Genomic DNA, 57671 nt, shown 5'->3' with positions numbered 1-57671 from the left:
CCTTAAATGATGTTTCAATTGAGATTAAAAAAGGAGAATTCTTGGCAATCATCGGTCCATCAGGTTCAGGTAAATCAACATTAATGAATATGATCGGATGTCTGGATAAGCCTCAGTCAGGAAAATATCTGCTAGATGGCAAGGATATATTTAAAATGGATGATAATGAATTAGCCACGATCAGAAATCAAAAAATCGGCTTTATTTTTCAAAATTTTAACCTGTTAATGAAATTAACAGCCATTGAAAATGTAGAACTTCCGTTATTATATGCGGGGGTATCCTCAAAGGAACGAAGAGAAAGAGCCATTGAAGCATTAGATAAAGTCGGATTAAAGGAAAGGGCAGGCCATTTACCAAACCAGCTTTCAGGCGGACAGCAGCAGCGGGTGGCGATTGCCAGAGCACTTGCCGCTAATCCTTCGATCCTACTAGCCGATGAACCAACCGGAGCACTTGACAGTAAAACAAGTAAGGAAATCATGCAAATTATGAAACAATTAAATGAATTGGGCCATACCATTATCCTGATTACCCATGATCTAGACATTGCCAAACAAGCAAAACGAATGGTCAGCATCCAGGATGGACAATTACAGGAAAATGGAGGTGAGCTCATTGGGCATCTTGCAATCCATTAAAATGGCTCTCAAAAGTATTAAAGGAAATAAACTAAGATCCGTCCTCACCATGCTGGGCATGATTATTGGGGTTTCATCCGTAATCGTTCTGGTCTCTATTGCCCAAGGTTCTTCTAAAAGTGTGACGAGCCAAATTAATAGTTTAGGGACTAATCTATTAACAGTTAGTTCACTAGACGCGACGAGTGTAAGTTTTACTGAGGACAAAATTAGTGAACTTAGTAAAGTAGATGGTGTGAAAGAAGTAGCACCAGTTGTCTCTGGACGGGCAAATGTGAAAAAGGACCGGACAACTTCTCAAGTAAGTGTGACAGGAACCAACGCTGCCTACTCATCAGTTCGTGATACCCAAGTAAGTTCTGGACGCTTTATCACTGACCTCGATGTGGAATACAGGCAAAAAGTGGCTGTCATCGGTTCTTCAACAGCCACTACTTTCTTTGGTACAGAAGATCCTGTTGGTCAATATTTGCAAATTGATGGAACATCATATAAAGTAGTCGGCGTTCTAGTCTCAAAAGGAAGCTCGATGGGACAAGGCGGGGACAATACGATCATCGTCCCGCTTAGCACGGGGCAGCGATTAATTGGGAGTACAACAATTAGCACCGTCTATTTACAAGGGGAAAGCGAAGACCAGATGGATGCCGTCATGAATTTGGTTGAAACGAAGATGGCTTCTCTGTTTCCAGGTCAAAGTGATTCTTATAGTGTTACCAATCAGCAGGATGTCATGGACACAATGAGCTCTGTAACGGACACCATGACGCTGATGCTTGGCGGTATTGCAAGTATCTCCCTGCTTGTCGGCGGTATCGGAATTATGAATATTATGCTCGTTTCTGTTTCAGAACGGACAAAAGAAATCGGGATACGAAAAGCGATAGGAGCAAAAAGGCGGGATGTCCTTGTCCAATTCCTCATCGAAGCAGTTATGCTAAGCGGTGTAGGCGGACTTATCGGGATCATATCAGGATTGGGCATAGGAAAATTAGTGTCATCACTATTTAGCTTAAGTGTTTCTTTTTCTTCATCCGTTATCCTATTCTCCTTCTTATTCTCGTTAGTTGTTGGAGTGGTGTTTGGCGTATTCCCTGCGAATAAAGCATCTACGTTGAACCCAATCCAAGCTTTAAGGTATGAATAATTTGGAAAAAAGAAGCGGTTCGCTACTGTTGCGGCCGCTTCGTTTCCTATATAATGAAAGAATTCTATTTGTTTATGAGGAGAGAGAGATATGCGTTTACTAGTAGTAGAAGATAATCTGCCCTTATTGGAATCAATTGTCCAGCTATTATCTGATGAATTTGAGGTTGATCAGGCTTCGAATGGGGAAGATGCCTTATTCTTAGCCATGCAGAATATCCATGATGCCATTGTTTTGGACGTCATGATCCCTGAAATAGATGGTTTCGAGGTGCTAAAGACCATTCGTAAAGAAGGGTTAAAGATTCCTGTCCTTTTTTTAACAGCAAAAGATTCTTTGGAGGACCGGGTAAAAGGACTGGATTATGGCGGAGATGATTACTTAGTCAAACCGTTTCAGGCTGCTGAATTAAAGGCAAGAATCAGAGCATTATTAAGAAGAAGCGGCAGTTTAACGACAGACCAAACGATTAAATATCGAGGAATAGAATTATTAGGCAAAGAACGCGATATTTCTGTTGATGGTGACTCCATTAAATTAACGGCAAAGCAGTATGAACTGCTCGAATATTTAATTCAGAACAAAGGAGCCATTTTAACAAAAGAACAGATTTATGACCGCGTATGGGGATTTGACTCTGATACAACTGTTGCTATTGTTGAAGTGTTCATGCACCACCTCCGGAAAAAATTAGAACCGTTTGGCTATCATGCCGATATTAAAACCATTCGCGGTGTCGGCTATATGCTGAATGAGGAATAGAGGCAGCTTATGTTTCGTCAAACACATATTAGGCTGACATTTATTAACTCCCTTGTTTTTATTGTGTTAATCAGCATCCTAGGAACCATTATTTATTTTTATACGGATAGTCAACTATACAAGGATGTTAATCGGTCTCTATTGGATTCTGTTGATCATTATCAAAATTTAACAGGAACAGAGAATAAGGAAGAGGGTACTGCTGGGAAGAATGCAGAACCGGGACCGAAAATGATGGGGAGAGACCCCCGGATCTTAACGTTAGTATGGGATGAAAAGGGACAGTTGTTAGCAGAGGAAAATCGCGGCTCCGAGATATTCCAGGGGAATGAAGACCTCATCCGGCCAAAAAAATATGGCACGTTAGAGGACGTAGATGTAGAGGACTTTTCCTTCCGCTATGTGGCTTTTAAAACCGAATTGCCTCAGGTTGGGAAAATTACGGTCCAAGTCATTCGTAATGTGGACTCCGAAAAAGAGCTTTTAGACAGACTTTTGTTGATCATATTAATTGGCTGCGGGGTAGGAATTATTTGCGCTGTCGCATCCGGATATTTCTTGGCTGGCAGGGCTTTGGTACCTATCAAAAAATCCTGGCAAAAGCAGCAGGAATTTGTATCGGATGCCTCCCATGAGCTAAGGACGCCGCTCGCGGTAATCCAGGCAAAAACTGATATACTGTTCCGAACGCCACAAGCCACGATACAGGAAAAAATCCTTGATATTTCGACCATTTCCAAAGAATCTAGACGTCTTTCCAAACTTGTAACTAATTTGTTAACCTTGGCAAGGTCTGATTCAGATCAAATTGAAATGAAAAAGTCCACTTTCCAATTGGATGAATTAGTAAAAGAAATTACTCAACAATTTGAAGACATTGCCCTCTATCAAGAGAAATCGCTAAGGGTAGAGGCAGTTGAACCGATTACGTTTCTAGCTGATAAAGAAAGAATTCATCAATTGATTGTGATTCTATTAGACAATGCGATAAAGTACACAAAAGAGGGCGGAGAAATCTTCCTTTCCTGTACCCAAAGCCATTCTTCGATTCAACTAAAGATAACGGATACTGGGATTGGTATCCCTGAAAAGGATATTCCGAAGATATTTGATCGTTTTTATCAAAGTGATAAGGCACGAACAGAAGCCCAAGGAACAGGTCTTGGCCTATCGATTGCAAAATGGATTATTGAAAAACATCACGGCAAGACAAAAGTTCAAAGTACACTTGGCCAAGGAACCAAAATTGAAATCACTTTTCCGAAGTCCCAAAAATAAAATTTTTGGGGCTTCTTTAAATCTTAAGAAAATCTTAAGGAAACCTATTCATAATTTGTTTATCTAATTAAAAATGCTTCATGATAGTTGAAGGGAGAAAGACAGATGAAGAATACTAGAAAAGCACATTTATGGATTGGATTAATTGCGTCGATTTTTATTTTTATGGAATCGATTACCGGTCTACTTATGAACGAGCCGTGGTTAATTGGTCAAACGCAGCAAGAGGGCGGAAAAGGTAATTTTCAACCGGGACAAGTCCAAGGCCAAATGAACAATGGCCAATCTAATCAGGTACAAGCAGGGCAAGGAATGACTCAAAAATCAGCTCAAACGTCCGGTCAAATGCAGGGGCAAAATAGTAATCAAATGCAGAGGTCTAGTGGGGATAGACAATTTCAAGGACGAGGTAACTTTGGTGGAAATGGGAACCTTCCAGCTGGAATGACCATGAATAGAGAAGGGATGGGACAAAACTCAGCGATGGGTATTATTAGAGGTCTCCACGAAGGAAGACTAGGAAATACAAACATTAAATGGTTAATCGATTTAGTAGCCATTGCCATGATTATCTTAACTGGTACAGGAATCTATCTATCAGCAAAAGTTCTTGCTGCGGAAGCCAAACGCAAAAAACGCAAAACGGAAATGTTTAGCGAAATCTAAAAAGATAAGGGCACACGAGTGACTGACTCGTGTGCCCTTTACTTACTCAACAATAATTTTCCCGCTAAACATTTTCATTCCACAGCTAAATGTATATTCACCTGTTTTATCCGGGGTAAATGAAAGTTTGGTGGTTCCAGTTTTAAGATTTATATTGTTGATATCGAAATCTGGAATCATAAAGGTCGATAGACAGTTGCTGCTGTCTAGTGGATTCGTAATCTCAAGTTCAACAGCAGCCCCTTTTTTGACCCGGATCACGTTCGGGGAATATCCGCTGTCGGTTACAAGCATTTTAACTGTTGGAGCAGCTTCCTTTGTTACATCTACTTCTCTCTTGGCTGTTTCTTCCACTGCAGCAGTACTTTGAGCAGATTCACTTCCATTTGGGATTTTTACTAAATCACTGCTGTACATAAATAAGAATAAAGAAACCAGGACAATTCCTCCGCCTATGATTGCAAATGGTGAAAGTTCTTCTGTATGGATTGAAAATTTGCTGTTCGTTGTTACTTTAATATAAACGATGACAAAACCGATGATCACAACATAAAAACCTAATAAGATACCCAGCAAGAGGGTTGGGCTGATATATTGTAGGAAGAGTCCAAGCAGAGCGCCGTTGATACTTCCAATCAAACCGAAAATAGACCCCATCAGGATGGCCAGGATACCAACCGGATGTCCTGCTAAAAAACCGATTATAAAGCCAATAATCATGCTGATTCCTACTGTTAGAAAGGCTTCTCCCGAAACCATCCCAATGATACTTCCGGTTAGTAAGCCTGTTATAACCGCTATTACCATACTAATTAGAATGCCGGGAGTATTATTTAGTTGGTTTTTATTTCGATAGACAAGAAAAATGGCATAACTGGTGCCAATAACTATAAAAGCTGCTGATATAATAGAAAATAGATTCATGGATTCGTCTCCTCTTATGACTCGATAATTAAGCAACATAAGAGTATTATAAATGCAAAGAATGGTTTGTAATGGTGATTTTTAGTGACTTATTTGAACGTTTTATGACTCTTGGGATGGCTGGTTGTCTTTTTTCAATGTATGTTTATAAATTCTTTTTAAGGCTTCATTTTGCTGTTTAATGTATTCAAGTAAAAATTCTTTTTCCTCTTCCGTTAATTCAACTTCATCCTGATCCTTTGTCATGAAAGCACCTCTATTTCGTTCTTATCTTGGGTCGTGCAGTAAAATAATCTAAAATATGATTTGACTTTTATTATAGAGAAATATATAATTTTTTCAAAAATACTATTGAAACGATGACGGGGATTAGTAAATTGATTTGAGTCTTACCAAGAGAGGAAACCAATGGTGTGAGGTTTCTTAAGACCATCAGTTGAACCTGCCTCACGAGTTCTGTATCGGATGATTATTTGAAGATACATGCGGATCTAATCCGTTATCATGTGAGAGAGTTTAAAGCATTTGCTTTTTGAATTTAGGGTGGTACCGCCAGGCCTTGGTCCCTTTTTTAGGATCAAGGTCTTTTTGCATTCAAAAAAGGCTTAAACCTCTTTTAGTATTTAAAAAAATAATGAGGTGTCAACATGGCAAAGGAATTTGTAAAAGATGTTACCAGCATGGATGAGGATTTCGCCCAGTGGTATACAGATGTTGTAACAAAAGCAGATCTAATTGATTACTCAAGCGTTCGCGGATCAATGATCATCCGCCCATATGGATATGCACTATGGGATAATATTAAAAACGAGTTAGACCGCCGAATTAAAGAAACAGGGCATGAAAATGTTTATATGCCATTATTCATCCCAGAGAGCTTGCTGCAAAAGGAAAAAGACCACGTTGAGGGATTTGCTCCAGAGGTGGCTTGGGTCACACACGGCGGTTCTGAGCCATTAACAGAACGTTTAGTGGTGCGTCCAACATCAGAGGTACTTTTCTGTGAGCACTACAGCAATATCATTCACTCCTATCGTGATCTTCCAAAACTTTATAATCAATGGGCTAACGTCGTTCGCTGGGAAAAAACAACCCGTCCATTCTTACGTACCTTAGAGTTCTTATGGCAGGAAGGCCATACGGCTCATGCTACGGATGAAGAAGCAATGGAAGAAACCATTAAAATGTTAAATGTCTACGCTGCGATTTGTGAAGAAATTCTTGCAATTCCAGTTGTGAAGGGTCAAAAAACCGAGAAGGAGAAGTTTGCTGGTGCGAAAGCTACATTTACGATTGAAAGCTTAATGCACGATGGAAAAGCATTGCAATCCGGTACTTCTCACCACTTTGGAACGGGGTTTGCAGAGGCGTTTAACATCCAGTACACTGACAAAGAAGGTAAGCTTCAGTATGTTCATCAAACATCATGGGGCTTTACGACAAGAATCATCGGTGCGTTAATCATGGTTCACGGCGACGACCGCGGTTTGGTGATTCCTCCAAAAGCGGCTCCAACTCAAGTGATGATTGTTCCTATTGCACAGCATAAGGAAGGCGTACTTGATTTTGCCTATGACTTGAAGAAGTCCTTAGGTTCTGTTGCTCGTGTGGATATCGATGCCAGCGATAAGAAGCCAGGCTGGAAGTTCAATGAGTATGAGATGAAAGGTATTCCTGTTCGTCTTGAAGTAGGACCAAAGGATATTGAAAACAAGCAGGTTGTATTGGTTAGAAGGGATACCTTAGAGAAAGTGATTGTTCCTTTAGACGAATTAGAAACAAAGCTTGTCGAGTTGTTAGATGATATTCAATCCAACCTTTACAATAAAGCATTAAATCATCGTGAAGAGAGAACTTCTGTTGCAGCGTCTTTAGAGGAGTTAAAAGATACTCTTGAAGCGAAACCAGGGTTTATTAAAGCCATGTGGTGCGGTGATATAGCCTGTGAAGAAAAAATCAAAGAAGAAACAGGGGCAACTTCCCGCTGTATACCATTTGAGCAAGAAAAAGTGGCTGATAAATGTGTTTGCTGTGGAAAAGACACTGAGCAAATGGTTTATTGGGCAAAAGCATATTAAGATATTTGAACGGCTCTTCCATTTTGGGAGAGTTTTTTTTGCAAAAAAGGCTGCGTGGAAGGAAATTGTGCATGAGGAATAGTTTAAATTTGAAAAAATTGCAACAGGGAAATGCTATTGGACAGAAATGAAGACTGCGAAGCCGATTTGTCTTTTAGAAGAGGTTGTATTAGACAAAAAAATTAGGAAGCAGGAATATTTGTCCAATAGGAGAGGTCTAATGGACAAAAAGTTTGAGATTTATTTTAATTTGTCTTTTAGTGATGGTAGGTTAATGGATTGATACCAGACAAAGCGGTAAAGGGTATATCACTGAATCTACACAAGCAATAACCGAATTTGCCTTCCGCGAACTCCAAGCCAAACGAGTAGAAATCCGTTGTGATAGAAATAATAGCAAGAGCAGGGCAATCCCTGAAAAATTAGGTTTCAGCTTAGAAGGTATCTTAAAAAATGACAGCATTTCTCCAGTTCGAAAAGAACTGCGTGATACGTGTGTTTATGCAAAAATCCAAATCTAAAAAAGAAAACTCGGCTACTTAAAGTCGAGTTTCTCTTTGCTAATAACCTATTATATATTTTTCTAAATAGAATTTTGTAATGGCCAAATACTCGCGCGCGTACGATTTTATAACGGCTGACAAGGGGGTTTTAGCAGGAAGCCCCTCTGCCTTTATACCTTGATAATCGGCAATAGAAAGGGAACGATACAGATGAAAAGTGTTCGTTACTACAACCACATGTTGAGCATTCGGTGAAACTAGCTTTTTGGAAAACTTAATATTTTCATAGGTATCCGTAGAGCGGTTCTCTAAAATGACCCGTGATTCACTAATCCCTTGTTTCACTAATTCTCGCTTAATGGCTTCTGCTTCAGAGATATCCTCGCCGGATCCTTTGCCGCCCGAAGCAATCACGAGTGTGTCAGGATTATCCTTTAAGTACTTAACCGCAGAATCAATCCTGCTCCTAAGCGCCAGTGAAGGCACCTGGCCTTTAACCCTTGCTCCAAGAACAATTAGATAATCTGCATTCTTAGGAGCTTTCTCATTACTATATTGACTAATCTTAACCTGTAAAAGAGCAACATAAATTAGTCCCATTACCACTAAAAAGCGTAACATCCTTAACAGTCGCTTGTTTTTCTTCATCATTTCAAATCCATTCTCAAATATTAAATCGAAATACTATACCAAATAATCTAACATATTTTTCAAATGAAGTATAATAATAGAAGATACATATTTCTAAGAATAGCTTCAAATTAAAATCGGAGGAAGATAAAATGTCATCCATTAGTTTATTGAAACAAAAAGCAGGAATTGTTTTAGAAAAAAAGAAGCTGACAAAGGTGATTGCAAGGGTTGGTTTAGTTTTGGATATTTCTGGATCAATGAGAGGGTTATATAGAAATGGTACTGTCCAGAAAGTAGTAGAGAGAATCCTTGCCGTTGCCAGCCAATTTGATGATGATGGTACTTTAGATGTGTGGGTGTATGATAATGAATATTCCCGTTTAAAATCAGTTACGGAGCGGGATTTTGTAAATTATGTAGAAGATTATATATTAAACAATGACCTGATACATAAATTCGGCAGGAATGATGAACCACCCGTTATGGAAGATGTTATTAAGAAATATACAATTGAGTCACCTTCATTGGAACCTGCATTTATTGTCTTCATTAATGATGGAGGATGTAAGAGAACGATAAAAAAACCTGTAGTTGAATCATCAAACAAGCCGATTTTCTGGCAATTTGTTGGAATCGGGGATTCAAATTTCGAGGTTCTTGAAAAATTAGATACCATGGAAGGAAGATTTGTTGATAACGCTAATTTTTTCCACATCAAAGATATCGAAAAAACCACAGATGAAGAATTGTACAATCAGTTATTAAATGAGTTTCCAGGTTGGTTAACCGAAGCAAAAGCAAAAGGAATTATATAGAACAGAAAAAGGACTGATGAAAATCAGTCCTTTACTCGCACACCCACGAAAGTCCAAGCGTCCCAACACCAGTGTGCACTCCGGCAACAGTTATCAGCATCAAAATCTCTGTTTCAATGCCTGGGAAGTTTTCATTAATATACTTTTCAATTTCAGCCGCCTTTTTAGGTTCGTTTGCATGAACCACGGCTACTTTACTTACCGTTTTCGTTTCAAGATCTTCTCTTAATTTAGATGCAAGATAGGAAATAGCTTTCTTTTCGGTCCGAACTTTTTCTTTAATTTGTGCCGCCCCTTCTTCGATAGCCAAAATCGGTTTGATATTAAAAAGAGAAGCCAAGATTTTTTGACTGCCAGATACCCGTCCGCTTTTATGGAGCTGGTCCAAATTCGAAGGTACTAAATATAAACGGGCATTGCTTCGTAGAGCATTTAAACGTTCAACCACTTCCTCAACATCAAGACCTTGCTCAACAAGTTCAATTCCTTTTTTTATTAAAAAGGAAAGCGGGTAGGAACCGATCCGCGAATCAATCGCAAATAATTTAAAATCTTCCATGTCAGCAGCCATGACAGACGACTGATAAGTTCCAGTTAAAGTACTAGAGGCATGAATGGCAATTCCAAAGTCATAGTCCTCTTTTAATTTCTTATAGAGCTCAACAAAATCGTTAATGGATGGTTGAGAAGACTGAAATTTTCCTTCCTCATTTTTCATGCGTTCATAAAATTCCTGTTCCGTTATTTCAATCGTTTCTTTATAAAATTGATCGTTGATAACAACGTGTAAGGGAATGACATGTATATGATGTTCCTCAATAAATTGTTTGCTTAAAGATGCAGTAGTATCAGTAATCCACGCAATTTTTGCTTTACTCATAGTGATTCAATTCCTCCGCTAGATACAAATAGTCTTTAGGAAACTATACTTAACATTACTATATTGAAAACCATTTCACTAGTTATATTTGTCATATTAATCTTTGAACATTTTGTGAAAAAAGAAAATTTTGTATAATAATTAATATATAAAAATAAAAATGTGTGATTTAAATCACTTAGTTGCTCTTATTTATTTCATATAATCACTATGGATATAGTGATAAATAAATAAGGAGTGTTCAAATATGTTAGATCAAAAAACAATTGAGATTATTAAATCAACCGTACCTGTGTTAGAACAACATGGAGAAACCATAACCACCCGTTTTTATCAGCTGATGTTTGGAAATCATCCAGAACTATTAAATATTTTTAACCATGCGAACCAAAAACAGGGCAGACAGCAAAAGGCACTTGCCGGAACCGTGTACGCCGCTGCAATGTACATAGATAATCTGGCAGCGATCCTACCCGTAGTCAAACAAATTGCCCATAAGCATAGAAGTCTGGGAATTAAGCCTGAACACTACCCAATCGTCGGAAAGCATCTTTTAATGGCCATTAAAGAAGTTTTGGGTGATGCAGCAACAGACGAAATTATTAATGCTTGGGCGGAAGCTTACAACGTAATTGCGGATGCATTTATCAGTGTTGAAGCTGAAATGTACGATGAGGCAGCGCACCAACAGGGCGGCTGGAGCGGATTCCGAAGTTTTATTGTTGATCGAAAAATAGTAGAAAGTGATGTTATTACATCATTTTATCTAAAACCAGAAGATCACCGTGAGATTGCAGGGTTTACCCCAGGACAATATATTAGTCTAAAACTAGAAATCGAAAGCGAAACGTATACTCATATTCGTCAATATAGTTTATCGGATGCACCTGGGAAAGATTATTACCGCATCAGTGTAAAAAAAGAGGCAGGTACGGCAAACCCTGATGGGATGGTATCTAATTACTTACATGACCAAGTGAATGAAGGAGATATTCTTCAAGTCAGTGCACCTGCAGGGGATTTTGTTTTAGATACGAACAAGGAAACGCCTGTCGTGTTATTAAGCGGCGGGGTTGGTTTAACACCAATGATGAGTATGCTGAAAACAGTTGTTGAAGTCCAGCCGGAACGTAAAGTAACATTTGTCCATGCAGCCGCAAATAGTAAGGTTCATGCTCTAAGAAACGAGGTAGAGGAGTTATCCGCTCTTGAGCAAGTGAATTCATTTGTTTTTTATGATTCTCCGACAGTTGAGGACCGCTTGAACAAGCGATTTGATGTAGAAGGTTTCATTACACGTGAATGGCTTCAGGACCATGTATCCACCCGAGACGCAGACTTCTATTTCTGTGGCCCAGTGCCATTTATGAAAGCTATTAACCGTGCATTAAAAGATTTAGGGGTCAATGAAAGCAGAATTCACTTTGAGTTTTTTGGTCCAAAGGGCAATTTAGAATAATAAAAAGGCAAGCCGTTTTCCATTTGGGAAACGGCTTATTTTTTTAAAACGTAACAATTAATGAATAAATTATTTTTTTTATTTGATACGCTATGTCAAAAAGTTTGAATCAAGCCACAACTGTGATTAAATTATAGAAAAAGGCTCTAAAAAGGGTGTGATACATATGGGTAAAAATACCATCCGTACCATTACTGCCGTTGGGATTTTGTTTTGTCTCCTCTGGGTGGTTGGACTTGGCTGGGCAGTAGGGGAATATTATGCAGGTAAACCAGAAGAAGTTCCTGATACAAATACTACTAGCAAAAAGGTTGAAAACAAAGAAGGTCTTTCAATAGTGGCTTTAGGTGATTCATTAACGAGGGGAACAGGTGACGAGACTGGAAAAGGATACGTAGGGGATTTAACAGATGAAATTAAGGAAAAAACAAAAAAGCCTGTTCAATTAACCAATTTAGGCATTAATGGGCAGAGATCTGACCAGCTTCGTAAACAAGTGCAACAAACAGAAGTTGCCCGGCAAATCCAAAAAGCAGATATGGTGTTAGTCACCATTGGCGGAAATGATTTGTTCCGAGGAGGACAAGGCTTAACTGATTATTCATCGGCCAATATTGCAAAAATTGAAAAACAATATCTTGCGAATTTGAAGTTTATTTTTGAACAAATCCGCAAGAACAACAAAACCGCCAATGTATTTTTTATTGGCTTATACAATCCGTTTATAGAGATGGATCAGGGAAAGGAAATGTCAAAAGTGGTCCGCCATTGGAATTATGACAGTGCCGAGGTCAGCGCAGCCTTCCCTAAAATTATTTTCGTACCAACATTCGATCTATTTGAATTAAAGGTAAATGATTATCTTTATTCAGACAAGTTTCATCCAAACTCAAAAGGGTATCGTTTAATAGCTGAACGTGTAGCCTCACTGCTTACCTGGTAAGGAGAAGAATCTAATGGAGAAAAAAATAACCTTAGCCGTTAATAATTTAAAAAAAGTGATTGGAAAAAGGGAGATTATCAAGGGATTGACTTTTGATCTGCGTGAAGGGGAAGTGTTCGGGTTCTTGGGGCCAAATGGCGCAGGAAAAACAACGACGATCCGGATGCTGGTTGGACTCATAAAACCGACTGCCGGGAGCATTCAAATATGCGGCTGCAATGTAGCAGAAGACTTTAAGCAGGCGATGAATAACCTTGGCTGTATTGTTGAAAACCCGGAGCTGTATCCATATTTATCAGGCTACAATAACCTGCTTCATTTTGCTCGTATGCTTGATGGAATCGGCGAGGAGCGTATAAAAGAAGTGACCGGGCTGGTTGGCTTAACGGATCGCATTCATGATAAAGTCAAGACCTATTCATTAGGTATGAGGCAGCGTCTCGGGATTGCCCAAGCTTTATTAGGACGGCCCAAGGTGTTAATTTTAGATGAGCCAACAAACGGTCTAGACCCTGCAGGAATCCGCGAAATGCGGCAATTCATTCGTTTTCTTGCTGAACAAGAAGGGTTGAGTGTTCTTGTCTCGAGCCACTTATTAAGTGAAATCCAATTATTATGTGACCGAGTAGCAATTATTTCAAAAGGGACCATTATAAAGACGGACACGGTGGAACGTCTGCTTTCAAATCGAGAACGAGTCGTTTGGCGGGTTTCACCTTTTGAAAAAGGACAGCAAGTATTAAGCGAATTAACTTCGATCGAGGTAAATGAGGATGGCACGATTATCACTGAATTTAATGAACAAAAAACACCGGAATGGAATAAACAACTTGTTGCCGCGGGGGTTTCTGTTGCGGAAATCACTCGAAAGATGCCGGTATTAGAAGACCTATTCCTCGAACTAACGGGGGGTGACACCATTGAATAAATTGGTTCAAAATGAAATGATGAAGCTAATTGCCAAGAAAAGACTTGTTGTCATTGCCTTAATAATTGGTGTTCTCGTCATATTGTTTACTTATGCTCAATATAAGCAGGTGGAAACACAGCGAGAAAAGTTAGGTACTAGTGATTGGCGTACGATATTGCAGCAGCAGATTGTCGACACAACCAACCGCCTTAGCTCTAGCAGGATCTCAGATGAATGGAAAAAACAACTGCAGATTTCCCTTCAGCAGCAGCAATACTATTTAGATCATGATATCAATCCGTCGGAGCCAGGGGCACCAACGTTCATGCGCATCTTTTTGGAAAACTCCATCGATTTATTTATCCCGTTGATGGTGATGGTCATTGCTAGTGATTTAGTATCCTCCGAGCATAGTCTTGGCTCGATCAAGTTGCTCTTGACAAGGCCAGTAAAGAGGTGGAAGGTACTTTTAAGCAAATATATTACACTATGCTTAGCAGTTTCCCTTATTATTGCCATTTCTGCTTTTCTATCATATGTCATTTCAGGATTGGTTTTTGGCTATAAGGGCTGGGGCGCACCGATCTTAACAGGTTTCAATGTGACAGATGAAGGGCTTAATACCTCAGATGTAAAACTTCTCAGTCTTTGGAAGTTCTTGCTGATGGACTTTGGGTTAGTATGGTTTGTTGCCATTGTTGTCGGTACATTGTCATTTATGTTATCTGTATTAATCCGCAGTACAGCTGCTGGAATGGGTGTTATGCTAGCCTCTCTCATCTCAGGGGCTATCTTAAATAATATGGTCTCCTCCTGGGAATCTGCCAAATACTTTTTTATGGTCAATTTACGGTTAACCGATTATATGAAGGGAAACGCTCCTCCGATTGAAGGGATGAATCTTTCCTTTTCTATGTTGGTGTTACTCATATGGTGGGCCGCAGCTTTGGTTGTTTCTTTTGCCGTTTTTACAAAAAAAGATGTATATTAAAAAAATGAAACCATTAAAAAAATGCCCCATCCTATATACAGGATGGGGGTTTAAGTTTACATTTTTAAATAGGGATATATAATCATTGGCAGGCAGGAAGGGACCTGAGCCAGGAAAGCAACCAGATTAGTTCTTAGCTGTAACTTTAATTGGATTACGATCAACCCCAAAATGCTGCTTCAAAATTAAAGATGGACCGCCAAGGTTAAATAGGTAACGGGCCTCAATGACTAGTTTCATAAAGCCTCCAATGATACCGGATAAACGGACATTGCCAACTTTACCGACCCCCACTTTAAGACCAATGGAGGCAACGGAACCCTTATGATGGTATTCAAAAGCTTCCAACGATTCACGACGTATAGAAGCAACGATATTTTTCGCAAGGACAGGTGCCTGTTGCAGCGCTACCTGGGCAGTTGGTGCCAGCGCACTCTTATCATCCTTCATAAACAGGGAGCAGTCACCAAGACTAAATACATTTTTCGTATTTTTCACACGAAGTTGGGCATCAACGGCAATCTTGCCTCTTTCAATGGGCAGTCCCCAATTATGAACAATCGTATTTCCTTTTACACCACAAGACCAAACCAAGGTCCGAGTAGGAATTTCGCAATTAGGTTCGATCACCACCTTTTCAGGTGTACATTCAAGAATCTTTCTTCCTGTGATCAGTTCAATATTCATCTGTTCTAATACTTCAGTTGTATATTGAATAGACTGTTTAGGGAAGAAAGGTATAACGGATGGTGCCGCTTCAATTGCAACAATTTTGACCTTCTCAAATGGAATATTGTGTTCTTCACATAACTTTGGAAGTCCATCGGCAAACTCTCCCAGCAATTCGACACCTGTAAAACCACCTCCAGCAACCACAAAGGTTAACCGGGAAGGATCCTGATCTTGCTTATATAGATTAAATTGTTTAATAATTTGATGATAAATAGCTTTTGAACTTCTAAAACTTCTAATTTCAAAGGCATTTTCCTTGATACCAGGTGTTCCGTATGTTTCGACCTCGAAACCAAGCGCGATAACCAGATAATCATACGGAATGGAATCACCATCTTCAAGTTTGACTTCTTGTTTATTTGTGTCGACAGAAGAGACAGTCCCACGTAAGAAACGAGTTTTATTAGGATTAATCAGTTCAGGAATAGACATCGCAATTTGACGATCGGCTGCTGTTCCAATTACTGTCTTATGAAGCTGAGTTGTTATGTAGTGATATTCATGCTTGTTAATTAGGGTTACATCTGCTTCCCCAGACTTTAATAATTTTTCGAGGCTTTTGCTTGTGATAATTCCACCATAACCAGCACCTAAGATAACAATTTTTGGCTTATTCATTTAACTCCCCACTCCAAACCCATTATATATATATAATTATTTATGTGAAATAATTCACAAAATAGACGAAAAAAATAGAAAAGACTATTTTTCTATGTGAAACATTTCACATAGGATGATTTTAGGATACGTCATTCAAATGAATTTCTCAAGTACTTTTTACCTATAATTTTGTCTAATTGGTAAATTTTTTTTGACAAATGGGGCATGATAATTTCGTGTTATAGGAAATGATTAGATAAATGAAGGAGAGTTGTTATGAAACTTAAAGGATTTGTGTTTGCAGCCGCATTACTTCTAATGCCTTCTGCCGTGCTGGCTAATCATACTATTCCTGCTGCACATGATGAGAAGCCATGTGATTGCAAGGATGGGAAACGAGACCATATGACTCATAAAGATTGGCAGAGCATGATGGCAAAGAGAGAGCAAAAGCTTCTTGTGTGGGTATCACAGTATACCCCTGAAAAGAAGGCAGAATGGACGAAGGTTCTAGAGGAAAAGAAAAATCTGCGAACCCAATGGATGAGTCCTGAAAATTCTACTAAACGTGAACAATGGAAAAAGGAAAGAATAGCTAAAATAGAGGAACTAAAAAAACAATTGGAATCAGGTAAAATAACAAAAGAGGAATTCTTTAAACAGGCACATGGCGGAAAAGAGATGGGGCATTGGAAGACGTTCCATGAGCTCCGTATAGCTGTAGATAAAAAAGATAACAAACAAGCAGCCGCTCTTTTAAATCAATTACTGGTACAAACGAAACAACATAATCAATTATTGAAAGAAAAACTGGCAAAGTAAGTATAGAGTGGATGACATGCCTGAGATTAGTATTTTAAAAAGCCAACTTCCAAAATGGAATTGGCTTTTTCGGTTTTATGTTTTAATCTCCATAATCTGAGGGAATATATATGATGAAGGCAATTACGAGAGGATGGATGTAAAATGAAAAGAAAATCATTAATGATGACAACCATTGGTTTGGGGGCTGCCTATTTAATGCGTAACCCTGATGCACGGAAGAAATTAATGGATCAATTCCAGTCACTCACTAAAAAAAGGTAAAAAAAAGAGGCATTCCTGTTGCAGGGATGCCTCATTGAATGTTTTACTTCTTTAAACTGATTGATTCTTTTTTTGCCTCTGAAATATCCTCTTTAATTTCTCCTTTAATATCATCAGCAATTCCATCAGTTGCTTTTTTGAATTCTCGAATCGATTTTCCAAATGCCCGTCCAATTTCCGGAAGTTTGTTTGGCCCAAAAATTACTAAAGCTACGATAAGTATTAAAATCAATCCTGGAACACCTATATTAGAAAACATAACCTTCATCTCCTATTGATGAGTTGGAACATACTCGTCTATGTCTATTATAACGTTATTTTCTGTATTGTACTAGATTAGCATTAATAAAACAAACAGCCGGAATAGATTTCCGGCCGGTGCTGTACATGATTCAATATTTTAAATAACTAAATTAGATTGAACGTAATAATATAACAGCTTGGCTGTATTTTCAATGGATGAAACATGTGTCCGTTCAAACGCATGGGAGGAATCGATTCCCGGTCCGATTAGGCCATGGATAATATCATGACCAGAGCGAATAGCTGCTGAGGCGTCAGAACCGTAGAAGGGATAAATATCTAGTTTATAACCTATTTTGTTTTCTTCAGCAAGACGGACTAAATGTTTTCGTAATTCATAATGGTAGGGACCACTCGAATCTTTAACACAAATAGAAACTGTATATTCATCGGTAGACTGGCCGTCACCCATAGCCCCCATATCCACGGCTAAATATTCTACCGTTTCCGGCGTAATATTTGAATTTCCGCCATAACCAATTTCTTCATTATTCGAAATTAAGAAATGGGTAGTATAAGGCAAAATAATTCCTTCTAGTTTAATATTCTTCATTAATTGAAGGAGAATCCCGACACTTGCTTTGTCGTCCAAATGACGTGATTTAATATAACCGCTCGGGGTGATTTCTACACGAGGATCAAACGAAATAAAATCACCGACTTCAATCCCAAGTGCACGTACTTCTTCCTTTGTGTGTACTTTCTCATCAATCCGGACTTCTATATTATCCTGATTCCGTTCGGCTTTGCCAGCATCTTTATACACATGCACGGAAGTCTGATGCATTAGGATCGTCCCTGTATAGGTTTTTCCGGTTTGGGTTTCAATTTGACAGTATTCACCCTCGATGGAATTAAATCTAAACCCGCCGATTAGGTCAATTTTTAATCTTCCGTTTGCTTTCACTTCTTTTACCATTGCCCCAAGAGTGTCCACATGAGCGGTCAGCATTCGATGTCTGCTGGAATCCTGCCCTGGGAGGGTGGCAATTAAACCACCTTTTCGATTTCGATAGGTATCAATTCCTGACTCTTTTAAGAAATTTTCGACAAAAGTAATGACTTCGTTTGTATTTCCCGATGGGCTTGGAATGGATACTAAATCAGCTATTAATTTCATCGTTTCCTCTGTATTGACTTGAACCATGTTAATTACCCCTTCCTGTTGTCCTCATATTAAAATACCTTATTTGAACCAACCTTTCTTTTTAAACCAAAGAGACATACCTATCGTAATGACAGCCATGATGAATAAAGCAAAAGGATACCCATATTTCCAGGTTAATTCAGGCATATGATTGAAATTCATCCCGTACAAACCAGCTATAAAAGTGATTGGCATGAAAATGGTGGTGATGACTGTCAAAACCTTCATCACGTGATTGGTTTGATGGGAGTTTAATGAGATATAACTGTCGCGAATGTCCGTTGTTAATTCGCGGTTAGCTTCAATCATTTCGGTTAGTTTTAATAAATGATCATGGATGTCAGAAAAGTATTCTGCTTTCCCTTTTATGTATGTTTCCCGCTGTGAGTTAAGAATACGATAAAGAAGGTCCCGCATGGGCGTAACGGTATGCCTTAACGATAATAGTTCGTGTCTTGTATCAAATAAGTCCTCGAGCAAATCCTCCATAGATCTTCTTTTCGAGTTATCATCAATTTCATTTAACATATCTTCAATTTGGTATACAAGTGGAAAATAATTATCGACCATATTATCCAAAACCAAATAAAATATATGGGATGCATCCCATTTTTCAGTCGAATCAGCCTGAACTAATCTGTCCCATACTTCCTCAATTTCCGAACAAGGTTGATGGTGATAAGTAATACAATAGTTCTTGCCAAGAAAAAAATCTACCTCTTCCTTCTGCGTAGGTGTTTGATTAAAGGTTTGCGTAACAAAAAAGGTATAACCTTCATAGTAATCAAGTTTGGGACGCTGAAGGTGATGAATACAATCTTCAATCGCTAATGGATGGAAAGAGAGGGGAGTTCGCAGGTAATTGGTCTCTTCTTCGGTAGGCTGATGAAAATCAATCCAATACCACTGATAATCCCCCATGACTAGTTTTTCAATTTCTATATCTTTAATCAGTTGATGGTTTGAATCTAATGCGAGCGTTCTAATCATAAAATTCTTTTTTTTCTCCTTAATTCGTCTATACCCTTTACTATAAAGCAATAATTGAAAAAGAAAAGTGATTTATTTTATCTATTATCCTTCGTCGACCAAACCGTCTTCCGCACCCACTTCTTACGGTTTTTACGGTTCTGATAACTTTGAAGAAATCCCTGGATGCTAAGAAAGGCTACCACTGACATTCCGCTAAAAACAATAAAAACAGCAAAGTATTCGAAAGGATTATAGGTCTTAAAGTGGTGCCAGGGAATATTCCCCTGTAAATCATGGGTAAACAGATTCATACTAAAAATTCCGCAAATAACAGTATAAAGAGTTAAGACTAACAATAACATACTATCTTTTTTTGCTACATTGGTGTCTTCGTACTTTACCAGGCTAAAGAGAATATCTTGACAATTGGCATATAATCGATCAATACCAAGGCTTTTTTTTAATAATGTAAAGATATCCTGCCCCTCGGATGTTAGTGGATAGACGGTATAAAAGTAATTAGAGGTAAAGGTGTTTAATTCATAAAGCAGGCCGCTGAGCTTCTGCTGATCCTGTTCTAAATGAATGGCAGAATACCCATTTGCTATTTTTAACAATACGAATTTATGAAAAAGGTTAAGCAGCACAGCGTAATAATAAAATCCATAAAACCGCTGCATGTGTGGATCTGTTTTTTTTAGAGTCGTAATGCCGACCATACCGTTTTGTTGAAACAGGTAATTCGTGGCTGGTGCAAATGGTTCGTATGCATAATTCCGTAATACGTTTGAAATATAATCCAAGTTACTTGCATCTGTAGATATGTCTTGGGCTTGGTCATAACTGCAAAAGGTACCAAAGCGGTAGAGGTCGACTGGATTAACGGTTTCGACCCCATCAACAGAAAGGAATGATTGAACATACAAATTGTTCTCTAGAAAAAGGACTTCGTCATTGTTCAAATATGAGACAAGTTTTGGGCAATATCGATGAATGATGAACTTAATAAAATTATAATAGGTACTTCCTTCTACATGTATCGCAAAGTTAAGAATTTCTGCATTTTGTCTTCTAAAACAGTCTGCAAACTCAATGGAATTAGATAAGGAGCCATTTTCAATTTCCGTTCGGATGGTTAAAAAACCTAAATCAAAAGGGCAAGTAATTAGATCGATAGAGTGTATTTTAAAATGAATACTAGTATCTTTAACGATTAGCTCTCCATCCTGATTGAGATTTTTTGAAAAACGTTGAAATCCTTTTTCAATATGTGTTACGGGAAAAAGAATATTGGCTGTAAGAGGGAGAAAATAGTTCTTAAGTTGCTCATGATTCAAACGGAAGTTTCCATAGTAGACCTCTTCCTTCTCACTATCGTTCAAATGAAAACGATCAAAACCTAATTCCTGTATATAATTGACCAATTTTTCGGAGGAGCCTGCCACAATTGAAAAAGGGAAAATAAATTGAAAATAAGCATTAGTAACGTGTTTTTCCTTTAAATGAATGTGCTGCATCCGGTGGATTTCCCTTCATAAATATTCCTAAAAACAACTTTCCCAAAATGGAAGCAACTTAACCAAGAAAAAACAGGCCTCATAATGGGCATCGAATCCGTATCCGTATTCCAGCATCATGACGTTTTAGAATAAAATGGCAAACGGCGTGGGAACTTATAAAGAAATAAGCGTGGAGAGGTATAATAATGCAAGCGAGCAGGTCAATTAAAGAAAGCTTACCTACTTCTGAGGATGTTGTATTAAAAGAATTACATACAAAGGAAAAATCAATTGAGATTTTTTATATAAAAACCATTATGGATGAGAAGATTTTGCAGCAAAAGTTAGTTATCCCATTTTATGAAATGAAGGAGGCTGTTCCATTTTCAGCCTATCTAAAGTCGCATCCCGCCATTAAACCAATGGATACCAAAGAAAAAGCAATCGAAGAGTTACTGAGGGGCATGACAATCCTTATCTACTTTGATTCAGTTTTCCTTTTAGATACTAAGATAGACCGTAATAATTCAGTTTTGGATACAACGGTTGAAACAACGATTCAAGGACCCCAATCAGGATTTAGCGAAAGTATTCCTACAAATATAGGACTTATTCGCCAGCGTTATCCTGAACCAACTTTAAAGGTTGAATCGACAACCGTCGGCTCACTTTCTAAAACAATGGTTATGATTGTCCATGATAGCAAGCGGGCAGACCCCGTTACATTACATAGGATAAAGGAATTTTTATCACAGCTGGATATTCAAGTGTTTCAAACAGGAGAGCAGCTGCTTGATTTAATTAAAAAAAGTAATCGGGCATTGATACCCGTTATGCTAGTTACGGAGCGGCCAGACAGGGTGGTGGTCAATTTAGCGGCAGGGAAGATTATCCTGCTTATCAGTGGAACACCCTTTGCAGTGGTTTTGCCTACAGTTATGAAAGATTTTATGGCATCGATGGAGGATATCTATCAGACTTTCTGGGTAACAAAATTTCTTCAATTGTTAAGGTACATTGGTTTTTTTACTAGCCTGATCCTGCCAGGATTATATGTTGCAGTTACCAGTTATAACCCAGAGCTTTTTAGGGTCCAGCTGGCGATAAGTATTGCGGGGAGCCGGACAGGTGTGCCATACCCCTCCTTTATCGAAGTAACGATCATGTTAATCATGATGGAAATGTTAACTGAGGCAAGTATCCGTCTTCCAAAGGCCATTGGACCAACTGCTACAACCGTCGGCGGATTAATATTAGGGCAGGCGGCGACAGAGGCAGGGTTAGTTAGTAACATCATGATCATTATCGTTTCAACTGTCGCCATTTCTAATTTTGTGGTCCCAATCAATGCCTTTAGTTTTACCCTGCGGATCATGAAATACGTTGTTTTAGCATTTGCAACCTTCTTTGGATTAGTTGGAGTGGTTGTAGGATTTATGTTGCTGGTGGCTTATATGGTCAAGCTTGATAGCTTTGGGACCCCATTTCTAACCTTAGTGCAAAGTAAACCAAATAAAGAATAGGAACAAGAGGAGGGGAGGAATGTGAACCGATATTTTCTCTATTTAGTCTTTTTGAACATGATTATTAATGTCATAATTTTTGTTCCAAAAATATTAATCAAGTATCGGTATGAAGGTGCCGTAATGGGGGTCATACTGGCCATTCCTGTAGGTGTTGGACTAAGTTATATTTATGCTAAAACGATTAATAAATTTTCACAAAAAGGACTGCCTGATCTTCCTATAAAAAGCCATAGTGGGGTAAAGCGCCTCTATCTTCTCAGTATACAATTAGTTTGGTTTTCGGCGGGTCTTATTACCTTGATTGGCTTTATTGATATTTTGGCCCGTTTTGTTAATCCTGAGATGCCAAAACTTATGCTTTTAGCTATTTATCTAGCAGCTATTTTCCTTATTATTCAAATGCCAACTGATAGAGTAATGTACCTTCTAGAAATCGTCCTATTTCTTAATACTCCATTGATATTGTTTATTATTTTTAAGGCATACACCAACCCATTTTTTAATTGGGATTCAGTCCTTGAAGTAGGTACCCATATTCTAAAATGGCCAAGTATAAAAGCTTTTGCCGCTGCTACCTATTGCTTTTCTGGGTATGCAAATTTAATTGTCTTTAATCGAGTTATTAAAGGTACATTAAAGGCTAGGAATTTTGTCATTATTGCGCTCTTAGGATTGATAAATATATTTACTACTTTTTTTATTCCGATTGGATTTCACGGTTCAGACGGTACTCAAGAATATCTTTACCCATGGGTCACTACAGCCGATTCTTTAAGATTGGTTTACAGTCCAATCGAACGTGTCATTTTTTTATTTATAATGTTCTTTATGAGCATTTCCCTGATGAGTGTAGCGATTCACTGGCACGTTGCTCTTGAATTAATCAAGGGCTCCTTTAAAAAAGAAGTCAGTAAAAAAAAGGTTTGGCTCATTCTAAGTGTTTTTACCGGAGTATCCATTTTAGGAATTATTTATTTTAATACCATTCTTCTCTTGAAATTTGCCACCTATTGGCTCATCATTCGGCTTGTCTGTGAAGTTCTATTAGTTGGCATGTTCTTTTTATGGGCAAGGAGGAGAATCGTGTGAAACGATGGGCTAAATATTTAATAATCCTTCTTTCCTGTATGGTTATTGGAGGCTGTGGATTTAAAGATATTGATAAGCGGTTTTTTGTCGTAAGTATTGGTGTAGACAAAGCGAAAACCAAATCAAATAGATATTTAGTAAGTTTAAAATTTGCCGTACCTAGTCCTTCTAAGGATAGTCCCACCCAATTCCAAATCGTTTCCGAAGAAGCCAATTCCATTTCAGAGGCCGTTCGAATTATTAAAACAAAGGTGGATAAGGAAATTGACTTCAGTCATGCAAAAGTGATCGTATTCAGCGAAGATGTGGTGAAAAAAAAAGGAAATGCCGGGATGTATTATTGGTTTACGAGAAGAAGAGATATCCAAAAAATTGCTTGGGTGAATATTGGAAAGCCCACTGCATTGGATGTATTAAAAGTGAAACCAAAATCTGAACAGATTCCCTCCAATGCGCTCTTTTTAGCATTGGGGAAAGAGGGCTCTGAGACTCCATATGTAAACCCAGAGTATCTTTTTGATATGAAATACCGATTAATTGAAAGAGGAATCGACCCGCTCATACCGATTATAGTTGCTAAAAAAGATTTATTTGAAATTAATACGGTTGGCCTGTTTAATAAGAGCAGCTTAAAAATGACCCTTGCACCGGAGGAAACGAAAATCATTAATTTTCTTCGTAATCGGGAGGAAAAGAGTGCAATTAATGTGACCAAAGGAAATACAATCGTTGTCCTCAATACAAATCGAGTAAAGACAAAATATAAGCTTTATATCCCTAAAGCAAAACGCCCCTTTATTAAGCTCAATGTGGAAATGGAGGGAACTTTAGAAGAGGCATCAAGAAGAGTTCCAGTTCCTGCTTTATCGGAATATGAAGCTGCGGCTGAAAAGGAGATCAGTAAAAGATTTGAAAAATTACTCGTAAAAATGCAAAAGTCCAATCTTGATCCGATTGGCTTTGGGTTGAGATACCGTTCAAGGCATTTTAATAACGATGATTGGGAGGAATGGAAAAAAATCTATCCTAACATTATTTTTAAGGTAAACTCTAAGGTTCAAATAGAAGATACTGGATTAATCGAATAAAAGGCATTCCAGTCGGAATGCCTTTTATCTTTTATATCTTAAAAAGACGGTGCCGCTTCTTTATTTCGCATAGCCTGAGGTATATAGACACAGAATGGCTCACTTTCCATATAATCTCCTGTCACAGCATAGGTTCTCGAACGGGAACCTCCGCAAATTTTGTTATATTCGCAAACCCCGCATTTCCCTTTATAGTTATCTGGCTGACGAAGTTCTTTAAATACTTTTGCTTCACGATAAATTTCCGCAAGTGGGGTTTCACGGATATTCCCGCCGACAATGGGAAGTAAACCGCTCGGCATGACATCACCGATATGAGAAACAAACGCAAATCCATTTCCATCGTTTACTCCCTTAGGAGCACGTTTTAATCCGTCATGCAAGGAAGCAAAATCAGTTGTGATCGAATCTTCATAGTGAATTTCACCCTTATCAATTAAGTGATCACGTGTTTTCTGCTGCAATACTACACGGCGATAGTGCTGGGCTGCAGTAGTTTTAATATCATACGGTGCTGTCTTACTAAGCTCATAGAGCCAACGGAACACTTTTTCGTGTTCACTAGGAGAGATGCAAGCATCCATTTGGCCCCGGCCAGTTGGAACAAGCAGGAAAATATACCACATAACTGCCCCAAGCTCAGCAACTAATTTAGACATTTCCTCGAGCGAATCATAATTATAACGCGAGATGACTGTATTAATTTGTAACGGCATATCCAGTTCATTTAAATATTTTATTTTTTCGACAGTCAAATCAAATGACCCTGGAGTACCACGGAAGTGATCATGAATTTCGGGAGTTGGCCCGTCTAAGCTAAAGCCCCAGCGTGAAAGTCCCACGTCTTTAAATAACCTCATTTTCTCTTTGGTTACATTAGCAGTGGCACTTGGTGTCATCGAGACACGCATTCCTTTTTTTATCGCATAATCAGCAAGTTCATATAAATCATCTCTCATCATACAATCCCCGCCAGTAAAGACGAGCATTGGGTTATCCATCTCATAAATCTGATCGATTAAATGAATCCCTTCCTCATGGGACAGCTCCCTTGGGTCAGGAGTCAACTGGGCATCAGCACGGCAGTGAACACATTTAAGCTGACAGGCTCTCGTTACCTCCCAAATGACAATAAACGGGTTTTGATCATAATCTATTTTTTTACCTGCTCCATGTGGGTGACCCATTGAATGTGGGTGTCCTTTACTAATACCTTGCATTTTCATCACCAGAATCCATTATTATTTTTATATATAAAAAGTGTTTCTATAGTTTTATTATAAATAGGCACTTTGACCATGGATAAAGGGATTGTTACAATATTTCTACATTAGCTTTTTTCCTTCTGGATTATTACAAAATTGTTACAAATCTATGAATGAATTTTTTTATTTTCTTCATTCAGTGCTCTGAAAACCTTATTATTATAGGGTTTTATCTTCCTCATGGCTGTCACAATTCATGCTTATTTTCCCAAAAATGGTGATAGTTTAATTGAAAACCATATCTTTGGTATTTTATCCAATTAGAGCTCTCTATTATGATAGAACTATCAATCAATCAAAGGAGAACTTCTATCTATGAAAAAACAACTTTTGACAGCTGCTGCAACAGCGGGCCTCTTGTTTATATCATTCAGCGGAACAGCTAGTGCTCATGAAAGTATTTACACCGTTAAATCTGGTGACACACTTTGGAAAATCTCACAAACTACTCAGATATCTGTAACAAATCTAAAAACTTGGAATAACCTTTCAAGTGACTCAATCTATGTGGATCAAAAACTATCACTATTGGCACCGCACAGCCATGACAGCACGTATACTGTTCAAAGCGGGGACACACTTTGGAAAATTAGCAGCCGTTTTGGGATTACGGTTACACAGCTTAAATCTATTAATAACCTGACATCTGATACTATTTATGTTGGACAAGTTCTTAAAATTTCCTCCACTAGTACATCTGCTCCTGAAACCACGGTTTCAAAGGCACAATTGGTCATTAACGAAGCAAACAAATATATTGGAACTCCATACCTGTGGGGAGGAAACACGCCTGCTGGTTTTGATTGCAGCGGCTACACAAGCTACGTATTTGCTAAAGTAGGCATCACGATTCCAAGGACTGCTGCCACACAGTGGTCAGGATTAAAACCAGTGACTACCCCAAATCCTGGTGACCTTGTTTTCTTTGAAACTTATGCACCAGGTCCTTCGCATGTTGGAATTTATTTGGGCAATAATAAATTTATTCAAGCTGGTTCAAATGGAGTTGCCATTGCAGATATGACTAATACTTATTGGAAACCAAGATATCTTGGGGCAAGGACGGCATATTAATAGTAAAAACACCTTACAGACATCAATTAACAAGTGGATATGCTACGATTTATCGAGGATGATTTTACAGGCCTGACCTGTTGGAATGATCCTTCTTTTTATTTATCAGAAATTCAGAAAATTAGTACTTTAAGATTTGTTCATTTCACTATATACTAATAAAGTGTCTTTTTTTCTTAATGACAGATACCTCATTTATATAAAAATAGGATGTAATAGTTGGAGGCTGGAATGGTTAATTTAACACTGTTTCGTGAGGTTTTTTATCAATCAAAAATACCTCAATTAATTAGTTCGATAGATAATTTGAATATCCAATATAATCCGGCATTTTGTGAGTTTATAGGATATTCAGTTGATGAATTAACAACCATGACAATGGAGGAGATCTCTTACCCGGATGATATGGTGAACGATACCTTTTTATTTGATGAAGTATTAAAAAGAAAAAGGGAAAAATACCAGCTTGAAAAGAGGTATATTCATAGGTCAGGTGAAATTAAAACCGGCATTTTAACCGTCTCTAGGATTCAACTGCAGTTGACAGGGGAAGAGTTTTTACTTGGACAAGTCCTTGATATTACAGAGAAGAAACAAATGGAGGACGCACTAAAACATCGAGAGAAAAAGTACCGGCTCCTTGCAGAACATTCTTCAGATATTATCATGTTGCATAATGTTGATTACACCTGCCTATATCTTTCTCCTTCTGTTAAAACCGTACTAGGGTTTCAGCCCGAAGAATTGATTGGAAAAAATCCTCGAGAATTTATCCATCCTGACGATCTAATCAAGTTAAAACAGATTCCTGCTCATGATTCATTAGAAGCACTTAAGCTGATTTCGTTCCGCTGTCGAAAAAAAGACGGTTCATATGTTTGGATTGAGTCTACGATTAAAGCATTACGTGATCCAATAACCGGCGAAGTAAAGGAACTTGTTTCTGTTTCCCGAGATATTGAACAACGAATGGATACGCAGGACCGTCTCCGTAAATCTGAAAAATTAGCAGTGGTAGGACAAATGGCAGCAGCGGTTGCGCATGAGATTCGTAATCCATTAACACCCATAAAAGGGTTTATGCAGCTATTAGATGCGGAAAAAGAAATTAACCCTGTCTATTTACGGATTGTCTTTGATGAATTGCAGCGTATGGAAGGAATTATTTCTGAATTTTTAACCATGGCTAAACCTCATACTGAAAAGTTGAGATTGGTTTATGTTGATGAGCTAGTTCATCAGGTTATTCAGTTAGTAGAAAGGGATGCAGAACGGGCACAGAAAAGCTTGTATGTTGATGTGGAACAACCTAATGTATCTATCATGGGTGATCCCAATTCATTAAAGCAGGTATTGCTTAATGTTATCAAAAATGCCCTAGAATCATTATCCGAAATGGGACAGGTTCATACGACAGTAAAGACTGATATCAGTGGGGTCATCATTAAAGTTTCCGATAATGGCTGCGGTATTTCTAGCAACCGATTACAAAAGCTTGGGGAGCCATTTTACTCAACAAAAGAAAAAGGAACAGGCCTTGGGTTAATCACGTGCTATCGAATTATCGAAGCCCATCAAGGTAAAATTAGTATTGACAGTGAAGAAGGGAAGGGGACAACTGTGACCATCTGGCTGCCAAAAAAAGGCGAAAATAACTAAATGGCCTGTTGCTGTCCCATATCCGTATGTTTTTTTATGGTGATGATGTCCTTAAAATAGCTTTTTAAAATTAACCATTTAGCCGGATAGGTATAGATGAAATCTTCTAATGTTTGCTGGGAGTAATAGATAAACACGTCATAAGCTTTGTTTGTCCTGCGCAAATCGTACATTAGTGCATGGGGAATTGTGTAGTACTCTTTCAATTGATATGGATTTAGAACAGCAGCATGTAGATTATGTTCTGTTAGATAATCTTTTATTGATTGTTCCTGTAATAAAATACTTTCTTCTTTTGTTTTTCCATCTATGCTAATACGATCATTGATAAAATAAATTGTATTCATACTAACCACCCTTTTAACCAGTTGGTAATGGTATTGACAGGGATAAGCAGAATTATACTTACATTTTTTGGCGGTTAGGTTTCAGAATGAAAACCTCCAATAGTGCGGAATCTATTCTTGGGTTGAGGAATCAACCCATGGTCCTTACGGGTTTGAATGGCAGTTGATATCCAAACAAATGGGGGTATTATATGAACACTCAACATTCGATTACACATATTAATCAATGTCGCCAACTTTCTCAGCAGCTAATTCAGCAAACCCAGCTAGGTAACCAGCAATATCAGCAATTGCTGGAGAACGAGCAGCAAAATGTACGAATGCTGGAACAAATGCTGCAAAAAGAAAGAATGGCAGTGCAAACGATTCAGCAAAGCTTACAAGGGCATCAAATGGCCATTCAACGATGCCAAGAAGTGATTGCTCAGTGTAATCAATTGGAGAGAGAGTTAGCGGGACAAATGGGGACAATTGGATATCAATCCGTTTCACATGTTACTCCAGCATTCCAAACCCAAGCATACCAACAAAACCAATCCTATCCATTCCGTTAACATGAAAAAAGCGCGCCCTACTTAATGGGCGCGCTTTTTCGCGGTAAAAAAAATAACCCGGCCAAATGCCGGGCAAATCAAACCTAATCTATATAAAGGGGGGCGGAGGTTAAAAGGTTCTTGCTAGAACCTATCTACTATCTTAATAGAAAAATATGAACAAATTATGAAGGATTAATTAATAGTTTAAGAAGGTTTTCGAATGATTGAAATATACAGCCACTAGATAATTAAAATCATTCTAGGAATAGCATTCACACTAATATAAATAACAGTAGGAATATAATGAGTATTAAAGTGGGGGAAATGTGTGGAGGATTTTTATCAAATTTTAGATGCTCTTGATGGACCTGGGGAAAAAGTCATTGCAACCATTGTTGGGGTAGAGGGTTCTGCCTATAAAAGGGAAGGATCTTCCATGTTGTTTTTTTCAAACGGCAAGCAATTGGGGATGTTATCCGCAGGCTGTTTAGAGGAAGACCTGGCCATCAAAGTGAAAGAGGTCCTAAGGAAACAAGAGGCAATGATTATTCAATATGAATTGTATATGGAGGATGACCTCAACTGGGGGCAGGGTTTAGGCTGCAATGGAACCATTGATATATTAATTGAACCCGTTACAGAACAGGTAATGGAGGATTATCGGCTGGTTAGTGAGCTGCTAAGCCAGAATAAGCCTGTTATTGTTTTAAAAAAATTGGATGAACTTGGAGAATATGTTTTTATTGAGGAGGATGGTGTGCCTTTTGGAAACTGGTCCGGACCGCTTCCTACGATTGAATTTTCCTCAAGAAGCGGCTCTCTCACAAGGGATGGGACCGCTTTCTTTCAACAAACGATTTACCCAAAGCCGCGTTTAATTGTCTTTGGGGCAGGACCTGACGCTAGACCACTTGCATCCTTAGCAGCTGAGACTGGCTTTTTGGTAACTGTTTGTGATTGGCGGGAAGCGTTATGCCAGAAAAAATACTTTCCGACTGCAGATGAACATATCATTGGGTTTCCGTTGGACCTTCTTAAACAAATCTCTTTTTCTCCCTATGATTTTGTCGTTATTATGACACATCAATTTAAAAGGGATCGAGAGTTACTTTTAAAAGTCATCCATAAAAATATACGATACTTAGGTGTCCTTGGACCAAAAGAACGAACGAGAAAATTGCTGCATGGCCAGGAGATTCCAAATGGAATTGCATCCCCCATAGGTGTCTCCATTGGGGCAAGGGGTCCAGTTGAGATTGCTGTAAGTATAGTGGCTCAAATGATTGAAATATGGAGAAAACCTGTACATGAAAGGGTAGAGCTGCTTTGGACCATTCCAGATTAACTACCAATTGTTAGGAGGGGCTGACTATGGAGGTTATTGGGAAAAGTGTGATACGAAAAGAAGCGCTCGATAAAGTAACAGGCAGAGCCATGTATACGAATGATTTTTTTTCGAAACCAATGCTGTCTATAAAAATGGTTATCAGTCCATATGGCCATGCAAAAATTGTTCATATCGATACGTCAGAGGCATCGAAAGTACCGGGTGTTCGAGCCATCTTAGCGGGTCAGCACTTTCCCTTAGTAGGGGAGGCGATCCGCGACCGTCCGCCGATTGCGGTGGATAAAGTTCGTTACCACGGTGAACCAGTAGCACTTGTTGTGGCAGATACCCCCTTTCAGGCTAAAAAGGCAGCAGATTTGATAACTATTCAATATGAGTTACTTCCGGTTGTGAATTCCCCTACTGAGGCCTTTCAACAAGGGGCGCCGCTTGTTCATGAGGAGCTTGGAACTTATGATAAGGATGAGGATTCACACCCGATTCCAGGGACCAATATCGCTACCCTTATTAAAATCCGAAAAGGCCAAATGGATACAGGCTGGGCAGCTAGTGAGACTGTTGTGGAAGAAAGTTTTTCCTTTGCACCGTCAGATCATGCGGCCATGGAAACAAGATGTGCAACCGCCGAAATCAATCCTGACGGAACCATTAAGATTATGACATCCTCACAAGCCCCCTTTATGGTCAAACAGCTGATCAATAAATATTTTGGCGAAGACATGGGAAAAATCATCGTTCACACGCCCCTAGTCGGCGGCGCCTATGGCGGGAAAGCAGCTGTCCAGTTAGAGGTGCTTGCATACCTTGCTTCGAAGGCGGTGGGCGGCAGACCCGTCAAACTTTTAAATGACCGGGAACAAGATATTCTTACCTCCCCCTGCCATATCGGACTAGATGCGACGATTAAATTGGGGGCAGACAGAAATGGAAAAATAACAGCTGCAGAGATCCACTATTTATGGGATGGCGGTGCCTATTCAGATAAGGCCATTGATGTAACAAGGTCGGGTGCAGTCGATTGCACGGGGCCTTATAACATTGAACATGTCTGGTGTAACTCTTACTGTATGTATACAAATCATCCGTACGCTGCTCCATTTCGGGGGTTCAGCCATTCGGAGCTTACCTTTTGCATCGAGCGGACGATGGATATTTTGGCTAAAAGATTGAATATGGACCCACTAGAACTGAGGAATTTGAATGCGATAAGACCGGGTAATACCACACCGACCCGAGTAAAGTTAAACAACAGCAATCTTGCCAATTTACCGAAATGTATTGAAAAGCTTCGAAGTTTAGTGGCATGGGATAAAGGAGCCATTAACGAAATAAATGATCGGTTTATAAGAGTAACAGGGGTAAGCTGCAGCTGGAAAACGTCCACCATTGACCCGAATGCGCCATCAGGGGCGATTATTACCTTTAATCGGGATGGCAGTTTGAATTTAATGTCAGGGGTCATTGAAATAGGCACAGGGACAAAGACCATCCTTGCGCAGATCCTTGCTGAACGGTTGAAAATGGATGTAGACAAAATCCATGTCAGGATGGAAGTGGATACACAAACGACCCCGGAGCACTGGAAGACGGTTGCAAGCCGAGGAACCTATATGGCGGGAAGAGCGGTCTTAAAGGCGGCGGATGACGTGATTAAACAGTTAAAAGAGGTGGCTGCTTGTGTGTTAAGAGCCCCGGCAGAAGACATGGAAGTAGCAAATAGCCGAGTATATATTCGTGAGGAGCCATCCATCGGCCTAGATTTTAAGGAGGTTGCTTACGGGTATCAATTTCCAAATGGAAATACAATTGGCGGGCAAATTATCGGGCGGGGTCATTTTGTCTTACGGCATCAAACTCATTTAGATCCGGAAACAGGGGAAGGGAAGCCAGGCCCTGAGTGGGGTGTGGGCGCTTATGCGGTAGAAATAGAATTAGATAAAAGGGATTATACGTATCGGGTGCTAAAAGCATGTTCAGTCGTTGATGCGGGAAAGGTTATGAATGAGAAGGCGGCCTTGGGTCAAGTAATGGGGGCAATGAGTATGGGATTGGCGTTTGCTGGCAGAGAAACCTTTTACTTTGATGAGCTAGGGAGGGTGTTGAATCCCCAGCTGCGAACTTATAGACCACTAAGGTACGGAGAACATCCTGAATATTTGGCTGGCTTTGTTGAGACACCGGATCTTGAAGGTCCTTACGGGGCAAGAGGCATCGGAGAGCATGGTTTAATGGGGATGCCTGGGGCACTGGCTAATGCTTTATCGATTGCAGCGGGTGTTGAGTTGCGGAATCTCCCGCTCATACCTGAGTTGATTTGGAAGGCAAAGGAGGAAGCGGATCATGCTTCCCTTTGATTTTGAATATTACCGTCCCAAGACATTAACAGAGGCGATTGAATTATTCCAATTTTTAAAGGGGCAGGGGAAGCAGCCATTCTATTATTCTGGCGGAACGGAATTACTGACTCTTGGAAGAATTAATTTAGCTTATTCAGATGCGGTGATTGATATTAAGAAGATTCCCGAATGTAACGTAATGGAGGCCGAATCTGCTTCAGTGCGTTTTGGCAGTTGTCTTACCTTGACGGCTATAGAAGAAGCGAATCTTTTTCCATTATTAACGAAGACGGCCAGTGAAGTTGCCGATCATACGGCCAGAGGGAAAATTACCTTAGGCGGGAATATTTGTGCACGAATTTTTTATCGGGAAGCCGTTCTGCCATTTTTACTAGCGGATAGTAAGCTGTTGATTGCTGGACCTAAAGGGAGCCGATTCGTTGGTATTATTGATGTTTTTCGGGAATATTTGCAATTGACACCTGGTGAATTCTTAGTGCAGATCGTTACGGAAAATCGGTATATTCATGCCCCATATTTTACAGTCAAACGAAGGCAGCAGTGGGAAACCGGATATCCATTAATTACAATCGCTGCTTTAAAAATAGATGGGCATATTCGGGTGGCGATTAGCGGGCTATGCCCATTTCCGTTCCGTTCTTCTTTCGTGGAGGATGCGGTAAATGCGGCAGATCTATCAAAGGAAGCGAGAGTGGAGCGAGCATTAAAGGCTTTACCACAACCTATTTTGGATGATGTAGAAGGATCCAGTGAATATCGATTGTTTGTTCTCAGAAACCTTTTGCTGGATGTTATTGATACCCTAGATTCTGTACAGTACTAAGGGGGAGGCGAGGTAATTTTTGAGTACCTATAAGGTAAGATTGGATGTGAATGGAGAAAGTCATACGTTATCTGTCCGCTCTGCGGATACGCTTTTGTACATTTTACGTAATAATCTGGGCCTGACAGGCGCAAAGCCCGGCTGCTTAAATGGAGATTGCGGGGCATGCACCATTGAAATAGAAGGGTGGCCGATGAAGTCATGTTTAATGCTGGCGGTTGAAGCTGAGGGGAAAAAGATTACGACCATTGAAGGACTGCGAGACACACCCATTCAGCAAGCTTTTATCTCACATTTTGCCTTTCAATGCGGTTATTGTACACCAGGATTCATTATGAATTGTCATTCGTTAATCAAGCAGCATCCTGATGCCGATGATGAAAAAATAAAAGAATGGCTCGAATCGAACATTTGCCGCTGCACAAGCTATCAGGAGATTGAAACGGCGGTAAAATCCGTTCTACGTAAGTAGTAGAAGAGGGTGCAAATTTTGCACCCTAATTCTTTTTCATTTTAAAATACGTATCCAAAACTCTTCGGCCGATTTTAAGATTTGCACGATTATCATCTTTACCGTCATACGCCCAAGGCACTAACACAGCCATGGCTACCTCAGGATTGTAGCTGGGAGCATAACTAACAAGGCTTAAATTCATGACAGGGGGCGGCTCCTTCCCAAACCGGCTGCGTAATGGTCCATCATAAAAGGCCTGAGCTGTTCCGGTTTTTCCTGCCGGGGAATAGGGTGCGCCTTTGAAAAACTTATAAGCGGTTCCACCAGGCTCCTGCATCACTTTTTTAAATCCTAAATTAACACGTCTTAGCCATTCTTTCTTTACATCAATTGTATTTAGAACGGCAGGGTTAATCTCTTTAAGAACAGGTCCAATCGTTTCTCCTTCACGTGCAGGTTCACGAATCTGTTTAACGATATGCGGCTGCATCCGGTATCCCCCATTCGCAATCGTGGAAACATATTGTGCCAGCTGCATGGCTGAATACGTGTCATATTGACCAATCACGAGATCGAGCAGGTATCCAGGCAGCCTGCTTTGCCCCTTAAAACCGGTTTGCTCATTCGGTAAATCAATCCCAGTCCTTGTTCCTAACCCAAAAGAAGAAAACGAATTCCGAACCGTCTCAAAGGCCGTTTTGTTGGAAAAGTTTAATGGTTTATTGTATTCATAGTGACCTTTTCCAATCCGGATGGCAGTACGAAACATATAGACGTTAGATGATTTTTTTAAGGCAGTAATTTCATTTAACCGGCCTAAATAAGCGTAGGATTTTTTTATTGGTGTGTCCTTAATCTTGATTCCAGCATCATCAAAATAAGTATTAGGAGATATAGCACCTGTTTTATACCCAGTCAATATAGTTGCCCCTTTAACAGTAGAGCCTACACTATAAGTAGTGGTAAAGGTGCCAAGGGCATCATCAATCATCTCAGCCCTGCCTGTTTTTGGATCTTTCACGATTTTTTTTCCTGACATGGCTAGAATATCACCTGTGTTTGGATCCATTAAGACGACATAGGCACGGTCCGTTAAGCGGGTGCCGGGCCATCTTTTGGCTTTCCAAAGCTCTTCTTCAATAATTTTATCAACAGCCATCTGTAAATCCATATCGATCGATAAAACAAGGTCTTTACCTTTGTTTCCTGGCAGCACCGTTTCGGTTTCAATTATATTGCCTACTTTATCAGTAATATTTTTCACCTTTGATTTATTTCCGTGCAGGACATCCTCATACTGCATTTCCAGCTGGCTCTTGCCCACTCGGTCGTTTCGGCTGTAGCCTCTCGCCAGAAAATAGTCTAATTGGTCTCGAGGAAGTCCTTCCCCGGAATTGGTTACGTTTCCTAAAACAGATCTCAAGGTGTTTTCAAACGCATAGGAGCGGTCCCAATCTGTAGTGGTTTCAACGCCAGGGAGAGATTGAAGATTCTCACTTACAACAGCAAATTCCTTATCAGTGACGCCTTCATTTTTAACGACTACCGGAATAAACTTTACGCCTTTGCTAAACTCCTGATAAATGGCTAAGACTTCAAGGTCAAATTCTGTTAATTGCTTTAATTCCGCTGCTGTGATGCGTTTCAGTTTAAATTGATAGAGATCCTGATCTGATAGTTTCTTTGCTCGATACAGAGCTTTTTCTTGTGCGGTAATTTTGGAATCAGCCCGCTCAGGATACATCATCATCCAAAAGTCTTTTTTGTCTCTTTCGGTGAGCATATTCGTTTTTTTCTCGATAAAAGGGGCTAACTTTCTAGCGGTTTGTAACATATCCGATTGACTAAACCCGACATTTGTAAAAGTAATTGCACTTTTGGGAACATTATCAACGACTACCCGATAATCACGGTCGTATATTTTCCCTCTTGGAACAGGATTACTTACTGTAATATCTTCCTTTCTTTCCAAGTCCCGTTTAAAGTTTTCACCGTAAACAATTTGCACAAAACCAAGCCTTAGAATCAAAATGGAAAATAAGAAAAAAACACTAAAAAAAAGCATATTTAAGCGAAAAGGAAAATGAGATTTTTTCTTTTTCTGCTTTTCCAAAATGGTAACACATCCTTTTTCTAGATATTTTCCTTACGTTAGTATGTCTGATAATAAGCTTGGCTAAAACTAAATGGAGGAAAATGTTTCAAGGATGATCGAATCTATCCGTTAATAAAAAGATTGACATTTTATTTATAGTTTTATATATTATAAGTAATTAAATATTTCCTTTTTAAAGGGGAGTAGCTGCTACAATAAAGTCGTCATTTCGAGAATCTATTTCTCCGGCTTTATTGGCAACATGACGTTGTTAGCAAGACCTTTACTTTACTGTAAAGGTCTTTTCTGTGTTTTTTTAGGCCTTTACTGTCAACAGTAAAGGCCTATTTTTATGGCGCTGGGGAGTATTTGGAAAAAACTTAACTATGTAGGAGGAATGTTGTATGGATTTTACTTTATTGATGGAATATGGTTGGGTATTACTAATATTGATTGTCTTAGAAGGAGTACTAGCAGCAGATAACGCCCTCGTCCTCGCCATTATGGTTAAACACCTGCCTGAGGAAGAACGAAAAAAGGCCTTGTTTTATGGATTAGCCGGGGCATTTGTATTTCGATTTGCTTCCTTGTTTGTTATATCGTTCCTTGTGGATGTTTGGCAGGTCCAAGCAATTGGAGCCCTATATTTAATATTTATGGCTGTTAATCATATTTTCCGAAAGGTCATCAAAGGAAAAGCAGAAGAGAAGGATGAAACGGAGGAAACAAAGGTACGTAAAGGCAGCGGTTTTTGGATGACCGTTTTGAAAGTGGAGATAGCGGATATTGCGTTTGCAGTCGATTCGATTTTAGCAGCGGTAGCCATGGCCGTTGTCCTTCCCAACACCCCGCTGCCTAATATCGGTGGACTTGACGGAGGAAAGTTCCTTGTCATCTTTGCGGGTGGAATTATTGGCGTAGTCATCATGCGTTTTGCTGCTAATCAATTTGTAAAATTATTAGAGAAAAGGCCAGGTCTTGAAATTGCAGCCTTTACGATTGTTGGCTGGGTTGGAGTAAAACTTGCCGTATACACGTTATCACATCCATCATTAGAAGTTTTAAATGAGGATTTTGCGCATTCCATACAATGGAAGGTAAGTTTTTATTTAGTGCTAATTGGAATAGCAGCAGCTGGATGGTTCCTTTCAAAAGAGCAAGGGAAAACAAAAAAAGCAAATGTTGGATAAATGGGACTCGCCAGGTGGCGAGTTTTCCTTTATTCTGTAATTTAGAGAAAATTAGAGATTCACATACAATTTAAAGGGTAAGAGATATTATAGTTATAATGAATCCTGACTGTCAAAGGGGGTTAATAATGAAATTAAAATCACATTTAGTTTTGGCGTTTGTCATAAGTTTAGGATCGGTCATTGGTTTTTCTTTAATGTCATTATGGATTAGTGATCAAAAAATCGTTGGTTTTGATCGTGCGGTGATTGGATTTGTTCAAGGAAAGGAAAGCTCAAGTTTAACTCAGATGATGAAGGGGTTTACGTTTATTGGTTCTGCTCCGTTTGTCGTTGTGGTAAGCCTGTGCTTGTTATACTTCCTATATAAGGTCCTTCATCATCGAATGGAACTCATCTTATTTGTCTATGCTGTAATTGGTTCAGCTATCCTCAATCAGCTTTTAAAACAGTTTTTTCATCGAGTACGGCCTGAATTGCATCGTTTAATTGAAGCTGGAGGCTATAGTTTTCCTAGTGGTCATGCCATGAATGCTTTTACCGTCTATGCCACTATTACCTTTTTACTTTGGCGTCATATAAGATATCGCTGGGGAAGAGGCTTGTTAATAGTGATTAGTACCTTAATGATCATGATGATTGGGATTAGCCGGATTTATCTTGGAGTTCATTATCCGAGTGATATTATTGGCGGTTACTTTGCCAGTTCTTTTTGGGTAGGAACTGCGATATTGTTTTTCCAAATTTATAAAGAAAAACGGTATAATAGAAAAAGGCATAAGAAAGTTGCCTAATTTTACTATTTTTTGGAGTGATAGATATTATCAGGAACAGTATTCCTAATCTTTTTACTTTAGCTAATTTATTCTTTGGGTTTTTATCGGTAATGAATTCAGCAGAGGGAGATTACAAAAATGCAGCGATTTTGATTTTGATTGGCATGATGCTCGACAGTATGGATGGCCGGATTGCTCGAATGCTGCGAGCAGATAGCGAGCTGGGGAAGGAATTGGACTCCTTGGCTGATATTGTGACCTTTGGTGTCGCCCCTGCAATGATGGCCTATTATTCATACTTTTCATCATTTGGCGTGATTGGCATGGCAGTGGCAGGTCTGTTCCCGTTATTTGGTGCCTATCGATTAGCGCGATTTAATATCAATGCGGTTAAATCATCGTTAAAGTATTTTACCGGTGTTCCGATTACTGCAGCTGGTGGTTTGTTAACCCTGTTAACTTTATTTCAACTAAAAATGCCTGGATTCATGTTTGTCGTCGCTTTTTTTCTACTTTGCATTTTAATGGTCAGTACCCTTAAAATCCCGAGCTTAAAGGAAATCCCCTTACCAAAATACGGCATCATCATTACCCTTTTCTTAGGTTATGCCATTTACATTGTATTTAAAAAAGAACAGCATCGCTTCCCATACTTCATCTATGTCGCGATTCCGCTATACATAGCCTTCATAGGTTACCAACTAATCCGGGAAAAAAGAAAACAAACACAAAAATAAAGAAGGTGACAGGCATGGTGCCTGTCACCTTTATTTATATTAATACAATATAAAACTACATTCCAAAAGACATGACCCAAATGGATCCGGCTACCGCTACGAATGCGATGAATACTCCGGAAGCGATGTTGATGATATTTGACTTTCCGTCTTCACCTTCGTTCAAGTGCATGAACATGAAGAGCTGCAGGGCAGCTTGGATGACGGCTAAGCTGCCAATCACCCAAATAATCGTTTTGAAGGGAAGGGATGTTTTTAATGCTACGAAAAGGGCTACGAAGGTAAGTACCAACGAAGCGATAAAGCCCAAGACGTGAGTTAAAGGAAATCCTTTTGTATTTTTAGCCATCTTATGCCACCATCCTTGCTAAATACACAAATGTGAAGATAAAGATCCAAACAACATCCAAGAAGTGCCAGTATAGCCCGATAATAAACGTCTTTCGTGCAGTGACAGGTGTTAAACCTCTATGCAGTAATTGGATAATAACCATGATTGCCCAGCCAATACCCATACTAACGTGAAGACCGTGGGTACCTAGCAAGACAAAGAAGCTTGATAGGAAGGCACTTGTAGTCCATGTTGCACCTTCATGAACATAATGGATAAATTCAGTTACTTCCATGAATACGAACCCTGCACCAAGCAATAGGGTTATAACAAACCATAATAATAGGCCATTACGATTGCTGCGACGCATTTCATAAATAGCAAGACCCATTGTAAAACTACTTGTTAACAGCAAAATGGTTTCAATCATGACATCTTTTATTTCAAAAAGATCCTGAGGCGTTGGGCCGCCAGCATATCTTGCATTAAGGACCGAAAATGTTGCGAAAAGTGTACCAAAAAGGATGATCTCGGCTCCTAGGAAAATCCAGAAGCCAAGAATGTTCATACGGTTTTGTTCTGTTTGATATTCAAGTGGTAGAGCTGTATTTACATTAGCTGACATGGTTGTTCACCCCTTTATCTTTACCGCGCCATGCCTTTTCAATTTGTTTAATTTCATCTACTTTTACATGGAATCCGTCATTATAATCGAAAGAACGTACGATTAATCCGCCAAGGATACCGACAGTTGCCACAAGGGCAGCAATCTTCCATTCAAAGACAAGGAAGAAACCGGCAACTCCGAAGATAACACCCATATAGAATGGAAGACCTGAATTGCTAGGCATATGAATTTCTTCAATTTCTTCTTCTTTCAAAGTAAGACCTTCATTATGCTTTTTCATATACCAGAAAGCATCGATTGACTTAACTTCTGGCTGTTTAGCAAAGTTATAGAATTGAACAGGTGAAGCAGTTGCCCACTCTAGTGTTCTAGCATCCCATGGATCGTTAGAAATATTACGGTCTGCATATCTAGCACTCCAGTAAATGTTATAGCAAAGAACCGCAAAACCAGCTGCTAAAATAACCGCACCGATCGCTGATAACACGAATAATGGAGTATATCCGGATTCAGCAGAATAAGTGTAAGAACGACGTACCGCACCATCTAGTCCAAGGAAGAACATTGGCATAAATGTTACGTTAAAACCAATCGTGAATAACCAGAAATGAATTTTACCAAGCTTTTCATTTAACATGAAACCAAACATTTTTGGCCACCAGTAATAAAGAGCACCGAATACCGCGAATACAACACCAGGAATTAATACATAGTGGAAGTGAGCAACAAGGAATAGGGTGTTGTGATATTGATAATCCGCTGCACCCATCGCAAGCATAACCCCTGTAACACCACCGATAACAAAGCACGGAACAAACGCAAGTGCCCATAGCATCGCAGTTGTAAATTGAATACGGCCTTTTCTCATCGTGAATAACCAGTTAAACATCTTAACCCCTGTCGGGATCGCAATCATCATCGTTGTGATCGAGAATACAGAGTTAACTGCAGGGCCTGAACCCATTGTAAAGAAGTGGTGAACCCATACTAACATACTTAAAGCTGCAATTCCGACAATGGAAACTACCATTGATTTATAACCAAAAAGCGATTTACGTGAGAAAGTTGAAATAATCTCAGAGAACATACCGAATGCTGGAAGTACTACGATATAAACCTCAGGGTGTCCCCATAACCAGAATAAGTTTACCCACATCATATCCATACCGCCTGCGCTTAATGTAAAGAAGTGAGTACCGAAAATACGGTCAAAAGTCATCAACGCAAGGGCAACTGTGAAAATTGGGAAAGCCGACACAATGATAACAGACGCAATAAAAGAGGTCCAAGTAAACATTGGCATTTTCATAAGGCCCATGCCTTTAGTTCTCATTTTTAAAACTGTGACAACAAAGTTAATCCCGGTCATCAGGGTACCAATACCGGCAATCTGTAAGGCAATCGCGTAATAGTTATTTCCGATACCTGGAGTGAATTCCTTACCAGCAAGAGGGAAGTATGCAGTCCAGCCGGCATCCGGAGATCCACCGATAACGAATGAGATGTTGAAAAGCATCGCACCGGCAAAGAATAACCAAAAGCTTAGAGCGTTTAATTGTGGGAATGCAACGTCACGAGCCCCAATTTGTAATGGAACAACTACGTTCATAATCCCAATTAATAATGGCATCGCTGCAAAAAGAATCATGATAACGCCGTGAGTGGTAAAAATTTCATTGTAATGCTGTGCATCTAAAAATTTCATATCTGGCTGTGCTGTTTGGGCCTTCATTAAAAGACCATCCACACCTCCGCGGAAAAACATTAAGACACCAGATAAGATATACATAATACCAATTCGTTTATGGTCAACAGTGGTTAGCCATTCGCGCCAAAGCCACTTCCATTTTTTTAAATAAGTAACACCAGCTACTACACCAATCATTGTTAGTAAAATAGCAATCTGGGAACCTAAGATGAGCGGGTTTCCGACGATAAAGAAATCATGCCAATTAATGCCCATCATTGTTCACCTCCATTTGATTTTTCATTATTCGAAGTGTCGGAAGTCTCTTCAGATGATTGTTCATCTTTGAAAATCTTACCTTTAACACCATGAACTTCATATAATTCAGGGTTGGTATAGGTCTTAGAATTCATGGAACCATGGTCAACCCACTCTAAATGAGTTCCTACATAGGTTTCACGGCCTAAATGGGTAGGTTTCAACAATTCAATGTACTTTTTCTCCGTTAATTTAGGAGCAGTATCTTTTACTTCGCCAACCCACTTTTCAAAGTCTTGGGCGGATTTTGCTTCCACGGTAAATTCCATTCCTGCATAGCCCTGACCGTTAAAGTTCGTATTTTTTCCTAGATATTCTCCAACTTCATCTGCAGTGAGAATCAATTCTGTTTCCATTTTATTCATGGTGTATTTCTGACCGCCTAGCTGTGGAACCCAGAAAGACTGCATGGTTCCTGCAGATGTCAATTTAAACTTAACAGGCCTGTCAACAGGAATGTTCACATAGTTGACTGTTTCAATTCCTTCTTCTGGATAGCTGAAAATCCATTTCCAGTCGGCAGAAGTTACATTGATCGTAATAGGCTCTTTGTTTTCATAGCCAGCTGGAACTTTTTCCAGTTTGTAAATAGATTTTACTGTAGGAATCGTGAGGGCGATAACAATCAGAATGGGAATAAAGGTCCAAATTAACTCTAATTTGGTACTGCCATGTTCTTCAGGCGGCTCATAATCTTTATTCTCAGGTGTTGCCCGATATTTCCATACGATATAGCCGAATAATCCAAAGACTACAACGACTACAAGTGCCATTAAAACTAATGACCAGTTAATTAAGCCAAGGATTTCTCTTGCTGCAGGACCTTTTGGATCAAAAACAGCCATTTTTGAATCACAACCGCTTAGGAGCAGCACAGGCAATAAAGCCAACAGTGGAACAATCAAGTTCTTTCTAAACATGTTCAAATTTCCCTCCATACTATTTGTTCATTTGTTCACAATTTTAACGTGAATGTATTCACAAACTTCATTAGAATAATACATTTGTATCAAAATTACAAGCAAATGAATTTAAATTGATTATTAACTAATATTCATTAGCAGTTCAATGATCTGTAACACAATATTAACAATATCGCCATAATGTTTAAATAGGTTTTTGAAAGAAGTTGTGACAAATTTGTTAAGGATTTTAAATGCTATTCAAGGAATTTTTTGGAATGACTTTTTATATCCCTCCAAGTTCAGATGATTACCTATTTATATTAAACATATAACTGTCTATTTTTAAGCTTTCGTGGGATAATAATTTGAAAATACATAATAGAGGAGAGCATATTATGAAAGTTAAAATTAATCGTCATGCTGCCAAAGCATTGAAAAAAATAGTGGCAGACGAAGGTGCAGCCGCAGAGGGAAAGCTGTTCCGCGTTTTTGTGACAAATATTCATGGTGATCATGCTCATTATGATTTAACCCTTGATACACCGACGGAGAATGATGAAGTGGTCAAAACGGATAAAGATATTGATTTTATCCTTGACAAAAATGATGAATACTTAGACGGTGTTTGGGTTCAATTTTTCCATGTGCCAAAAGAGGAATGGCTGATTACCAATCCTTCTAAAGGTGGACATCATCATCATTAATATAAGACAGGGTTATATCCTGCTGACAAGCAGGATATTTTTATTAACAATAAAAATATTATGTAAACCTAATAGGTACTTTTTGAAATGAGACGTTGAATAGTGTTATCTTATAAAAGAACATGGGAAGGGGGATTCTTACACAATGGAATACTTTAAAAATACGGTTGACATCAAGTTAGTTGCACTTGATATGGATGGGACACTTCTAAATAATCAAGGGCAAGTATCCAAGGCGAATCGTGAAGCGATTAAGGCTGCTAAAGACAAAGGTATATATGTCGTCCTAAGTACAGGCCGTTCCATATTAACGGTTCGTGATCATGCCGATGACTTGGAGTTAACCTCCTATTTAGTTACAGTAAATGGAAGTGAGGTTTGGAATGAAAAAAGAGAGTTGGTTGAACGAAACCTTGTGAATACTGAACATATCCAGTGGATGTGGGATCTGTCCAAACAGCATAAAACAAGGTTCTGGGCCATTAACTCAGAGAAGACCTGGCATAATGAAATGCCTGAAGATTTACATAAATGGGAATGGCTGAAATTTGGTTTTACGATTGATGATGATATGACTAGAGAATTAGTGCTAAAGGAACTGATTTCAAGGGGAGAATTTGAATTGACTAATTCTACCTTGAAAAACATAGAAGTAAATGCAACTGGTATAAATAAGGCCAGAGGATTATCAGTTGTTTGTTCTAAGTTGGGAATAGAAATGGAGAATGTAATGGCTGTTGGCGACAGCCGGAACGATTTAATGATGATACAAGAGGCTGGTCTGGGTATTGCGATGGGAAATGCTCAAGACATAGTAAAGGAAACTGCAGACTGCATCACAGCAACAAATGAGGAAGATGGAGTTGCTAAAGCAATCCAAAAATGGGTGCTGGACAATAAATAATAATTGGGTGGTTTAAAAAGTTGTTATTAGGGTAAACTAATTTTGCAAGTAAATATTGCAAAAATTATTTATAGCTAGATGCTAGGAGGCTACAAAGTACATGGAACGTGGAAAAGTAAAATGGTTTAATGGTGAAAAAGGTTTTGGATTCATTGAGCGAGAAGGCGGAGAAGACGTATTTGTTCATTTCTCAGCTATTCAAGGCGAAGGTTACAAAACATTGGATGAAGGTCAAGAGGTTACATTTGAAATCGAAAATGGCCAACGCGGACCGCAGGCAGTTAACGTTCAAAAACAATAACCTACCAATAAAACAGACTCTCGGACTCGAGGGTCTGTTTTTTTTTTGTCTGTCCCTCCATATTAGTATCTATTGTAATTTATATTAATTTATAATAATTTTAATTTAATATTGATTTTTATTAAATTTATATTATAATCTAGTTATAGAAAAAATAGATTAAGAGGTGTTTAAATGAGTAACACATACAACAAACATTTAACAACTGGAACAGGCGCGCCTGTAGGTGATAACCAAAATTCAATGACGGCGGGTTCACGTGGACCAACTTTAATACAGGATGTACACTTACTAGATAAATTAACTCATTTTAACCGAGAAAGAGTTCCTGAGCGTGTTGTTCATGCTAAGGGCGCTGGAGCACATGGGTTTTTTGAAGTCACAAATGATATGTCTAAATATACAAAAGCAAAATTGTTTAATGGAGTTGGACAACGCACACCAATGTTTATTCGTTTTTCAACTGTTGCCGGCGAATTGGGTTCAGCCGATACGGTTCGTGACCCGCGTGGCTTTGCGGTTAAGTTTTATACTGAAGAAGGCAACTATGACTTGGTAGGGAACAATACTCCTATATTCTTTATTCGTGACGCGATTAAGTTTCCTGACTTTATCCATACACAAAAAAGAGATCCTAAAACTCATTTGAAAAATCCAAATGCGGTATGGGATTTCTGGTCACTATCCCCTGAATCCTTACACCAGGTAACCTATTTAATGGGGGACCGAGGTCTGCCGGCTACACTAAGGCATATGAACGGTTACGGCAGTCATACCTTTAAATGGGTAAATGAGGACGGAGAAGCTGTATGGGTAAAATATCACTTTAACAGTGAGCAAGGTGTAAAAAATATGTCTGCTGATGTTGCGGCTAAATTAGCTGGTGAAAACCCTGATTACCATACAGAGGATTTATTTAATGCGATTGAAAATGGAGATTTCCCGGCTTGGAGACTGCATGTCCAAATTATGCCTTTTGAGGATGCAAATACCTATCGCTTTGACCCGTTTGATGTCACAAAAATTTGGTCTCATAAAGATTATCCTTTAATTGAAGTGGGTCGAATGGTTCTTAACCGGAACCCGGAAAACTATTTTGCAGAGGTTGAACAAGCAACCTTCTCACCTGGCACTTTGGTACCTGGAGTAGAAGCATCCCCTGATAAGATGCTGCAAGGCCGGATCTTTGCCTACTCCGATGCTCACCGCTACCGTGTGGGTCCTAACCATAACTTATTGCCAATCAATCGTCCGAAGGCAGAAGTAAATAACTATCAACGTGATGGTGCGATGCGCTTTGACAATAATGGCGGCGGCTCTGTTTACTATGAACCTAATAGTTATGGCGGTCCAAAGGAAGTACCAGAACATAGGCAGACACCATTTGAAGTAACTGGTGCAGCAGCACAAGTTGCCTATGATCATAATGACCATTACACACAAGCCGGGGATCTCTATCGCATAATGTCTGAAGAAGAGCGTACACGTCTAGTTGAAACGATTGTAGTTGCGATGAAACCGGTAGAGAGAGAAGACATTAAATTACGTCAAATCGAGCATTTTTATAAAGCTGACCCTGAATACGGTGAAAGAGTGGCTAAAGGTTTAGGTTTGGCCATTCCGCAAGAAGTGAAGTAAAAGGCTGATGGCTGTTCTATTATGGAACAGCCTATTTTTTATGTTTTTCTACATATTTCGACAGCGTTTTTGTGTTCCTCTTATTAAACTATCTAATAGATAGGAGGAATTTCTGAAATGGTAAAAAAAACGTTTGTATTAATATTATTTTTAGTTTTGTTTGGAGGTATCACTCTGCCGGTTCAAGCGCAAGAATACACTCAACAAACTAACTTATATAGGACGAATGAGCAATCATCTATTGATACTTCTTCCTTTTATTTTGACTTTTATGGGAAGAAAATTTTTGGGAGATTTTTTAAGGACTCTGTGAGAAAACCAATTTCCACGTTTTATTCGCAAGCTGTAACCATCCAAAAAAAGCTTTCAGGAACTCTCTTTAATCTGCCTAATCAGACCAGTTCTTCAACGAATGAGAAACCAATTCGTCTATCTTTTGCCGGTGATGCCATGATGGATTGGTCGGTTAAAGAAACGATTAAACAAAAGGGGCCAGATTATCCATTTGTACAAATTAAAGAGGAACTGCAATCAAGTGACCTTAGCGTGGTGAATTTGGAAACTTCCATTACATCAGGCGGAACGAAACAAGGAAAACAATATACTTTTCGCTCCGATCCAATCGCATTGACTGGTTTGAAGAATGCAGGATTTCAGCTAGTCAGCCTTGCAAATAATCATTCGTTAGACTATGGGCAAACGGGTTTTACGGATACATTAGCAAATTTACATCAGTATCAATTAGATTATGTTGGAGGCGGGCACAATCGCGAGGAGGCATATAAGGCTGGAACTTATTCCTTAAATGGTAAAACAGTAAAAATACTAGCTTTCTCCAAGGTCCTCCCTGACTACTCCTGGGTTGCCACGGATTCAAAACCCGGCCTGGCCAATGGATATGATCTGAATCTGATTGAAAAAACAATTCAAATCGAAAAGGCAGACGCTGACTTTTTATTTGTGTTTATCCATTGGGGAGTAGAGAAGAACCGTACCCCTGAGCCATTTCAGAGGGAGTGGGCTAGGGGAATCATTGATGCAGGCGCGGACGGCGTAATTGGCAGCCATCCCCATGTTTTACAAGGTTTTGAGTACTACAAAAATAAACCGATAGCCTATTCGTTAGGAAACTTCTTATTTCCTGACTATATTAAAGGGAATGCTGCTCAAACGGGAATTCTTCATCTTGATTTGGATGAGAATCATATTAAGATGACGTTTGTTCCCTTTCTAATCTCTCAGGATCAAATTGTCAGCCAAAGTGAACAAGAAAAAAGTGTAATTTGGAAGGAACTCCAGGGTTTATCATACGGGGGATTGACCATTCTGAATGGAGAAATAGTCGAGCAAACAACCTTAGCCGAAACGAATTAAGACTACCGTTATATTAATAAAGTATTAATCACTAATTTTTGGATAGCGTCGAATTTTTTATGCAGGAATTTTAGGATATTCTACGAATTATAGGAATAGGATGGAACTAAAAGGGGGGCTAAAAATGAGTATAAAAGTCATTGAAAAAGATGAAATCAAAGTAGTTGGATTGCCGTGGTCTGGAACCTATTCCGAAATAAAGACAATCCCAAGGCTTTTTAACAAAATGGAAGAAAGGCTCGGGGAGGTTGCCTGCGTGACAAATGAACCCGTTGTGATTTCCCCATTTCATAGCAGGGAAACCGAGTTGACTGTTTATGTGACAAAACCTGTTCAAAAAATTGAAAATGTTCCAGAGGGAATGGTAGGTTTTACGATTCCGAAGAAAAACTATGTATTTACTACGCATAAGGGCAGGCTAGAGGATGTTGAAAATACATATGTTGAGCTGCTTAAATGGATGGAAGAATACGGTTACGAACAAGACCATCAAGCTTTAGGGTTAGAAGTCTTCAAAGAAGAGCATAAAGAGAAAAATGTGTCAGGAGATTTGCATTTTGATATTTATGTACCGGTTAGGTCATATAAAAAGTAATCAAGAAGAAGCTTTAACTCCTATCAGGCTGTCGAAAAATCCTCGACAGCCTCTTTTTTTATGCTTGGCAAAGTTCAAATAAGTGTGTAGCAAAACTTAGGTGATTTACCCCCTGTTGATTGGAGTGGAAGGCTGCGAAGACTCCTGCGGGAGTACGGGGCAGGGGAGACCCCGCAGGCGATTAAACGCCGAGGAGGCTCTCCGGCACGCCCGCGGAAAGCGAAGCCGCCTGGAACGGAAATCAACAGACTATTTGCAGGCACGATTATTAAATTATCTGTTTGAATGAATATATGAAGCGGTTAACTTTTGAAGAAACATTGGAGCATTTCCCTTTACTATTCGGATTAAGTATAATAACATAATAAACAATCTAAATATTTCCTTCGGGGTCAGGTGAAATTCCTAACCGGCGGTGATGAAGCTTTAGCTTCTTAGTCCGTGACCCGGTTAACCGTAATGGTTAAACGGTGGATCTGGTGAAACTCCAGGGCCGACAGTTAAAGTCTGGATGGGAGAAGGAAAAAAATGCAGGTTTTGAGAAGGGATGAAGTATGCCCATTTCTAACCTCTATTTCCTATTGTCATTTTTAAAGACCCTGAAGAATTCTGTTTCTTTAGGGTCTTTTTTATTTTATTGAAGAAACTAAGAGAAACAAGGAATGCCTTAACCAAATGAAGGAGAAGAAGGATTATGTTTACCGGAATCATCGAAGAGATAGGTAAAGTAGCGAAGATACAGCGGACTGCTAATTCGTATGTATTAACGATTGAGGCCGAAAAAATACTACAAGATGTACAACTTGGTGATAGTATCGCTGTTAATGGGGTCTGCCTGACGGTTACTTCTTTTTCAGGAAAGCAGTTTTCAGTCGATGTGATGCCAGAAACAGTTAAAGCAACCAGTTTAAATAACGTCCAAACTGGTTCAAAGGTTAATTTGGAACGGGCAATGGCAGCAGGGGGACGATTTGGCGGCCACTTTGTTTCTGGTCATATTGATGGAACAGGGACAATTACAAGAAAACAAGCGTTTGAAAATGCTGTCTATTATGAAATCGCAGCAGATCCCGAGTTATTAAGGTATATCATTGTAAGGGGTTCGGTGGCAGTAGACGGGACAAGTTTAACCGTTTTTGAGGTTTCCGAGACTAGCTTTACATTATCACTAATTCCTCACACTTTATCTGAAACAGTAATTGGCTTAAAGGGCTCAGGTGATATTGTAAATTTGGAATGCGATATGATTGGTAAATATGTCAGTCATTTTATAAAAAACCTTGGCAATGAACCACAACAAAAGAAAAATTCAGGGATTACCCAAAGCTTTTTAGAAGACAACGGTTTTTATTAGGCAAATAGACGAATGGAATAGGAGTGATTATATGTTTGATCCAATTGAAGAAGCTCTTGCAGATTTAAAAAACGGTAAGGTTGTCATCGCTTGTGATGATGAAGACAGAGAAAATGAAGGTGATTTCATCGCGCTGGCTGAAAAAACTACACCCGATGTCATTAATTTAATGGCTACACATGGAAAAGGGCTTATCTGTGTTCCGATTGAGGAAGAATTAGCAGAAAAACTTGATTTAAAGCCAATGGTTGAGCACAACACGGATTATCATGGTACGGCTTTTACCGTAAGTGTTGACCATAAATTTACGACTACAGGGATCTCTGCTTTTGAACGGTCGGCTACCGTGTTAAGTTTACTGGACCCAGATGCAAAGCCAGAAGATTTTAAACGCCCTGGTCATATGTTTCCGCTTATCGCAAAAAAGGGCGGCGTATTGCAGAGAAATGGTCACACAGAAGCTGCCGTTGACCTTGCCAAATTATGCGGAGCGAAACCAGCTGGGGTTATTTGTGAAATCATGAATGAAGATGGCACTATGGCCCGTGTTCCACAGCTTCGAGACATAGCCAATAAATTGAACCTAAAATTGATTACAATCAAAGCTTTGATTGATTATATAAACAAAATAGAAAGTCCTTTAAAAACGAAGGCAGATTAAAACACTGGAGGAATCAACATGACAAATATTTTTGAAGGAAATTTAGTAGGTACTGGTTTAAAAATTGGGATTGTCGTTGGAAGGTTTAATGAGTTTATTACTGGTAAATTATTAGACGGTGCACTTGATTCGTTAAAACGACATGGTGTAGGTGAAACCGACGTGGATGTTGCATGGGTGCCAGGTGCATTTGAACTTCCTTTAATTGCTCAAAAGATGGCGTTCAGTAAAAAATATGATGCGGTCATCACATTAGGAACTGTCATTCGCGGGGCCACACCACACTTTGATTATGTTTGTAACGAAGCGGCTAAAGGAGTGAATGCCACTGCCTTAGCAAGCGGCATTCCAGTCATTTTTGGAGTATTAACAACGGATTCTATCGAGCAGGCAATTGAACGTGCAGGTACAAAAGCGGGGAATAAGGGCTGGGATTCAGCAGCAACTGCGATTGAAATGGCAAACTTATGCAGAAATATTGAACAATAATTGCCAGTTAGTTTAGTTAAGAATTCAACCATTCTAAATCAGAATAAGACAGGCTGTATTACAACGCCTGTTTTTATTCTGGTATATGATTGATTTTAAATTAGGTATATACAAAGTAATCCTCTTATCTATATAATGGACCTATCATAAAAAAATAGCACGGTAAACAGGTGCTTTAGTCTTTACTAGACTATAAGCTTAATAGGGAAGTTGGTAGAAGCCAACGCGGTCCCGCCACTGTAAATGGGAGCAGCCTATAGACGTCACTGTCGAAAGATGGGAAGACATAGGGAGCAATGATCATGAGCCAGGAAACCTGCCTGTTTTAAAGCACAACAGCCTACGCGGATAGGAGAGTGTTAAATTAGTAACGTCTACCGTTCTAATTTAATGTACATAACACTCCTCCTCCTTTAAAGGGGGATTTTTTTATGTCAATTTTCAGATGAAAGGAATGCGAAGAGAATGTTAAAAAGAAAGAATCCTTGGATGGCTTTACTGCTGGTCTTCATGGTGTTAACAAATGGCCTGCAAACACCGGTACAAGCTGCTGAGGTAAAACAAGGCACATTATCGGTACTAGGTCTTGACTCCGCCCCAATAGTCCAGGAAAAGACACTTCAATATGGGGAGAAAGAAACAGCAACCGAGGCTTTAAAGGATGCTGTCGGTGAAGACAAGATTGAATTTACAGATACTAGTTATGGACCGATGCTTACCGGTATTAATGGGGTTAAGCCAGGGGAAAATCAATTTTGGGCCTTTTTTATAAATGGAATTGCAGCACAGGTTGGACCCGATTCATATGTGGTTCAAAATGGAGATAAACTTACATTCCGATTAACAGATTATACAAAACCAGTACAATCTGCCGTTTCTTTAAAAGTTATCGATGATAAAAAGAATGTAGTGGCCGATCTTTCATCCGTTGAAGTGATTGGTACACCTAATGCCTTTCAGCTTTTACAAGCTGCCTTAGGAACCGATCAAGTTGGATTCGAGGAAACACAGTATGGAAAAATGATTACCTCTATTAAAGGGATTAAAGCAGAAGGAACAAACTACTGGGCCTTTTATGTGGATGGAACGATGGCTTCAGTTGGAGCTGAGAGCTACCAGCTAAAGAATGGAAACCAAATCAATTTTCAACTTGAATCCTATGCACCAGCTCCTGGAGAGGGCGATGGGGAAACGGAGCCAACAACGCCGGCTCAACCAACAACACCAACGGAACCAACAACACCAACGGTAGAAACCATCTCTTCAGAAGATCTTAAGGCAGCTGTCAATTCCTCAAGTGACTATGTACTTAAGAACGAAATCGGTGATTGGCAAGTGATTGCTTTAAAGCAGGCAGGCAAAGAAATTCCATCTAATTATCTTAATGATATCAAAGCAATCATAAAAGAAAAACAAGGCAATTTTTCAAAAATTACTGATACTGAACGGTATGCCCTTGGAATACTAGCTGCGGGTGGTAATCCAACTAATGTAGAGGGTTATGATTTAATCAAATCTATTTATAATGGAAAAGTGACAAAACAAGGTTTAAATGGAGTTGCCTATGCGCTTATTGCTCTTGAAAGTGCCAACTTCAATATTCCAAGTTCTGCTCAATGGACGAAAGAAAAACTGATTACCTATCTAACAGAAAGACAGAATAGTGATGGCGGCTGGGCTTGGGACGAAAGCTCAACAAGTGATATCGATACAACAGGTATGATAGTAACAGCTTTGGCACCATTTAAAGATCAGGCTGCAGTACAAAAAAGTGTGGAGGCAGCGGTCAGCTACCTATCAAGTCAATATCAAGCATCAAAAATTGACAATAGTTCCACAGCAGCTCAAGTAATCATTGCCTTATCCGCTGTAGGAATCGATGCGAACAGTGATGATTTTTCAAAAGAAAATAGTGGTCTTGTTCAGTTCTTACTAACTTTCCAAAATAAAGATGGTGGTTTTGACTGGCAAGGTGGAGATGTAAGTGACACTTTTTCAACTGCACAAGGTTTTCAGGCATTGGTTGCCTACAAGCTTCTTTTAGAGGGTAAAGGCTCTTTATACCATTTCAACCTTGCAAATGAGCCAGTCGTTGACAAACCTGTAAACAACACGCCTGTAAACGACACTCCTAAGGCGGAACAGATATCGTCGACTGTGGTACAAAAAGACACAAACAACCAGACCGGCCATGCACTTCCAAATACAGCCACGAATATGTATAACCTTTTGGCTTTAGGAATATTGCTTATGATCGCAGGCGGATACTTTTTCTTTAGACAAAGAAAATCTAATGCTTAAAAAACTTTTAATCCCCTCTTGGTTTCCAAGAGGGGATTGATTGGGGGAAACGACATGAATAAGGGATTTAAATATACATTTCTTCTTTCCATCTTATTAGTAATCTTGAGTTTAGCCGGCTGCGGTTCAACAGACGAGAGCAAGCAGGATACAAATAAAGAAACAAAGACGGTAGAAGTTACAGCAAAAGCAGACAATAAAACGGAGCAAACTCCAAAACAACAGACTGCAGAAGAACCATCGAAAAACACTTCTGCATCTACAGAAAAAACGGCTGAAGAGCCTGCTGAAAAGAAAACTGTAAGTGAAGAGAGTCCAGCAGCGCCAAAGGAAAGCGTGGCTTCTACGACTAAAACAACAGATTCTCAAACAACAACTAATAACAATAAAACAACAACGTCTGCAACAAAACCTGCAGCGACGCCATCAAGTAAAACTACTAGTACTCCGGCGAAGACAACAACAAATACAACATCAAATAAAACGACAAATACAACCCAAAAAACCACAACTAGCACTGCCGCTAACACAACGGCAACTGCTCCTAAGCCAGCTGCACCAGCACCAAAGCCAGTGTCGACTGCAACCTTATCGATTGTGGGTCCAGAAGGAACCATACTTTCGTCTTATAAAGTAAAAATAAATACTGGATATACTATATTTGACGTGGTTAAACAAGGAGCTAAAGAAAAGGGAATTGTGGTGGACTCAACAGGCAGTGGTGCGACTGCATATATCGAAGGTATCGACAATATCTATGAATTTGACTATGGGGCAAAAAGCGGCTGGGTCTTTAAGCTGAATGGTGTCAGTATCAACAAAAGTGTTGGTGCCATAAAAGTAAAAGCTGGTGATCGGATTGAATGTTACTATACAAAATAAGCTTTGGGGGAACAAGCGATGAGAACACGGTTTGACCGCTTTCATCCGCTCGTTTCCTTTCTTTTTTATGCTGGGGCTGCAGCATTATTGATTCTAATGCTGCATCCTATCTTTTTATTCATCAGCTCTTTGTTAGTTTTGATGATAAATATACTTCATGATCGCCTGCAAGGTATTCGGCGATGGTCTGTCTTTATGCTCACCACCTTTCTTCTCATGGTCATCATGAATCCGTTGTTTAATGAAAGGGGCCGCCACTTGTTGTTCGAGTTGAACGATCATCGTTTCACATTGGAGGCGGTTGTCTATGGTGGAATGAATGCACTCTCAATCATAGGAATTATCGCCTTATTTGTATCCTATAATGTCATTATGACTCCAAACAAACTATTATTTTTGTTCGCGAAGATTTTACCGCAATTTGCTGTGCTTCTCATGCTGACACTACGATTTATTCCGTTAATGCGGAGAAGGCTGGAAGACATATCCCTCGTTCAAAAGAGTAAAGGATTATCGGTCAGCCAAGGCAGATGGGGAGCGAGAATGAAAACAGGTATGCTTTATGTACAAACCTTATTAACCTTTTCTTTAGAAGAAGCGATTCAGACTGCTGATTCCATGAAAGCAAGGGGATATGGGAAGGGGCCGCGGACCACTTACGAATATTTTAAAATAAAACAAAGTGATATCGCCGCGTTGATTTATTTACTACTTCTTTTTAGTTTTATCGTCGTCGAACGTATTTCGGGTTTTGGCGTCCTAACGATTTACCCAATTATGGAATCCTGGCATTTATCCATACTGGATACAGCCGTTTTGATTGGTTACAGCATGTTTTTAGGTTTTCCAATATTAGTTGAAGCAGGTGGAATGCTCCGATGGCGCTTATTGAAGTAAATAACGTTACATTTACCTATCCAGACTGCGCGGAACCTGCCATCAGTAATATGTCCTTATCGATTAGCAAAGGGCAATTTGTTGTTCTCTTTGGCGCTTCTGGATCTGGTAAAAGTACACTATTACGTTTATTAAAAAAAGAAATTCAGCCGCACGGTACCTTAACAGGAAACATAGTGATAAATGGACAGTCTATTCGAGAAATGCAGGAACTAAACAAGGATGTCGGCTTTGTTTTTCAAGATCCGGACAATCAGATTGTTGCGGATGATTGTTTACATGAGCTAGTTTTTGGATTGGAGAATATCGGGCTTAATATCAATGAGATGAGAAACCGAGTTGCAGAAATGGTTCATTATTTTGGTGCAGAATCCATTTTAAAACAAAAATCAGAGGAGCTATCCGGCGGGAAAAAGCAGCAGATGAATCTGGCATCCGTATTATTAATGCAGCCCACTATTTTATTATTGGATGAACCAACTGCACAGCTTGATCCTGTTAGTACACGTGAATTTATGGATATGCTTAAACGGCTGAATGAAGAATTTGGGATGACGATTATTATGGCGGAACACCGGCTCGAAGAAGTGTTTACCATGGCTGATCAAATCATCATGATAGATAAAGGTCAGATCGAAATTTCCGGGGAACCTAAAGAGGTGCTACCTAAGCTTTGGAATACTCCTTACAAGGCCTATGTACCGACAATTCCTTCTTTGTTTTTGAGAAATGCCGGGGAAGGCAGTGTTCCTTTAACAGTAAAAGAGGGCAGGGATTGGGTACAAAAACAGAAGCTTGAGCCTGGTTTTCATGCTACAAAAACAGTCTCTCCGAAAATGGACGAACTAATAAAAATAAAAAATCTATCCTTTCAATACGGCAAGAATCGTGATCTGATTCTGGTTGAACTTGACTTAAGCATAAAGCAAGGCGAGTTTTATGCCTTAATGGGCGGAAATGGTTCAGGAAAATCGACGCTGCTTAAGGTAATTGCTGGATTGTTAACACCTGATAAAGGAAAAGTATTTCTCGATCAGGTACCATTGAAAAAATTAAAACAACAAGAGGCAGCAAAAAAAATCGGCTATTTGCCGCAAAATCCTAAGCTTTTCTTTCTTGAGGACACGGTAGAAAAGGAGCTGCAAGCTGCGCTTGATCAGTGGGGAATACCCAATGACAGTGAAGTAAAACAATTATTAAACACATTAGACATCTCCCATTTGATTTCAAATCATCCTTACGATCTAAGCGGCGGAGAACTCCAAAAGGCTGCATTGGCTTGTATATTAATTAGGAAACCTGACATTCTTTTATTAGATGAACCGACAAAAGGTTTGGACCCTATTTCAAAAGAGAGATTAGCTAGTTTACTCTTATCCCTCCATTCGGCAGGAATCACAATTTTGATGTCCACACATGATATTGAATTTGCCGCTCAGTATGCAACTAAATGCGGGATGATGTTCCAAGGTAAGATTACTTCTGAAGATATACCTGAAACCTTTTTTAAAGGCAACTTCTTTTATTCAACGATGATTCAAAGGGTTTTTAGAGGGCTGTCAGAACGTGGAATCCCGATGAGATTTGACGAGGTTACCCAATAATGCGCAAACGTAAGGTATTATTCAGCGTTTTTTTCCTTATCATGATGTTTGTATTATTAGGGCTGAATTCCTTATGGGAGGATTCTTATTTATGGTTCAGTTTTGGAGTGATCTTTATCGCTATTATTCTATTCCTGTACCGTTTCGAAACAAGACTGGTTGAACCGCGCGAATTGGTGCTTTTAGCGGTTTTAGCTTCGATTGCAGCTGTAGGAAGAATTCCCTTTGCAAGTCTTCCTAGTGTTCAGCCAACCACATTTGTAATTATGATGTCAGGATATGTGTTTGGAGCGGAGAGTGGCTTTATGATAGGTGTAGTCGCTGCTCTTGCCTCAAATATGATATTAGGCCAGGGACCCTGGACACCCTGGCAAATGGTGGCCTGGGGTTTAGTCGGTTTAACTGCTGGTCTGTTTAAAAACACTTTGCTGATGAAAAAAAAATGGGGGCAGATCTTGTTTGGGATTGTTTGGGGATACCTGTTTGGCTGGATTATGAATCTATGGGGCTTTCTAGCACTAATGCAATCGGGCGGCGAGCAAACCTGGAAAGCATTTATCGTTTATATGATCGGCAGTGCTGCTTTTGATACCTTTCATGCCATTTCTAATATCTTCTTTTTAGTTGTGTTTGGAGGGATATGGATAAAGATCTTAACAAGATTTAAAAGGAAGTATGGACTACTAGAAAAAAATTAAATTGATGGAACTGTTCTCATAAGTGTCATGAGAACAGTTTTTTTACGAACTAAAACTAAACCCCCCC

General features: G+C 39.2%; 55 protein-coding genes, 1 pseudogene, 2 riboswitches and 1 other annotated feature (1 of these 59 only partly in view). Of the genes and pseudogenes, 40 read left to right on the top strand and 16 right to left on the bottom strand.

Going from position 1 to position 57671, the window contains the following annotated elements:
* The 5 genes from GXK58_RS01305 to GXK58_RS01285 form a co-directional block, all read left to right on the top strand.
* Positions 1–641 carry the 3' portion of an ABC transporter ATP-binding protein gene (locus GXK58_RS01305; protein WP_160719133.1) on the top strand. It extends 70 nt beyond the left edge of the window, so 641 of the gene's 711 nt are visible here — the last part of the coding sequence; its start codon lies beyond the left edge, outside the window; it ends in the stop codon at positions 639–641.
* Entirely contained in the window at positions 619–1788 is a 1170-nt protein-coding gene (locus tag GXK58_RS01300; RefSeq protein ID WP_160719131.1) for an ABC transporter permease, read from the top strand. The genes GXK58_RS01305 and GXK58_RS01300 overlap by 23 nt, the downstream gene beginning before the upstream one ends.
* A gap of 90 nt (positions 1789–1878) precedes the next feature.
* On the top strand, positions 1879–2550 hold the full coding sequence (locus GXK58_RS01295; RefSeq protein ID WP_160719129.1) for a response regulator transcription factor: 672 nt from the start codon (positions 1879–1881) through the stop codon (positions 2548–2550).
* Positions 2551–2559: 9 nt separating this feature from the next.
* Positions 2560–3828 carry a sensor histidine kinase gene (locus GXK58_RS01290; RefSeq protein WP_160719127.1) on the top strand — a complete coding sequence of 423 codons (1269 nt, stop codon included), beginning with the start codon at positions 2560–2562 and terminating at the stop codon, positions 3826–3828.
* A 105-nt stretch (positions 3829–3933) separates the two neighbouring features.
* Positions 3934–4494 carry a PepSY-associated TM helix domain-containing protein gene (locus tag GXK58_RS01285; protein ID WP_160719125.1) on the top strand — a complete coding sequence of 187 codons (561 nt, stop codon included), beginning with the start codon at positions 3934–3936 and terminating at the stop codon, positions 4492–4494.
* Between the two features lie 42 nt (positions 4495–4536).
* Here the strand turns inward: GXK58_RS01285 and GXK58_RS01280 are convergent, their stop codons facing one another.
* Positions 4537–5418 (bottom strand): cupredoxin domain-containing protein, encoded by an 882-nt coding sequence (locus tag GXK58_RS01280; protein WP_160719123.1) that lies wholly within the window; start codon positions 5416–5418, stop codon positions 4537–4539.
* A gap of 102 nt (positions 5419–5520) precedes the next feature.
* A complete protein-coding gene (locus GXK58_RS01275) occupies positions 5521–5664 on the bottom strand; it encodes a hypothetical protein (protein ID WP_160719121.1) in 144 nt (47 codons plus the stop codon).
* Positions 5665–5768: 104 nt separating this feature from the next.
* Positions 5769–5989 (top strand) — a binding site (T-box leader).
* 76 nt (positions 5990–6065) lie between these two features.
* Here GXK58_RS01275 and proS point away from each other — a divergent pair.
* Both proS and GXK58_RS01265 read left to right on the top strand, forming a co-directional pair.
* Complete coding sequence (proS, locus tag GXK58_RS01270; protein ID WP_160719119.1) at positions 6066–7496, top strand: proline--tRNA ligase; 1431 nt, start codon at positions 6066–6068, stop codon at positions 7494–7496.
* Positions 7497–7774: 278 nt separating this feature from the next.
* Complete coding sequence (locus GXK58_RS01265; RefSeq protein ID WP_272928112.1) at positions 7775–8017, top strand: GNAT family N-acetyltransferase; 243 nt, start codon at positions 7775–7777, stop codon at positions 8015–8017.
* Between the two features lie 39 nt (positions 8018–8056).
* On the opposite strand, the gene GXK58_RS01260 is transcribed toward GXK58_RS01265, so the two are convergent.
* The gene (locus GXK58_RS01260) at positions 8057–8650 is read right to left on the bottom strand and encodes a YdcF family protein (protein WP_237389526.1); all 594 of its coding nucleotides are present in this window, start codon (positions 8648–8650) and stop codon (positions 8057–8059) included.
* A 131-nt stretch (positions 8651–8781) separates the two neighbouring features.
* On the opposite strand from GXK58_RS01260, the gene GXK58_RS01255 reads away from it, so the two are divergent.
* The gene (locus GXK58_RS01255; RefSeq protein ID WP_160719117.1) at positions 8782–9447 is read left to right on the top strand and encodes a vWA domain-containing protein; all 666 of its coding nucleotides are present in this window, start codon (positions 8782–8784) and stop codon (positions 9445–9447) included.
* Between the two features lie 31 nt (positions 9448–9478).
* Here GXK58_RS01255 and GXK58_RS01250 read toward each other — a convergent pair whose 3' ends face one another.
* Complete coding sequence (locus tag GXK58_RS01250) at positions 9479–10327, bottom strand: DegV family protein (protein ID WP_160719115.1); 849 nt, start codon at positions 10325–10327, stop codon at positions 9479–9481.
* Between the two features lie 247 nt (positions 10328–10574).
* Here GXK58_RS01250 and hmpA point away from each other — a divergent pair, with 247 nt between their 5' ends.
* The 4 genes from hmpA (at position 10575) to GXK58_RS01230 (ending at position 14630) form a co-directional block, all read left to right on the top strand.
* On the top strand, positions 10575–11786 hold the full coding sequence (gene hmpA / locus GXK58_RS01245; protein WP_160719113.1) for an NO-inducible flavohemoprotein: 1212 nt from the start codon (positions 10575–10577) through the stop codon (positions 11784–11786).
* A 166-nt stretch (positions 11787–11952) separates the two neighbouring features.
* Entirely contained in the window at positions 11953–12729 is a 777-nt protein-coding gene (locus tag GXK58_RS01240; RefSeq protein WP_160719111.1) for an SGNH/GDSL hydrolase family protein, read from the top strand.
* 13 nt (positions 12730–12742) lie between these two features.
* A complete protein-coding gene (locus GXK58_RS01235) occupies positions 12743–13657 on the top strand; it encodes an ABC transporter ATP-binding protein (RefSeq protein ID WP_160719109.1) in 915 nt (304 codons plus the stop codon).
* The gene (locus GXK58_RS01230; RefSeq protein ID WP_160719107.1) at positions 13650–14630 is read left to right on the top strand and encodes an ABC transporter permease; all 981 of its coding nucleotides are present in this window, start codon (positions 13650–13652) and stop codon (positions 14628–14630) included. The genes GXK58_RS01235 and GXK58_RS01230 overlap by 8 nt, the downstream gene beginning before the upstream one ends.
* A gap of 126 nt (positions 14631–14756) precedes the next feature.
* Here GXK58_RS01230 and GXK58_RS01225 read toward each other — a convergent pair whose 3' ends face one another.
* Positions 14757–15980 carry an NAD(P)/FAD-dependent oxidoreductase gene (locus GXK58_RS01225; RefSeq protein WP_160719105.1) on the bottom strand — a complete coding sequence of 408 codons (1224 nt, stop codon included), beginning with the start codon at positions 15978–15980 and terminating at the stop codon, positions 14757–14759.
* A 258-nt stretch (positions 15981–16238) separates the two neighbouring features.
* Between GXK58_RS01225 and GXK58_RS01220 the strand changes: the two genes are divergently transcribed.
* A complete protein-coding gene (locus GXK58_RS01220) occupies positions 16239–16784 on the top strand; it encodes a hypothetical protein (protein WP_160719103.1) in 546 nt (181 codons plus the stop codon).
* 307 nt (positions 16785–17091) lie between these two features.
* Here GXK58_RS01220 and GXK58_RS01215 read toward each other — a convergent pair whose 3' ends face one another.
* From GXK58_RS01215 to GXK58_RS01200, 4 genes are all read right to left on the bottom strand, one after another.
* Positions 17092–17307 (bottom strand): twin-arginine translocase TatA/TatE family subunit, encoded by a 216-nt coding sequence (locus GXK58_RS01215; protein WP_160719101.1) that lies wholly within the window; start codon positions 17305–17307, stop codon positions 17092–17094.
* A 141-nt stretch (positions 17308–17448) separates the two neighbouring features.
* Positions 17449–18498, bottom strand: a complete 1050-nt coding sequence (locus GXK58_RS01210; RefSeq protein WP_160719099.1) for a M42 family metallopeptidase — start codon at positions 18496–18498, stop codon at positions 17449–17451.
* A 39-nt stretch (positions 18499–18537) separates the two neighbouring features.
* Entirely contained in the window at positions 18538–19488 is a 951-nt protein-coding gene (corA, locus tag GXK58_RS01205) for a magnesium/cobalt transporter CorA (RefSeq protein ID WP_160719097.1), read from the bottom strand.
* Between the two features lie 77 nt (positions 19489–19565).
* Positions 19566–20987, bottom strand: a complete 1422-nt coding sequence (locus GXK58_RS01200; protein WP_160719095.1) for a hypothetical protein — start codon at positions 20985–20987, stop codon at positions 19566–19568.
* Positions 20988–21175: 188 nt separating this feature from the next.
* Between GXK58_RS01200 and GXK58_RS01195 the strand changes: the two genes are divergently transcribed.
* The 3 genes from GXK58_RS01195 to GXK58_RS01185 are packed head-to-tail and all read left to right on the top strand — an operon-like array spanning position 21176 to position 24672.
* Complete coding sequence (locus tag GXK58_RS01195; RefSeq protein ID WP_160719093.1) at positions 21176–22492, top strand: spore germination protein; 1317 nt, start codon at positions 21176–21178, stop codon at positions 22490–22492.
* A 21-nt stretch (positions 22493–22513) separates the two neighbouring features.
* Positions 22514–23584, top strand: coding sequence for a hypothetical protein (locus tag GXK58_RS01190; protein WP_160719091.1), 1071 nt, complete (start codon positions 22514–22516; stop codon positions 23582–23584).
* Entirely contained in the window at positions 23581–24672 is a 1092-nt protein-coding gene (locus GXK58_RS01185) for a Ger(x)C family spore germination protein (protein ID WP_237389525.1), read from the top strand. Before GXK58_RS01190 ends, GXK58_RS01185 begins: the two co-directional genes overlap by 4 nt.
* Before the next feature lie 38 nt (positions 24673–24710).
* On the opposite strand, the gene GXK58_RS01180 is transcribed toward GXK58_RS01185, so the two are convergent.
* Entirely contained in the window at positions 24711–25892 is a 1182-nt protein-coding gene (locus tag GXK58_RS01180) for a TIGR04053 family radical SAM/SPASM domain-containing protein (protein WP_442862447.1), read from the bottom strand.
* A 360-nt stretch (positions 25893–26252) separates the two neighbouring features.
* Between GXK58_RS01180 and GXK58_RS01175 the strand changes: the two genes are divergently transcribed.
* Entirely contained in the window at positions 26253–27011 is a 759-nt protein-coding gene (locus GXK58_RS01175) for a C40 family peptidase (RefSeq protein WP_160719087.1), read from the top strand.
* A 231-nt stretch (positions 27012–27242) separates the two neighbouring features.
* Complete coding sequence (locus tag GXK58_RS01170) at positions 27243–28670, top strand: PAS domain S-box protein (protein ID WP_160719085.1); 1428 nt, start codon at positions 27243–27245, stop codon at positions 28668–28670.
* Here GXK58_RS01170 and GXK58_RS01165 read toward each other — a convergent pair.
* Positions 28667–29017, bottom strand: coding sequence for a hypothetical protein (locus GXK58_RS01165; protein ID WP_160719083.1), 351 nt, complete (start codon positions 29015–29017; stop codon positions 28667–28669). The two genes, GXK58_RS01170 and GXK58_RS01165, sit on opposite strands and share 4 nt — an antisense overlap.
* 191 nt (positions 29018–29208) lie before the next feature.
* Between GXK58_RS01165 and GXK58_RS01160 the strand changes: the two genes are divergently transcribed.
* The 5 genes from GXK58_RS01160 to GXK58_RS01140 all read left to right on the top strand — a co-directional run bounded on the left by GXK58_RS01160 (position 29209) and on the right by GXK58_RS01140 (position 34553).
* A complete protein-coding gene (locus GXK58_RS01160) occupies positions 29209–29571 on the top strand; it encodes a hypothetical protein (RefSeq protein ID WP_160719081.1) in 363 nt (120 codons plus the stop codon).
* Positions 29572–29881: 310 nt separating this feature from the next.
* Entirely contained in the window at positions 29882–30898 is a 1017-nt protein-coding gene (locus GXK58_RS01155) for an XdhC family protein (RefSeq protein ID WP_160719079.1), read from the top strand.
* A gap of 26 nt (positions 30899–30924) precedes the next feature.
* Entirely contained in the window at positions 30925–33255 is a 2331-nt protein-coding gene (locus GXK58_RS01150; protein WP_160719077.1) for a xanthine dehydrogenase family protein molybdopterin-binding subunit, read from the top strand.
* The gene (locus GXK58_RS01145) at positions 33242–34081 is read left to right on the top strand and encodes an FAD binding domain-containing protein (protein ID WP_160719075.1); all 840 of its coding nucleotides are present in this window, start codon (positions 33242–33244) and stop codon (positions 34079–34081) included. The genes GXK58_RS01150 and GXK58_RS01145 overlap by 14 nt, the downstream gene beginning before the upstream one ends.
* Positions 34082–34100: 19 nt before the next feature.
* The gene (locus tag GXK58_RS01140) at positions 34101–34553 is read left to right on the top strand and encodes a (2Fe-2S)-binding protein (RefSeq protein WP_160719073.1); all 453 of its coding nucleotides are present in this window, start codon (positions 34101–34103) and stop codon (positions 34551–34553) included.
* 25 nt (positions 34554–34578) lie between these two features.
* Here GXK58_RS01140 and GXK58_RS01135 read toward each other — a convergent pair whose 3' ends face one another.
* Entirely contained in the window at positions 34579–36648 is a 2070-nt protein-coding gene (locus GXK58_RS01135) for a peptidoglycan D,D-transpeptidase FtsI family protein (protein WP_160719071.1), read from the bottom strand.
* Between the two features lie 386 nt (positions 36649–37034).
* On the opposite strand from GXK58_RS01135, the gene GXK58_RS01130 reads away from it, so the two are divergent.
* From GXK58_RS01130 to pssA, 3 genes are all read left to right on the top strand, one after another.
* Positions 37035–37820, top strand: coding sequence for a TerC family protein (locus tag GXK58_RS01130; RefSeq protein ID WP_160719070.1), 786 nt, complete (start codon positions 37035–37037; stop codon positions 37818–37820).
* 128 nt (positions 37821–37948) lie between these two features.
* Positions 37949–38614, top strand: a complete 666-nt coding sequence (locus GXK58_RS01125; RefSeq protein WP_160719068.1) for a phosphatase PAP2 family protein — start codon at positions 37949–37951, stop codon at positions 38612–38614.
* A 92-nt stretch (positions 38615–38706) separates the two neighbouring features.
* On the top strand, positions 38707–39333 hold the full coding sequence (gene pssA / locus GXK58_RS01120; RefSeq protein WP_237389524.1) for a CDP-diacylglycerol--serine O-phosphatidyltransferase: 627 nt from the start codon (positions 38707–38709) through the stop codon (positions 39331–39333).
* Positions 39334–39388: 55 nt separating this feature from the next.
* Here the strand turns inward: pssA and qoxD are convergent, their stop codons facing one another.
* The 4 genes from qoxD to qoxA are packed head-to-tail and all read right to left on the bottom strand — an operon-like array spanning position 39389 to position 43217.
* The gene (qoxD, locus tag GXK58_RS01115; protein WP_160719064.1) at positions 39389–39682 is read right to left on the bottom strand and encodes a cytochrome aa3 quinol oxidase subunit IV; all 294 of its coding nucleotides are present in this window, start codon (positions 39680–39682) and stop codon (positions 39389–39391) included.
* A 1-nt stretch (position 39683) separates the two neighbouring features.
* Entirely contained in the window at positions 39684–40289 is a 606-nt protein-coding gene (gene qoxC / locus GXK58_RS01110) for a cytochrome aa3 quinol oxidase subunit III (RefSeq protein ID WP_160719062.1), read from the bottom strand.
* Positions 40279–42255, bottom strand: coding sequence for a cytochrome aa3 quinol oxidase subunit I (gene qoxB, locus GXK58_RS01105; protein WP_160719740.1), 1977 nt, complete (start codon positions 42253–42255; stop codon positions 40279–40281). The genes qoxC and qoxB overlap by 11 nt, the downstream gene beginning before the upstream one ends.
* Positions 42255–43217: a cytochrome aa3 quinol oxidase subunit II gene (qoxA, locus tag GXK58_RS01100; RefSeq protein WP_160719060.1), complete on the bottom strand. Its 963-nt coding sequence runs from the start codon at positions 43215–43217 to the stop codon at positions 42255–42257. Before qoxA ends, qoxB begins: the two co-directional genes overlap by 1 nt.
* Before the next feature lie 380 nt (positions 43218–43597).
* On the opposite strand from qoxA, the gene GXK58_RS01095 reads away from it, so the two are divergent.
* The 14 genes and pseudogenes from GXK58_RS01095 (at position 43598) to GXK58_RS01030 (ending at position 57604) form a co-directional block, all read left to right on the top strand.
* Entirely contained in the window at positions 43598–43906 is a 309-nt protein-coding gene (locus GXK58_RS01095; RefSeq protein ID WP_160719058.1) for an iron-sulfur cluster assembly accessory protein, read from the top strand.
* A gap of 145 nt (positions 43907–44051) precedes the next feature.
* On the top strand, positions 44052–44810 hold the full coding sequence (locus GXK58_RS01090) for a Cof-type HAD-IIB family hydrolase (RefSeq protein ID WP_160719056.1): 759 nt from the start codon (positions 44052–44054) through the stop codon (positions 44808–44810).
* Between the two features lie 100 nt (positions 44811–44910).
* A complete protein-coding gene (locus tag GXK58_RS01085; protein ID WP_160719054.1) occupies positions 44911–45111 on the top strand; it encodes a cold-shock protein in 201 nt (66 codons plus the stop codon).
* Positions 45112–45285: 174 nt separating this feature from the next.
* Positions 45286–46749, top strand: coding sequence for a catalase KatA (gene katA / locus GXK58_RS01080; protein ID WP_160719052.1), 1464 nt, complete (start codon positions 45286–45288; stop codon positions 46747–46749).
* A 117-nt stretch (positions 46750–46866) separates the two neighbouring features.
* A complete protein-coding gene (locus GXK58_RS01075; protein WP_160719050.1) occupies positions 46867–48123 on the top strand; it encodes a CapA family protein in 1257 nt (418 codons plus the stop codon).
* Between the two features lie 124 nt (positions 48124–48247).
* Positions 48248–48718: a GyrI-like domain-containing protein gene (locus GXK58_RS01070; protein WP_160719048.1), complete on the top strand. Its 471-nt coding sequence runs from the start codon at positions 48248–48250 to the stop codon at positions 48716–48718.
* 378 nt (positions 48719–49096) lie between these two features.
* A riboswitch (FMN riboswitch) is annotated at positions 49097–49245 on the top strand.
* A gap of 167 nt (positions 49246–49412) precedes the next feature.
* Positions 49413–50072: a riboflavin synthase gene (gene ribE, locus GXK58_RS01065; RefSeq protein WP_160719046.1), complete on the top strand. Its 660-nt coding sequence runs from the start codon at positions 49413–49415 to the stop codon at positions 50070–50072.
* A 31-nt stretch (positions 50073–50103) separates the two neighbouring features.
* A pseudogene (gene ribB / locus GXK58_RS01060) lies at positions 50104–50730 on the top strand (3,4-dihydroxy-2-butanone-4-phosphate synthase); the annotation flags it as partial.
* Positions 50731–50751: 21 nt separating this feature from the next.
* Complete coding sequence (ribH, locus tag GXK58_RS01055) at positions 50752–51222, top strand: 6,7-dimethyl-8-ribityllumazine synthase (RefSeq protein ID WP_160719042.1); 471 nt, start codon at positions 50752–50754, stop codon at positions 51220–51222.
* 151 nt (positions 51223–51373) lie between these two features.
* Positions 51374–51560, top strand: a riboswitch (cobalamin riboswitch).
* 127 nt (positions 51561–51687) lie between these two features.
* Positions 51688–53523 carry a DUF4430 domain-containing protein gene (locus tag GXK58_RS01050; RefSeq protein ID WP_160719040.1) on the top strand — a complete coding sequence of 612 codons (1836 nt, stop codon included), beginning with the start codon at positions 51688–51690 and terminating at the stop codon, positions 53521–53523.
* 54 nt (positions 53524–53577) lie between these two features.
* Positions 53578–54405, top strand: a complete 828-nt coding sequence (locus tag GXK58_RS01045) for a DUF4430 domain-containing protein (RefSeq protein ID WP_160719038.1) — start codon at positions 53578–53580, stop codon at positions 54403–54405.
* Positions 54406–54423: 18 nt separating this feature from the next.
* Complete coding sequence (locus GXK58_RS01040; protein ID WP_160719036.1) at positions 54424–55302, top strand: energy-coupling factor transporter transmembrane component T; 879 nt, start codon at positions 54424–54426, stop codon at positions 55300–55302.
* On the top strand, positions 55284–56906 hold the full coding sequence (locus tag GXK58_RS01035; RefSeq protein WP_160719006.1) for an ABC transporter ATP-binding protein: 1623 nt from the start codon (positions 55284–55286) through the stop codon (positions 56904–56906). Before GXK58_RS01040 ends, GXK58_RS01035 begins: the two co-directional genes overlap by 19 nt.
* A complete protein-coding gene (locus tag GXK58_RS01030; RefSeq protein ID WP_160719004.1) occupies positions 56906–57604 on the top strand; it encodes an ECF transporter S component in 699 nt (232 codons plus the stop codon). Before GXK58_RS01035 ends, GXK58_RS01030 begins: the two co-directional genes overlap by 1 nt.
* The last annotated feature ends 67 nt before the right edge of the window (positions 57605–57671 follow it).

Source organism: Bacillus sp. USDA818B3_A, from assembly GCF_009928415.1.
Lineage (GTDB): Bacteria > Bacillota > Bacilli > Bacillales > Cytobacillaceae > Neobacillus.
Note: the sequence above shows the minus strand (reverse complement) of the source record. Positions and strands in the feature narration are given on the sequence as shown.

Excerpts from the sequence above, each read along its gene's own strand:
- GXK58_RS01295 (WP_160719129.1), top strand. The coding sequence starts at position 1,879 with ATGCGTTTACTAGTAGTAGAAGATAATCTGCCCTTATTGGAATCAATT.
- GXK58_RS01290 (WP_160719127.1), top strand. The coding sequence starts at position 2,560 with ATGTTTCGTCAAACACATATTAGGCTGACATTTATTAACTCCCTTGTT.
- GXK58_RS01285 (WP_160719125.1), top strand. The coding sequence starts at position 3,934 with ATGAAGAATACTAGAAAAGCACATTTATGGATTGGATTAATTGCGTCG.
- GXK58_RS01280 (WP_160719123.1), bottom strand. The coding sequence starts at position 5,418 with ATGAATCTATTTTCTATTATATCAGCAGCTTTTATAGTTATTGGCACC.
- GXK58_RS01275 (WP_160719121.1), bottom strand. The coding sequence starts at position 5,664 with ATGACAAAGGATCAGGATGAAGTTGAATTAACGGAAGAGGAAAAAGAA.
- proS (WP_160719119.1), top strand. The coding sequence starts at position 6,066 with ATGGCAAAGGAATTTGTAAAAGATGTTACCAGCATGGATGAGGATTTC.
- GXK58_RS01260 (WP_237389526.1), bottom strand. The coding sequence starts at position 8,650 with ATGATGAAGAAAAACAAGCGACTGTTAAGGATGTTACGCTTTTTAGTG.
- GXK58_RS01255 (WP_160719117.1), top strand. The coding sequence starts at position 8,782 with ATGTCATCCATTAGTTTATTGAAACAAAAAGCAGGAATTGTTTTAGAA.
- GXK58_RS01250 (WP_160719115.1), bottom strand. The coding sequence starts at position 10,327 with ATGAGTAAAGCAAAAATTGCGTGGATTACTGATACTACTGCATCTTTA.
- hmpA (WP_160719113.1), top strand. The coding sequence starts at position 10,575 with ATGTTAGATCAAAAAACAATTGAGATTATTAAATCAACCGTACCTGTG.
- GXK58_RS01240 (WP_160719111.1), top strand. The coding sequence starts at position 11,953 with ATGGGTAAAAATACCATCCGTACCATTACTGCCGTTGGGATTTTGTTT.
- GXK58_RS01235 (WP_160719109.1), top strand. The coding sequence starts at position 12,743 with ATGGAGAAAAAAATAACCTTAGCCGTTAATAATTTAAAAAAAGTGATT.
- GXK58_RS01225 (WP_160719105.1), bottom strand. The coding sequence starts at position 15,980 with ATGAATAAGCCAAAAATTGTTATCTTAGGTGCTGGTTATGGTGGAATT.
- GXK58_RS01220 (WP_160719103.1), top strand. The coding sequence starts at position 16,239 with ATGAAACTTAAAGGATTTGTGTTTGCAGCCGCATTACTTCTAATGCCT.
- GXK58_RS01215 (WP_160719101.1), bottom strand. The coding sequence starts at position 17,307 with ATGTTTTCTAATATAGGTGTTCCAGGATTGATTTTAATACTTATCGTA.
- GXK58_RS01210 (WP_160719099.1), bottom strand. The coding sequence starts at position 18,498 with ATGGTTCAAGTCAATACAGAGGAAACGATGAAATTAATAGCTGATTTA.
- corA (WP_160719097.1), bottom strand. The coding sequence starts at position 19,488 with ATGATTAGAACGCTCGCATTAGATTCAAACCATCAACTGATTAAAGAT.
- GXK58_RS01200 (WP_160719095.1), bottom strand. The coding sequence starts at position 20,987 with ATGCAGCACATTCATTTAAAGGAAAAACACGTTACTAATGCTTATTTT.
- GXK58_RS01195 (WP_160719093.1), top strand. The coding sequence starts at position 21,176 with ATGCAAGCGAGCAGGTCAATTAAAGAAAGCTTACCTACTTCTGAGGAT.
- GXK58_RS01180 (WP_442862447.1), bottom strand. The coding sequence starts at position 25,892 with ATGCAAGGTATTAGTAAAGGACACCCACATTCAATGGGTCACCCACAT.
- GXK58_RS01175 (WP_160719087.1), top strand. The coding sequence starts at position 26,253 with ATGAAAAAACAACTTTTGACAGCTGCTGCAACAGCGGGCCTCTTGTTT.
- GXK58_RS01170 (WP_160719085.1), top strand. The coding sequence starts at position 27,243 with ATGGTTAATTTAACACTGTTTCGTGAGGTTTTTTATCAATCAAAAATA.
- GXK58_RS01165 (WP_160719083.1), bottom strand. The coding sequence starts at position 29,017 with ATGAATACAATTTATTTTATCAATGATCGTATTAGCATAGATGGAAAA.
- GXK58_RS01160 (WP_160719081.1), top strand. The coding sequence starts at position 29,209 with ATGAACACTCAACATTCGATTACACATATTAATCAATGTCGCCAACTT.
- GXK58_RS01150 (WP_160719077.1), top strand. The coding sequence starts at position 30,925 with ATGGAGGTTATTGGGAAAAGTGTGATACGAAAAGAAGCGCTCGATAAA.
- GXK58_RS01145 (WP_160719075.1), top strand. The coding sequence starts at position 33,242 with ATGCTTCCCTTTGATTTTGAATATTACCGTCCCAAGACATTAACAGAG.
- GXK58_RS01130 (WP_160719070.1), top strand. The coding sequence starts at position 37,035 with ATGGATTTTACTTTATTGATGGAATATGGTTGGGTATTACTAATATTG.
- GXK58_RS01125 (WP_160719068.1), top strand. The coding sequence starts at position 37,949 with ATGAAATTAAAATCACATTTAGTTTTGGCGTTTGTCATAAGTTTAGGA.
- pssA (WP_237389524.1), top strand. The coding sequence starts at position 38,707 with ATGAATTCAGCAGAGGGAGATTACAAAAATGCAGCGATTTTGATTTTG.
- qoxD (WP_160719064.1), bottom strand. The coding sequence starts at position 39,682 with ATGGCTAAAAATACAAAAGGATTTCCTTTAACTCACGTCTTGGGCTTT.
- qoxC (WP_160719062.1), bottom strand. The coding sequence starts at position 40,289 with ATGTCAGCTAATGTAAATACAGCTCTACCACTTGAATATCAAACAGAA.
- qoxB (WP_160719740.1), bottom strand. The coding sequence starts at position 42,255 with ATGGGCATTAATTGGCATGATTTCTTTATCGTCGGAAACCCGCTCATC.
- qoxA (WP_160719060.1), bottom strand. The coding sequence starts at position 43,217 with ATGTTTAGAAAGAACTTGATTGTTCCACTGTTGGCTTTATTGCCTGTG.
- GXK58_RS01095 (WP_160719058.1), top strand. The coding sequence starts at position 43,598 with ATGAAAGTTAAAATTAATCGTCATGCTGCCAAAGCATTGAAAAAAATA.
- GXK58_RS01090 (WP_160719056.1), top strand. The coding sequence starts at position 44,052 with ATGGAATACTTTAAAAATACGGTTGACATCAAGTTAGTTGCACTTGAT.
- GXK58_RS01085 (WP_160719054.1), top strand. The coding sequence starts at position 44,911 with ATGGAACGTGGAAAAGTAAAATGGTTTAATGGTGAAAAAGGTTTTGGA.
- katA (WP_160719052.1), top strand. The coding sequence starts at position 45,286 with ATGAGTAACACATACAACAAACATTTAACAACTGGAACAGGCGCGCCT.
- GXK58_RS01075 (WP_160719050.1), top strand. The coding sequence starts at position 46,867 with ATGGTAAAAAAAACGTTTGTATTAATATTATTTTTAGTTTTGTTTGGA.
- GXK58_RS01070 (WP_160719048.1), top strand. The coding sequence starts at position 48,248 with ATGAGTATAAAAGTCATTGAAAAAGATGAAATCAAAGTAGTTGGATTG.
- ribE (WP_160719046.1), top strand. The coding sequence starts at position 49,413 with ATGTTTACCGGAATCATCGAAGAGATAGGTAAAGTAGCGAAGATACAG.
- ribH (WP_160719042.1), top strand. The coding sequence starts at position 50,752 with ATGACAAATATTTTTGAAGGAAATTTAGTAGGTACTGGTTTAAAAATT.
- GXK58_RS01050 (WP_160719040.1), top strand. The coding sequence starts at position 51,688 with ATGTTAAAAAGAAAGAATCCTTGGATGGCTTTACTGCTGGTCTTCATG.
- GXK58_RS01045 (WP_160719038.1), top strand. The coding sequence starts at position 53,578 with ATGAATAAGGGATTTAAATATACATTTCTTCTTTCCATCTTATTAGTA.
- GXK58_RS01040 (WP_160719036.1), top strand. The coding sequence starts at position 54,424 with ATGAGAACACGGTTTGACCGCTTTCATCCGCTCGTTTCCTTTCTTTTT.
- GXK58_RS01035 (WP_160719006.1), top strand. The coding sequence starts at position 55,284 with ATGGCGCTTATTGAAGTAAATAACGTTACATTTACCTATCCAGACTGC.
- GXK58_RS01030 (WP_160719004.1), top strand. The coding sequence starts at position 56,906 with ATGCGCAAACGTAAGGTATTATTCAGCGTTTTTTTCCTTATCATGATG.